Here is a 55,906-nt window from a genome sequence, read left to right as displayed (position 1 = left end):
GCCGGTCGCGCCTAGCGGGTGACCGAGGGCGATGGCGCCGCCGTTGACGTTGACCTTCTCGGGATTCGCGCCGGTCTCCTTCAGCCAGGACAGCACCACGGGCGCGAACGCCTCGTTGATCTCGATCACGTCGATGTCGTCGATGGTGAGACCGGACTTCTCCAGCGCCCACTTGGTCGCCGGGATCGGCGCGGTGAGCATATAGATCGGGTCCGCGCCGCGCGCGCTCACGTGGTGGATGCGCGCTCGCGGCGTCAAGCCGTACTCCTGCACCGCCCAGTCCGAAGCGAGCAGGGTAGCGCTGGCGCCGTCGGAGATCTGGCTGGCCACCGCGGCGGTCAGCGGGCTGCCCTCGGCCAGCGCGGGCAACGAAGCCATCTTCTCCAGACTGGTCTCGCGCGGGCCCTGGTCGATCCAGAAATCGCCGACCGGCACGATCTCGTTGTCGAAACGGCCGTTCTTGATCGCGTCGCGGGCCCGCTCGTGGCTGCGCAGCGCCCAGCGCTCCATCTCCGCCCGGCTGATGTCCCACTTCTCGGCGATCAGCTGGGCCGCGCGGAACTGGGTCACCTCGGCGGTGCCGTAGCGGTGATCCCAGCCCTGCGATCCGACGAACGGCGAGTCGAAGCCGTACTCCTTGCCCGCGAACATGGCCGCGGAGATCGGGATCGCGCTCATGTTCTGCACGCCGCCCGCGACGATCACCTCGGCGGTGCCGCTCATGATGGCTTGGGCGCCGAAATTGATGGCCTGCTGGCTGGATCCGCACTGCCGGTCCACCGTGACGCCGGGCACTTCTTCGGGATAGCCCGCGGCCAGCCACATGGTGCGGCCGATGTTGCCCGCCTGCGGGCCGACGTTGTCGACGCAACCGACGATGACGTCGTCCACATTCCCCGGGTCGATCGGGTTGCGGTCCAGCAGGCCGCGCAGCGCGGCCGCGCCCAGATCGGCCGGGTGCACGCCCGCCAGTGCGCCGCCGCGCTTGCCGACCGGGGTGCGTACCGCATCGATCACGTAGGCGTCCCGCAGCGGGGCATACGGACGACGGGACGCGGAAGGTGCTGACATGTAAAGACTCCTACGTGGTGCGCGCGCCGGCGGTGAGCCCGTCGAGCACGATGGTCAGGTACTGCTTCGCGAGGTTCTCGACGGTGACCGGGCCGCCGGGGCGGTACCACCGCACCGCGACCCACACCGTGTCACGCAGGAACCGGTAGGCCAGTTCGACATCCAGCTCCGGCCGGAAGCTGCCGTCCTGGACGCCGTTGGTCAGCACCCGGTGCCACAGCTCGCGGAATTCGCGGTTGTACGCGGCGATGTAGGTGAACCGCTCGGAGTCGCGCAGCCGCTTCGCCTCGGCCTGGTAGATCGCCACCGCGGCGTGCCAGCGGTCGAACGACTCGTAGGACGCGAGCACCAAGGCTTCCAAGGTGTCTCGCGAACTCAGACCGGAGGCGACGATCTCGCGGTAGCGGCCGAACAGTTCGTCCAAGAATCCGCGCAGGATCTCGTCCACCATCGACTCCTTGGAATCGAAGTGGTGATAGAGGCTCCCCGATAGGATCCCGGCCGCGTCGGCGATGTCGCGCACTGTGGTCGCGCGCAATCCCCGCTCGGCGAACAATTCGGCCGCCAAGGCGAGCAACTCGCTGCGCCGTGCTGATTTAGAGGCGTCTGGTGCGGGCACACGGCCATCATACAACCAAGCATTTGCTTGGTATAGGGGCCCCGCTCAACGGGCCGAATAGCGCAGCGGCGAGGACACCGAGAGATCGGCGAGCAGGCGATCGCAGATGATCACCGGCGAGACGCCCGCGCGCGCCATCCGGGCGACGAGCGCGAGACGACGTTCGCAGCTGTCCCACTCCACGGTGAGCTGACCGCGATCGGGACCGGCGTCCACCGTGGCCATCACTCGTGGCGGGCCGCCGCGCACCGGCTCCTCGCTCAGCTTCAGCACCATGCCGCGCTGCCAGGCGTGGTAGGTGTCCATGTCGGCCCCGATCACCAGTTTGTCGGTGGCCGCGCACAGGCCCTGCGCGATCTCGTCCGCGAAGGTCACCTGGTCGAAGCGGAATTTCCGGCATTTCGCCACCACCGCGAGCAGGTCGGCGCGCACCTCGCACAGCAAGTCCGTCTGGCGCTGCCTGCGCTGCTCCTGCTCGCTCTCCGTGCTGTCGGCGCTGAGGCCGATGCGCCGGGCGCGCTCGCGATCGCGCGCCAGATCGGCTCGCAGGGCGCCCCGCGGATCGCGGGCGACCTCTCCCTCGTCGACGGCGTGCTGCTCGAGAATCCGCGCGGCGGCCGTGGCGACCGCGCTTTCTGAGGTGTGCTCGATGAGCTCGGCGCCGAGGGTGAGGGCCGAGAGGACGAGGCTGTCGAGCCGCCGCCTGGCCAGCACGACTTCGCGCACCACATCGAGTTCCAGTTGTTCGCGGGCAGGTGGGCGATCCCGGCCCATAGCCATCGCCCCCTTGAAGAGCGCGGATCCGATCTCATCCAGCATGGCACACCGCGCCGCGCTCCGGCTCGTCCTTTTCCACCTGATCAGCCGCCCATTTCACGCGGCAGACACGATGCGAGAAGGCGATCGCAATACGGCGTGGAAGATCTCTCCTGGCGTGGCGGACGAACGGCTGCTCGGTGGTCGCCGGGTGTGCTCGTCCGCCCCGCGCGGAGCGGACGAGCCCGAAAAGCCCGTGGGCTCAGGCGCGTTGGCTGCTGATCGAGACCACCTCGCCGGTCAGGTAGGTGGTGTAGTCACTGGCCAGCATCGCGATCGTGGCGGCGACCTCCCAGGGCTCGGCCGCGCGGCCGAACGCCTCGCGCTCCGACAGCCGGTCGAGCAGTTCGGTCGAGCTGACCTTGTCCAGGAAGGCATGCCTGGCGATGCTCGGCGCGACCGCGTTGATCCGGACGCCGAGTTCGGCGGCCTCGATGGCGCTGCACCTGGTCAACGCCATGACGCCCGCCTTAGCCGCCGCGTAGTGCGCCTGGCCGTACTGCGCGCGCCAGCCGAGCACGCTGGCGTTGTTCACGATCACGCCGCCGTGGCCTGCGTCGCGGAAGTAACCGAGGGCGGCCCTGGTGCAGCGGAAGGTGCCGTTGAGGGTGATGTCGAGGACGCGGTCCCACTGCTCGTCGGTCATGTCGACCACGGGCGTCTCCCCGCCCAACCCGGCGTTGTTGACCATGATGTCGATCCGGCCGACGGCCTCGGCGGCGCCGCGGATCAGCGCGTTCACCTGTTCGGTGCTCTGCACGTCGCACGGGATCGAGGCAACGCGCCGGTCCGGGAACTCGGCGGCCAGCTCGGTCGCGGTCTCGGCCAGACGCCGCTCGTGCCAGTCGGAGACCACCACGTCCGCGCCCTCGGCCAGCAGCCTGCGCGCGGTGGCCGAGCCGATGCCGGTGCCCGCCGCCGCGGTGACCACGGCCGAACGTCCGGTCAGCAGGCCGTGCCCAGGAACGGGCGCGGGGGGGACCGACAGCGGCCCCGTCACGGGCGGGCCTCGCGCGGCAGGCCGAGCACCCGCTCGGCGATGATGTTGCGCTGCACTTCGTTCGAACCTCCGTAGATGGTGTCGGCGCGGGTGAACAGATACAGCCGCTGCCATTCGTTGAGATCGTTCTCGCCCGCCACCAGGCCGCGGGCGCCGAGCACGGCCATCGCCAGCTCCCCCAGCCCGCGATGCCAATTGGCCCACAGCAGTTTCGCCACCGAGGCCTGGCCCGCGCCGTCGTCCACGCCCGCGCCCTCCATCGTGCGCATGGCGTGCGCGCGCAGCACCCGCAATCCGACCCAGGCGCGGTCGATCCGGTCGGCGATCAGCGGGTCGTCGGCCGCGCCGATCCGGCGGGCCAGAGCCTCGATGTCGGCCAGCTCGCGGGCGAACCGGATCTGCTGACCCAAAGTGGAGATGCCGCGCTCGAAGGTGAGCGTGCCCATGGCGATCCGCCAGCCGTCGCCCGGCTCGCCGACCACCAGGTCGGCCGCGGTGCGGGCGTTGTCGAAGAAGACTTCGTTGAATTCCGATGTGCCGGTCAGCTGGATGATCGGGCGCACGTCGATGCCCGGCTGCTTCATCGGAACCAGCAGGTAGGACAGGCCCTTGTGCCTGGCGGAGCCGCGCTCGGTGCGGGCGACGACGAAGCACCAGTCGGCCACGTGGGCCAGCGAGGTCCAGATCTTCTGCCCGTTGATCGACCACTCGTCGCCGTCCAGGTGCGCCGAGGTGGTGATGGCGGCCAGATCGGAGCCTGCGCCGGGTTCCGAATAACCCTGGCACCACAGTTCGCTGACGTTGCGGATGCCGGGCAGGAACCGGTCCTTCTGGGCCTGGGTGCCGAACGCGAGCAAGGTCGGGCCGAGCAGTTCCTCGCCGACGTGCGACACCCGCGCGGGGGCGTTCGCCTTGGCGTACTCCTCGTGGAAGATCACCTGCTGGCGCACCGTGGCCTCGCGGCCGCCGTACTCCTTGGGCCAGCCCAGGCAGGTCCACCCGGCCGCGGCCAGGTGCCGGTCCCAGGCGAGGCGTTCGTCGAACGCCTCGTGTTCGCGGCCGGGACCGCCGAGGCCGCGCAGCGCGCGGAATTCGCCGTTGAGGTTCTCCTCCAGCCACTCGCGCACTTCGGCGGCGAATCGCTCGTCCTGCATGGCGGAAAACCGCCCATCCGGAGCGGCGGTGTCGGATTCTGAGGTCTGGATCGCACCCACGTCGGTAGGATAACCTACCAAGCACTTGCTTTGTAGAGTGCACGCATAACTCGCTCGCGGACGGTAAGGACAACCGTGACAACCCCTGCACAGACGACACCGATGGCACTGCACCACGCCGCTCGGACCTTCGGCGACGCCCCGGCGATCGCCGACGGCGAGGTGCGGCTGAACTGGGCCCAGTTGCTCGAGGCGGTCCAGGAAGTGGCACGGGCGCTCATCGCACGCGGGGTGCGGACGGGCGACCGGGTGGCCATGTGGGCGCCCAATACCCACCACTGGGTGATCGCCGCGCTCGCCGCGCACTACGCGGGCGCGGCGCTGGTGCCGCTGAACACCCGCTACGTGGCCGACGAGGCCGCCGACGTGCTCGGACGGGTGGACGCGAAAGCCCTGTTCATCGCGGGGCCCTTCCTCGGCCGCGACCGCTTGGCCGAACTGCGCGCGTCCGCGTCCGATCTGGCCATCGACACGGTGGTGGTGATCCCGGTCGAACCCGGCACGGAGAACACCGACATCGCCGCGCTGGACTGGTCGGAACTCGCGACCGTCGCCGCGCCGGTCACCGTGGCCGAAGCCGAGGAACGCGCCGAGTCGGTCCGTCCCGACGACATCTCCGACATCCTGTTCACCTCCGGCACCACCGGCCGCAGCAAGGGCACGCTGGTCGCGCACCGGCAGGCGCTGTCGGTGGTGCGGGCCTGGGCGGAGTGCGCCACCTTGCGGGGCGACGACCGGTATCTGGTGGTGAACCCGTTCTTCCACAACTTCGGATACAAGGCGGGCATCCTCGCCTGCCTGGTCACGGGAGCCACGATCATCCCGCAGGTCACCTTCGACGTGCCGGAGACGATGCGGCTGATCGGCGCGGAGCGGGTCACCGTGCTGCCCGGCCCGCCGACGATCTATCAGACGATCCTGGATTTCCCGCGCCGCGCCGAATTCGACCTGAGTTCCCTGCGGGTGGCCGTCACCGGAGCGGCGACGGTGCCGGTGGTGCTGATCGAGCGGATGCGCTCGGAGCTGGCCTTCGACGTCGTCATCACCGCCTACGGCCTGTCCGAGAGCGCGGGTTTCGGCACCATGTGCCGCGTCGACGACGACGCCGAGACCATCGCGAACACCTGCGGTAGGCCGATCGCGGATTTCGAGTTGCGCCTCGGCGAGGCGGGCGAGGTCCTGCTGCGCGGGCCGAACGTGATGCTCGGATACCTGGACGATCCGGAGAGCACCGCGGAGACGATCGATGCGGACGGCTGGCTGCACACCGGCGACATCGGCACGGTCGACGACCGTGGCTACCTGAAGATCACCGACCGGCTCAAGGACATGTACATCTCCGGCGGCTTCAACGTCTACCCCGCCGAAGTGGAACAGGCGCTGGCCCGGCTGGACGGCGTAGCGGAGTCGGCGGTCATCGGCGTGCCCGACACCAGGATGGGCGAGGTGGGCAAGGCGTACGTGGTGCGCAAGCCCGGCTCGGGCGTGACCGAGGACCAGGTGCTCGCCCACGCCACCACCGTGCTGGCCAATTTCAAGGTGCCGCGGTTCGTCGAATTCCGCGACCAGCTGCCCTACAGCGCCGCCGGGAAAGTGCTCAAGCGTCAACTACGTGAGGAGAAGTCGTAATGTCGGAACCGGCAACACCGGACGAGGGTCCGGCGATCCCGGACGAAGGTGAGGTCGTCACCTACGAGCGGCGCGGACGCGTCGCGATCGTCACGCTGAACCGGCCGGACTACCGCAACGCGCAGAACTCGGTGATGACCTACGCCCTCGACGCCGCGTTCGAACGCGCCGTGGAGGACCCCGAGGTCGGAGTGATCGTGCTCGCGGGCAACGGCAAACACTTCAGCGCCGGGCACGACATCGGCACGCCCGGCCGCGACCACCACGTGCGGTACCAGAACAAGGCCGCGCTGTGGTGGGACCACGTGGACCGGGCCGGCGGCGACCAGCGCTTCGCCCGCGAGCTCGAGGTCTACCTCGGCATGTGCAGGCGCTGGCGGGAGATCCCCAAGCCGACCATCGCCATGGTGCAGGGCGCCTGCATCGCGGGCGGACTCATGCTGGCCTGGGTGTGCGATCTGATCATCGCCTCCGACGACGCGTTCTTCTCCGATCCCGTGGTCCGCATGGGCATCCCGGGCGTCGAGTACTTCGCGCACCCGTGGGTGATGGGTCCGCGCGCGGCCAAGGAGTTCCTGTTCACCGGCGACCGGTTCGGGGCCGCGCAGGCCAAGGAGTGGGGCATGGTCAACCGGGTGGTGCCGCGCGCCGAACTGGAGGCCGAAACTCTCGCGCTGGCCGAGAAGATCGCCACCATGCCGCAATTCGGTCTCGCGCTGACCAAGAAGGCGGTCAATCAGGCCGAGGACCTGATGGGCATGCGCTCGGGCATGGATTCGGTCTTCGGCCTGCACCACTTCGCGCACGCGCACAACGCCGAGGTCGGCGCCGACTCGCTGGGCGGCATGAACGCCAAGTCGATGAAGGCCTCCGCGAGCACCGCAGAACAGAACGGAACGACCTAGTGGATCTGGATCTCGATCAGGCGACCCAGGAATTCCAGCGGGAGGTCCGCGAATTCCTGGCCGCGAACAAGCCCGCGAAACCGCTGCCCTCCATGGACACCAAGGCGGGATTCGAGGCGCACCGCGCGTGGGAGCGCACCCTCGCCGACGCCCGGCTCTCGGTGGTGGCCTGGCCGGAGGAGTTCGGCGGGCGCGATGCCTCGCTGCTGGAATGGGTGCTGTTCGAGCAGGAGTACTACGCGGCGGGCGCGCCGGGGCGGGTCAGCCAGAACGGCATATTCCTGCTGGCGCCAACGCTTTTCGAGCACGGCACCCCGGAACAGCTGGAACGGATCATGCCGCGGATGGCGCGCGGCGACGACATCTGGGCGCAGGCGTGGTCGGAGCCCGAAGCGGGCAGCGACCTGGCCGGTATCCGCTCGACCGCCCGGCGCACCAACGGTGGCTGGCTGCTGAGCGGCCAGAAGACGTGGAGTTCGCGCGCCGCCTTCGCGGACTGGGCATTCGGGCTGTTCCGCAGCGATCCCGAGGCCGAGCGGCACAAGGGCCTCACCTACGTGATGTTCCCGCTGTCCGCCGACGGGGTCTCGGTGCGCCCGATCCCGCAGCTGGACGGCGAACCCGGCTTCGCGGAGATCTTCCTCGACGACGTTTTCGTGCCCGACCGTGATGTCATCGGCGCGCCCGGCGAGGGCTGGCGCGTGGCGATGAGCACCTCGAGCAACGAACGCGGCCTCTCGCTGCGCAGCCCCGGGCGGTTCAGCGCCACCGCGCGACGGCTGATCGATCTGTGGCGGGAGGCGGGCGACGAGGACAACACCGCGCAGCGCGACGCGGTGGTGGACGCCTGGATCGGCAGCGAGGCCTACCGGCTGCACACGTTCGGCACGGTCACCCGGCTCAACGAAGGCGGCAAGCTCGGCGCGGAATCCTCGATCACCAAGGTGTTCTGGTCCGAACTCGACATCGCCATGCACGAGACCGCGCTCGAGGTGCTCGGTCCGGCGGCGGAGCGTTCCGGGCCGTGGACGGACGGATACCTGTTCGCGCTGTCGGGACCGATCTACGCGGGCACCAACGAGATCCAGCGCAACATCATCGCCGAGCGGCTGCTCGGACTACCGAGAGGAAGCAGCCGATGAGATTCGCGCTCAGTCCCGAACAACTCGATTTCGCCGCCAGTCTGCGCAAACTGCTGGAGGCGGGCCGCGCGCCCTCCGCCGTGCGCGCGTGGGCGTCCGGTGACAGCGGGCCCGGTCGCGCGTTGATCCGGCAACTGGCCGAGGCCGGTGTGCTGGGTCTGGCCGTGGCGGAGGAGCACGGCGGCATCGGCGCCGAACCGATCGATCTGGTCGTGGCGTTCCAGGAGATCGGCCGGGCGGCCGTGCCGGGACCGCTGGTGGAGACCGCCGCGGCGATTCCAGCACTGCTGCAAGCGCTTCCGGACCGGAGCCCGGCCGCGCGCCTGCTACCCGGCTTCGTGGAGGGCACGGCGCTGGGCACCATCACGTTCGATTCACCCGGCCACGGCGGCGTCGCACTGGACGCCGACACCGCCGAGGTGGTGCTGGTGGCCGGTACGGACCTGGTGTCCACCGGGCACCGCAGCAGCCTGGTGCGATCGGTCGATCCCGCCCGCCGCCTGTTCGCGGTCGCCGCGGACGAGACCGTTGTCCAGGGTGACCAGGTCGGCGCGGCCGTGGCCGCCGGTTTCGACACCGGCGCGCTGGCGTGCGCGGCCCAGCTGCTCGGGGCGGGAAAAGCGCTGCTGCACGCGTCTACGGAATACGCCAAGCAGCGCAAGCAATTCGGCAAGCCGATCGGCGAGTTCCAGGCCGTGAAGCAGAAGCTGGCCGACGTGCTCATCGCGCTGGATCTGGCCGAGCCGCTGCTCTACCGTGCCGCGCTCACCATGACCGGGCCCACCCGCGGTCGGGACGTCTCGGCCGCCGTCATCGCCTGCGGCGACGCCGCCTACCGCGCGGCCCGCACCGCACTGCAGGTACACGGCGCGATCGGCTACACCGCCGAGTACGACCTGTCGCTGTGGCTGACCAAGGTGACCGCGCTGCGTTCGGCCTGGGGCACACCGGACCTGCATCGCGCCCGGATCGCCCAAGCGCTGCGGGAGGACACCGAACCCACCCCGCGGGGCATCGCATGAGCGGTCAGGCCCGGAGGCGGCAGCGCAGCGTCACCACGCAGGGCCCCGCTCATGCGACAAACCAGCCCAGCATGAGCGGTCAGGCCCGGAGGCGGCAGCGCTTCCCTCAGAAAGGACACCGATGAGCACCGCCGAACATCAGGATTTCCTCGCTTCGGTGCGGGCGCTGCTGGCCAAGCACGCCGGGTCCGCCGCGGTGCGCGCCGCGATGGACACCGAGCTCGGCTATGACCCCGCGCTGTGGCGGCTGCTGTGCGAGCAGATCGGCGTCGCCGCGCTCGCGATTCCGGAGGAATACGGCGGATTCGGCGCGAGCCTGGTCGAATCCTTGCTGGTGGTGGGCGAATTGGGCCGGACGCTCGCCGGGGTGCCGATGCTCGGCTCCGCCGTCCTCGGTGCGCAGGCGGTGCTGCTGACCGGTGACGACGAAGCGTGCGCACGGCTGCTGCCCGAGGTGGCGGAGGGCACCCGCACGATCGCGGTCTGCTGGGCGGACGAGCGCGGCTGGGACGAGCCGGGTGTGCACGAGACGGACAGCGCCCTCACCGGGACCGCGCACTACGTGCTCGACGGGATGTCGGCCGACACCTTCGTCGTCGTCACGCCGACCGGTCTGTTCGAGATCGAACCCACCGCGCCGGGCGTCACCCGCAGGCCCGCGCCCACCATGGACCCCACCCGCAAACTGGCCGAAGTCGGTTTCGCCGACGCGCACGCGCGACGGCTCGGCTCGGGTGACCGGTCCGGGACGGTCGCCCGGCTGCGCGAGATCGCATGGGCGGCGGTGGCCGCGGAGCAGGTCGGCGCCGCCGACCGCTGCCTGGAGACGACGGTCGACTACGCCAAATCCCGCGTGCAGTTCGGCCGGGTGATCGGCAGTTTCCAGGCGCTCAAGCACCGCATGGCGGACATGTACGTGCTGCTGGAATCGGCCCGGTCCGCGTCCGTCGCGGCGACCGCGGCGGTGGCGGCGAACAGCCCGTCGGCCGCCGAGGACGTCTGGGTCGCCCGCGTGCACTGCTCGGAGGCGCTCACCGCCATCGCGGCCGAGACCGTCCAGTTGCACGGTGGCATCGCGATCACCTGGGAACACGACGCGCATCTGTTCTTCAAGCGCGCCCACGCGGACGCGCAGCTGTTCGGGGCCGCGCACCGCCCGATGACGCAGCCCGCCTGAGCCGGGGCGGGGCGCACCGACCTGGTCGGCGACGCGCCCTTCCTCGATAGGCTGTCCGGCGTGGTCCCGATGCACTAGGATGTGACAGGCGCCACACGCGCATGCCGGGGGATGCGTTTTCGAGTGGCACCGCAGGTCGGAATCGGTGCCGTAGCGAGTCGAGATGCCGGCTCGCCTCCCAAAAAGTCGTCGGGGCCCACCAGCCGGGAGGATGCCATGACGCAAACAGTGCATTCCGATCTCGAAGCATTACGGTCCACCATGGACGGGCCGGTGTACGGCCCAGCGGATACCGGGTACGACCGGGCCCGCGCCATCTGGAACGGCGACATCGACCGGCACCCCGCCGTGATCGCCCAGTGCCTGTCGCCGCGTGACGTGGCCGCGGCGTTGGCCTTCGGCCGGGACCGGGGGCTGGAGATATCCGTTCGCGGCGGCGGCCACTCCTACAGTGGGACCGCGGTCGGCGAAGGCGGCCTGATGATCAACCTGAGCGCTCTCAAGGGCGTCGTGGTGAATCCGGAAGCCGAGCGCGCCCGGGTCGGCGGCGGAGCGACGATGGCGGACATGGACGCCGCGACCCAGCAGTACGGGTTGGCGGTGGCCGGCGGGGTGATCAGCGATACCGGCGTCGGCGGCCTCACCCTCGGCGGCGGCATGGGCTGGCTGACCCGCATGGCGGGGCTGGCCATCGACAACCTCGTCTCGGCGCAGGTGGTGCTCGCCGACGGCCAAGTGGTACGGGCCTCGGAGACCGAGAACGCGGAATTGTTCTGGGCATTGCGCGGCGGCGGCGGAAATTTCGGAGTGGTCACCGAATTCGAGTACCGCCTGCATCACGTCGGGCCGGAAATCCACCTCGGCTTGCTCTTCTGGGACATGCCGGACGGCACCGACGCACTCCGCCTGATCCGTGAGTTCATCCCCACTCTGCCGCGCCGGTCGGGAGCGTTGATCGCGCTGGCGATGTCGGCGCCGCCCGCGCCTTTCGTCCCGGAGCGATACCACGGCCACGCGGGCCATGCCCTGATCGTCGCCGGTTTCGGCACGGCCGAGGAGCACGCCGCCGCGGTGGCGCCGATCCGGAACGCACTGCCGCCGCTGTTCGAATTCCGCACCCCGATGCCGTATGCCGGATTGCAGCGGATGCTCGACGCGGCGGCGCCGTGGGGCCTGTACGGCTACGAGAAGGCCCTCGACCTCGACGATTTCTCCAACGACGTCATCGCGGTGCTGATCGCGAACGCGGCCAGGAAAACCGCGCCGCTGTCGTTCATGCCGATCTTCCCGCTCAGCGGCACGTTCAGCACTGTCGGTGAGGACGACACGGCATTCGGCGGCACGCGCCGTTCGCATTACGAGTGCAACATCACCGCGATCACTCCCGACACCGAGACCCTCGCCCTGGACCGGGAATGGGTCCGCACGACGTGGGATGCGCTGCGTCCATTGGCTTCCAACCATGGCGGGTATGTCAATTTCATGGCAGACCCGGACCATACCCGGGTTCGCGAATCGTACGGACGCACGAAATACGCGAAGCTGGCGCACATCAAAGCCGACTACGACCCGGGCAACGTCTTCCACCGCAACGCCAACATAGCCCCCGGCTGACCTCCGAGTTCACTCGTCCGAGCGTCCCTCGGCCGCATCGGGGCGCAGGCCGTGCAGAACGATCCGCACGAGCCTGCGCCAATCACCGCTGCCGCTGCCGATGGTGGCGGACAACGCGCCGACGATCATGTAGACGTCCGCCACCGTGCAGTCGTCGCGCAAAGTTCCGGCGGCCCGGTCCCGCTCGACGAGCTCGCCGATCACGTCCTCGAGCCTGCCGCGGGATTCGCCCCTCGGCTCGCTGCCCGCCGACTGCCGCGCCGTCTCGATCGCCGCCGACAAGCCCCGGTCGGCCGCCAGCACCTCGCCGACGTGAAGCAGGTAGCGTGCGAGCCCCTCGCCGGGCTCGGCGCGCAGGCATTCGGTGCGGGCGAACTCCTCGATCTCGGCGAAGCGCTGCTCGGCCGCGGCCTCGATGAGGTCGGCATGGGTGGGGAAATGGCGGTAGACGGTTCCGACGCCGACTCCGGCGGCGCGCGCGATCTCGGTCAGTGGCACGGCACTGCCGTGCTCGGCGAACAGCGTGCGCGCCACGGACACGATGCGGGCGCGGTTGAGCGTAGCGTCGGCGCGCTGCTTGCGGGCCGATGGTGGCCTTGACACTGACGATCCCTCCGGGTTTACGCTTCAAATGGAATCGGATTCCGGTTCCGTTTCATCGCTTCGAAGGGTAGCACTTCATGTCCCACAATCGTTTCCGCCTTCTGACCCCCGGCGAGGCACGGCCCGGCCGAGTGCCGCTGCCGCCCGCGTTCGCGGTGAAGGCCACCACCGCCGACACCGAGGGCAGGTTCTCCCTGCTGGAAGTGACCCTCGCGCGCGACATCCCCCGGCACACACACCACATCGCGGACGAATGCGTCTACGTGCTCGAAGGCACGCTCGACGTCGAGTTCGACGACCGAACCCTTTCCGCGACGGAAGGCATGTTCGTGTTGCTGCCACACGGCGTGCCGCATGCCCTGCGCCGCGGATCGCAGCCGCCGCCGTGAGTGCTACAGATCTCCTCACCCGGCGGCTGGGAGTGCTATCTGGAGGACCTTTTCGAAGCCGGAGCATCGGTGCTGACCGAGGGCGTGCTGGATCCGGTGAAGATCAATCCCATCGCGGCCGCATATGACATCCACTACGAAGAATCGGCGAGTCCCGTTGCCGGACAGGTGGATTGATTCCCGCACCGCCGACTTGGGCAACCCGGCGGACCCCACCGTTCCGCCGGGATCCACCTCATGTGCCCGACTTCACCACAAATAGATAGTTAGCCTATGTAATAATATTCCTCGTGCGGCAAGCTCAGGTGAATGTAGCGGATGACATCGTCGTCGACCTTCTCGTCACCGCGGGCAGGCTCACTCGGCTGGCCGGGGTGATCAGCGGCGACGACCTGCCGCGAGCCATGTTGCGGGCGCTGGCGGTGCTCGACGAACACGGCGCGCTGCGGGTCAGCGAATTCGCCAGGATCGACCGATGTTCACAGCCGGCGGCAACGGCGCTGATCGGCAAGCTGGTCGCGGAAGGCTACGCGACCCGGCGCAAGGACCCGGAGGACTTCCGGGCCGTGATCGTCGAACTCACCCCGGCCGGGCGGACCCGGCTGGCCGAGTTCCGCCGCGCATTCGCCACCGCGATCGGTGAACACCTGCCCGGCTTCGACACCGAGCGACTGGTCCGGCTGGACACCGAACTGCACGACCTGCTGGAGGCCCTGAAAAAGGCGACGCGACAGCACGATCCGATCTCGAGGGAACACTGATGAGCACTTTGGCTCCCACCCGCGCCCCGGTCGCGGACAACACCAAGCAACCGAAAGCCGTCTGGGCGGTCGCGTTCGCGAGCGTGATCGCGTTCATGGGCATCGGCCTGGTCGATCCCATTCTCAAACCGATCGGCGAGCAACTCAACGCGTCTCCGTCCCAGGTGTCGCTGCTGTTCACCAGCTACATGCTGGTGACCGGCGTGGCCATGCTGGTCACGGGCGTGGTGTCCAGCCGTTTCGGCGCGAAGAAGACGCTGCTGGCCGGGTTGGCGATCATCATCGTGTTCGCGGCGCTGGCCGGTATGTCGAACACGGTGGCGCAGATCGTCGGTTTCCGCGCGGGCTGGGGCCTGGGCAACGCCCTGTTCATCGCCACGGCGCTGGCCACCATCGTCGGCGCGGCCAGCGGCGGCGTGGCCCGCGCGATCATCCTCTACGAGGCGGCGCTCGGCATCGGCATCGCGACCGGTCCGCTGGTCGGCGGCGTGCTCGGCGGAATCAGCTGGCGCGGCCCGTTCTTCGGCGTGTCGGTGCTGATGGCCATCGCGCTGGTGAGCATCGTCGTCCTGCTGCCGGAAGGCCCCAAGCCGACGCATCACACCTCGATCGCCGCGCCGTTCCGCGCGTTGCGCTACCGGGGGCTGCTGGTCGTGAGCGTCACCGCCCTGCTGTACAACTTCGGCTTCTTCACCCTGCTCGCCTACACCCCGTTCCCGCTGGACATGGGCACCTATGCGATCGGCTTCATCTTCTGCGGCTGGGGTGTGCTGCTGGCGATCGCGTCGGTCTTCCTCGCTCCCCGGTTACAGCGCCGGTTCGGTTCGCTGCCGATGATGGGACTCTCCCTGGGCCTGTTCGCCGCCGACCTGGCGATGATGGCCGTGTTCGCCGAGCACAAGCCGGTGCTGATCGTCGGCACCGTGCTGGCAGGCCTGTTCCTCGGCGTGAACAACACGCTGATCACCGAGGCCGTGATGATCTCTGCGCCGGTGGAGCGGTCCACCGCCTCGGCGGCATACAGCTTCGTCCGCTTCGCGGGCGGCGCCGCGGCGCCGTACCTCGCGGGCAAGCTCGGCGAGCACAGCATCTCGCTGCCGTTCTGGGTGGGCACGGCGTGCACCGCCGCCGCGGTCGTCGTCCTGCTCGCCGGGCGCGCCGCCTTGGCCCACCTCGACGACCACGATCCCGCACCGCACAGCGTCGAGGAAGCCCAGGCCATCACGGTCGGCGACGACTGATCCCCGAGCGCACCGAAGGCAGCCACCAGCGTGGCTGCCTTCGTCGTTCTCGCACCCTGGCGCGGGCCGGTGCGAGGAGTACGGTCAGGAGATATGACCGAAGCGAAGCGGGGGCGCGTCAGCGTCGAGACCAGCCAGAAGCGTGTGCGCGTCTATCTGGGCGGGCACTTGGTGGCCGACAGCGCGCGGCCGGTGCTGGTCTGGGAGAACCCGCACTACCCGACCTACTATCTGCCCGTCACCGACCTGCGCGCCAAGCTCGAACCGAACGGGCAGACCCGGCACTCCACCAGCCGCGGCGACGCGACGGTCTACGACCTCATGGTCGACGGCACGACAGCGGGCGGCGCGGCGCTGCGCTACCACGAGTCGCCGCTGACCGAATTGCGCGAGCTGGTTCGCTTGGAGTGGGGCGCGATGGACGAGTGGTTCGAGGAGGACGAACCGATCTACGTCCACCCGCGCAACCCGTACTCACGCGTCGACATCCTGGCCAGCTCCCGGCATGTGCGGGTGGAGATCGACGGGGTCACCGTCGCCGACTCGCACGGGCCGCGCATCCTCTTCGAAACGGGTCTGCCCGCGCGGTACTACCTGCCGATGACGGACGTCCGCATGGATCTGCTGTACCCGTCGGCCACCCACACCAGCTGCCCGTACAAGGGCACCGCCGACTACTGGACCGTCCGCGTCGGCGGCAACGAGTATCCCGACTATGCGTGGGGCTACCGCACGCCGCTTCCGGAGAGCCAGAAGGTCGCCGGGCTGGTCTGCTTCTACAACGAGAAGGTCGACATCTACGTCGACGGTGCACTCCAGGAACGGCCCCGCTCGCCGTTCAGCTGAGTCCGAGGACAGCCCGCTCGCCCGTCCGTTCGGCGTCGTTCCCGTCCGCCGCGTCTTGCGGCGTGGGCAGGCCGGATAGTCCTCGCACGTAGCCGCCCCCGCGCACACCGCGACCGCGCACGGAGTTTCATCCGCAGGTCTGGCCGATGAACGCGCGGCTGCTGCCTGGTCAGACCGCGACCAGCGGCGGACTGTCGGCCGCACGGCGATATTGGCCTGGCGCCACACCGTATTCGCGTTTGAAGGCCTTCGCGAAGGCGAACTCCGAGGCGTATCCGACCCGGCGGGCCACCGCACCGAGGCTGCTGTCGGTGTCCCGGAGCAAGCGGGCGGCGGTCAGCATGCGCCAGCGGGTCACATAAGCCAGGGGCGGTTCGCCGACCGTCGCGAGGAAGCGACGCGCGAGGGTCGCGCGGGAGACGCCCGCGATGTCACCGAGGTCGGCGACGGTCCAGGCGCGGGCGGGCTCCTCGTGCACGGCGCGCAGGGCCGCCGCGACCGCGGGATCGGCGAAGGCGCCCGCCCAGCCGGAGGAGCACAGGTCGGACTGCTCGTCGAACCAGGCGCGCAGGATGAACAGCAGCAACGTCTCGAGGATCGCCGGCACGGCCGCGTCACTGCCCGGACGGGGCTCGGCGATCTCCGCGGCCAGCAGGTCGACCGCGCCGCGCAGCGCGGGATGTCGCCCCGGACGCGCGGGCAGATGGATGAACTCGGGCAACTCGTCGAGGATCGGATGGGTGCGGCTGCGGCCGAGTTCGTAAGCGCCGCACAGCAAGGCGGTCCGCACGCCCGGCCCGACGATCTCCCGTGGCTCACCGGGCTGCGCGGTCTCCGTGACCGGGGTGTCCAGACTGTCCACCAAGTCGTGGTCGGCCCCGCGCGGCATGAACAGCACGTCCCCCACGCCGAGTGCGATGGGTTCGCCGTCCGGCGGCACCACCCAGCAAGAGCCCTGCAAGACCACGTGGAAACCCGCGCCCGGCACTACCGGATACCGCCGGCCCCACGGAGCGTGCCGGATGAACAGGCCGGAGGTGGGACTGCCGGTGCGGATGGCCGCGATGGCCTCGCTGAGAATGTCCACCCATTCACCGTAGCACTCCGAATATGAGTGTTTCGGACAAAATATCGAGCGGTCTACGCATTGTCCGGCTCATGAGATGCCAATAGCTTTCTATTCATGACATCGACCGAAACCACCGCCACCATCGCCGTCTACGGCGCGACCGGACACACCGGCGGCTACCTGCTCGCCGAACTGCGTCGCCGCGGCGTCGACCCGATCCTGGTGGGCCGCAACGCCGATCGCGTCCGAGCCGCTGCCGATGCCGCGGACCTGCCTGGAGCTGACATCCGGGTAGCCGACCTGTCCGATCACACGGCTCTCGTCACCGCGTTCACCGGAGCGGATGTGGTGATCAGCAGCTTGCCCGCCTATGTCGAGCACGGCTCGGCGGTGCTGGCCGCCGCGATCGACGCGGGTGCGCACTACACCGACATGTCCGGCGAGCAGCTTTTCCTGAAGCGCGTGCTCGACGAGTTCGGACCGCGCGCGGCGGCGGCCGGCGTCACCGTGATCTCCGGCGTCACCGACAGCAACCTCCCCGGCGACCTGCTGGCACACCTCGTCACCCGCCGGGTGCCCGGGCCCGCCGAGGTGGTGCTGAGCCACCTGAGCAAGAGCGGCGGCAATGGTTCCAAAGGCAGCGCGAAGACGGTGCTCGCCAGTCTGGATTGGTTCCGCGGCGGCGGCTGGCACTACGCCGACGGCGAACTGCGCACCGGCGCGACGGCGCGCCGCGAGAAGATGACCTTCCCCGGTGACACCGAGCCGACCATCGTCGCCAAATTTCCGCAGCCCCCGGTCCTGACCATCCCGCGGCACTCGGACGTCTCCTACGTCGAGGGCGTCCTCGCCACCTCGATCCTCGACACACTCAGCGGGTTCACCGCCGAACTGATCGACACGCTGCCCGACGCGCCCGGCACGGACCTGCGCTACGACCTCGTCGTCGACGCGTTCGGCGCGGACGGGCGGCAGGTCCGCGGCGTGCTCAGCGGCGTCGACTCCTACCGCGATTCGGCGTTGATGGCGGTGGAGTCGGCGGTCCGCTTGGCCGACGGAGCCGCGGCGCCCGGTGCCCTCGCGCCGGCGGAGGCGTTCGACCCCGCCGATTTCCTGGACGCGCTCGCGCCTTTCGGTATCACCTGGCGTATCGAGGGAAGCTGAGCGTCGGCGAAGGATCGGGCATAGTCGAACGATGACCGACAATCGACCGCCGCTCGCCGTCGCACTCGATCTCGCGCCGCATCCCGAAGGCGGCTGGTACCGCCAAACCTGGCGCAGCCCGGTGGAATTCACACCGGAGGGTTATCCGGGCCCGCGCGCCGCCGCCACCGCGATCCATTTCCTGCTGTTGCCGGGCGAGCGGTCCGCCCCGCACACGGTGCGCTCCGACGAGCTGTGGCTCTGGCACCGCGGCGGACCGCTGGCGCTGGAGATCGGCGGCGAGGAGGTGATCCTCGGCCCCGAGCTGGAACACGGTCAGGCGCTCCAAGCCGTGGTGCCGGGCGGGGTCAGCCAGTCGGCGCGGCCGGCGACTGCGGAATACGTGCTGGTCAGCTGCATCGTCGCGCCGGGATTCGACTTCGCGGATTTCCGGCTGGACTGACCGGGCTCAGCGCACCGGCACGGCGGCGAATCGCTCGAGTTCGTGCGGATCGTGCGCGCAGAACATCCGCACCCGGTCGCCGTGGTCGGCGTGCAGCGTGCGCAGCCGTTCCAGGTTCTCCACCCGCTCTCGTCCGAGCGTGCTCGCGAACATCTCGAATACGCCGAGGCCGACCGGAGGACGCGCCTTCCCCGCCGACAGCTGCCGGTGGTGGAAATAGGCGTCGCCGCAGTGCAGCAACCATCCGTCGCTCTGCCGGACCGCGACGCCGCTGTGCCCGCGCGTGTGGCCGACCAGCGGGATCAGCATGATGTCCTCGAGCACCGGGACGGCGGTGAAGCCGAACCAGGTGTCCGCGCCGGTCTCGTGGGCCAGCCAGCGGGGGCCGTGTTCCCATTGGCGCGGCTGATACCGCAGCTTCTCCCCGAGGGTGGGGCGCTGGGTCGCCGCGTCGAGTTCGTCGGCGAAGACGTGCACGGTGGCGTCGGGGAAGTCGGACAGCCCGCCCGCGTGATCGAGATCGAGATGGGTGAGCACGATGTGCCGGACGTCCTCGCGCCGATAGCCCAGCCCGCGGATCTGGTGCAGCGCGGTGAGTTCGGGGCGCAACCGGGGACGCAGCAACCGCGAGGTACCGAAACCGAGCCTGCCCCGGTCGAGCACGTCGGCCATGCCGAAGCCCGTGTCCACCAGCACCAGCCCGTCGTCGGACTCGACGAGCAGGCAATGGCCGACCAGCCCGCCGGTCAGCAGACCACCGCTGCCGAGCAGCGCTCGTCCGCCGACCGGGCACATGGTCGCGCAGTCCAGATGCCGCACCAGCATCGCGGAAACTCCCTCCTGCGGCGCCGAATCGGACTGATCCGTTTCGGCACGAAGGTCTCTTTTGTTCCCGTCAACGTAGTCGGAGCACGACTCGGCCGCGACAGCGCGGTCACCGCCGCGGTGATCGGCGGGCGAATCGATCGCCGCCCGCCGATCCCGAACAGCCTGATCACTCAGGAATTTCGAGCACGCCCTCGTCCACGGCCCAGGCGATGGTGCGCTCGAGATCCGGACACGAGTCCGGGCGACCCGGCCCGTGACCGGTCGCGCTCAGTGCGGCGAAAACCGGGCAGTGCTCGGCCGGGTTGCCGGTCCACTGCACCGATGTCTGGTGGGTGCTGCTCTTGCGCACCAGCACCTGACTCCGGCAGGCCCGGCACCGCAGGGGCGTCAGGCCGTCCTCCAGATACCGCTGCCTGTCGACCACCGTCTGGGCGCGCACTTCGGCTCGCCGAGCGGGCTGATCGGCGAAATCGGGTGCCTTCGCCCAGGTGGCCGCCATCAGACGCTCGCCTCGGCTTCCTCGGACTCGCGCTTGCGCCGCAGGTTCTCGGCGACCTCGGCTTCCCACGCCTCGTTCGCCTTGGTGGTGTCCACCTCGAACTCGAAGCGCTGGGTCATCTTCTCGGTGACGTCGGCCAGGTCGACGTAGAACTGGTCGTACCAGCGACGCAGCTGGTAGACCGGCCCGTCCTCCTCGCACAGCAGCGGGTTCTCGACCTTGGACTTGTGCTTCCAGATCTCGACGTCCTGCAGGAAGCCGACGCTGATGCCCTCGGTCATCTTCTCGGCCAGCTTGGTCGCCATCTCGCCCTCGACGCCCTTGGGCTTCTCCAGCGTGATGCCCCATTGCAGGACGAAGGAGTCCTGCGTGACCGGGTAGTGACAGTTGATCAGGACGCTCTTGACCTCGTAACCGCTGTAGATGTTGATCAGCGGGTTGATCATGTACGAGGGCCCGAAGTACGAGGCCTCGGACTTCAGCAGCGTGTCACCGCCGTACTTGGAGGCCATGCCGATGTCCGGCCTGCCCTTGGTCTCCAGGAACTGGGTGGCGATGTGACCCTCGAAGACGTTCTTGAAGTACGTCGGGAAGGCGAAATGGATGTAGAAGAAGTGGGCCATGTCGACCACGTTGTCGATGATCTCGCGGCAGTTGGCGCCCTCGATCAGCATCGAATTCCAGGTCCAGTCGGTCCACCCGCTGTCGAGTTGCTCGCTGGGGTTGCCGTCGGCGTCGGTGTAGGGGCCCTTGATGTGCGGGATCGTGACCTCGGGCGGCGGCTGGCTGCCCTCGTGGTCGTGCCAGACGAACAGCTGGCCGTTGCGCTCCAGCGTGGTCCACTTCCTGGTGCGCGCCAGCGGCGGCACCCGCCGCGCGTACGGAATCGCGGTGCACTTGCCGTTGGTCCCCGACCAGCGCCAGTCGTGGAACGGACAGGCGATGTCGTCGCCCTTGACCTCACCCATGCTCAGGTCGCCGCCCATGTGCCTGCAGTAGGCGTCGAGCACCCGCAGTTCACCGCTGCTGTCGGCCCAGACGACGAGCTTGGTGCCGAAAACGTTCACCGCGTGCGGCTTGCCGTCCCGGAACGTCTTGGCCAGACCCAGGCAATGCCATCCCCGCGCATAGCGGGTCGGTACGGTGCCGACATCCAGCTCCCGGACCTTCGCACCGCCGCCCTGTGGGGTAACTGCCATCGCGATTCCTCCTCCATCTGTACTAGAACACGTTACAAAACTGGCGTCCTTGACGCCAGCGATTCACCTCACTTCCTGCATGAGCGCATGTCCACGCGGGGGTGAACACCGGTTCTCGACATAAATAGGAACGTGTTCTAGTCTCAGAGACAAATGAGATTCCGGACATCAACCGACCAGGCAGGAGCAGGTCCCGAGATGACGCAAGAAGTGACCGAACGGGTCGAAGCGCTGTTGCCGACGTTGCGTGAACGCGCACAGGAGGCCGAGGACCTGCGGCGCATCCCCGACGAAAGCATGAAGGCGTTGCAGGAGACCGGCTTCTTCCGGTTGCTCCAGCCCAAGCAGTGGGGCGGTCACGCCGCCGATCCGGTGGTCTTCTACGACACCGTGCGCAAGATCGCCGGCGCGTGCGGCTCCACCGGCTGGGTGGCCGGCATTGTCGGCGTGCACAACTGGCACCTCGCGCTGTTCGCGCAGCAGGCGCAGGAGGACGTCTGGGGCGAGGACACCGAAGTGCGGATCTCCTCCTCCTACGCGCCCATGGGCGCGGGCACGGTCGTCGACGGCGGCTACCTCGTCAACGGCGCGTGGGCCTGGTCGTCCGGCTGCGATCACGCCACCTGGGCGGTGCTCGGCGGCCCGGTGATCAAGGACGGCAAGCCGGTGGACTTCGGCAGCTTCCTCATCCCGCGCGACGACTACCGCATCGATGACGTGTGGAACGTGGTCGGCCTGCGCGGCACCGGCTCCAACACCGTCGTGGTGAAGGACGTCTTCGTGCCCTCGCACCGGTTCCTCAGCTTCCGTGCCATGAGCGAACTGAAATCGCCCGGTCTGGAGCAGAATACCGATCCGGTCTACAAGATGCCTTGGGGCACAATCCATCCCACCACCATCTCCACCCCGATCGTGGGCATGGCCTACGGCGCCTACGCGGCGCACGTCGAACACCAGGGCAAGCGGGTGCGCGCGGCCTACGCGGGCGAGAAGGCTAAGGAGGACCCGTTCGCCAAGGTGCGCATCGCGGAGGCCGCCAGCGACATCGACGCCGCGTGGCGGCAGCTGTCGGGCAACGTCGCCGACGAGTACGCACTGCTGGCGGCGGGCAAGGAGATCCCGTTCGACCTGCGCGTGCGGGCGCGGCGCGACCAGGTGCGCGCCACCGGCCGCTCGATCGCCGCGATCGACAAGCTGTTCGAGAGCTCCGGCGCCACCGCGCTGGCCAATGGCACACCGCTGCAACGCTTCTGGCGTGACGCGCACGCGGGCCGGGTGCACGCGGCCAACGATCCCGAGCGCGCCTACCTGATGTACGGCACGCACGAGTTCGGCCTGCCCGTCACCGACGGCATGGTCTAGGAGGACGACCGTGACCTCTACCGCGGAACTCACCGCCGAATCGACCTCGCGCTACGCGCAGGTGCGGCCCGATCTGCGGCTGCACTACCACGAGGCGGGCGTCGGGAACGAGCCGACGATCGTCCTGCTGCACGGCGGCGGGCCTGGCGCGTCCTCGTGGTCGAACTTCGCGCGCAACATCCCGGTGCTGGCCGAGCACTTCCACGTGATCGCGGTCGACCAGCCGGGCTACGGCCGCTCGGACAAGCCCACCGAGCATCCGCAGTACTTCGTGCACAGCGCGTCGGCGCTGAAGGACCTGCTCGACCACCTGGAGATCACGTCGCGAGTGCACCTGCTGGGCAACTCGCTCGGCGGCGGCGCCGCGGTCCGGTTCGCACTCGACTACCCGGACCGGGCCGGAAAGCTGATCCTGATGGGGCCGGGCGGGCTGAGCACCAACCTGTTCGCGCCCGACCCCACCGAGGGCGTGAAGCTGCTCTCGAAATTCAATTTCGAGCCGACCAGGCAGAACCTGGAGGCGTTCCTGCGCATCATGGTCTTCGACCAGTCGCTCATCACCGAGGAGCTGATCGAGGAGCGGTTCGCCTCGGCGAGCACGCCCGAGGCGCTGGCCGCGACCAGGGCGATGGGCAAGTCGTTCGCCGGCGCGGACTTCGAGAAGGGCATGCTCTGGCGCGACGCCTACCAACTGCGTCAGCCCGTGCTGCTGATCTGGGGCCGGGAGGACCGGGTCAACCCGCTCGACGGCGCGCTGTTGGCGACCAAGGTGATCCCGCGCGCGCAGCTGCACGTCTTCGGTGGCTGCGGGCACTGGGCACAGCTGGAGAAGTTCCACGAATTCAACCGGCTCGCGATCGATTTCCTCGCGGGCGTCAAGGAGAAGTGATGGGCATCCGCTCACTGGGATATCTGCGTATCGAGGCGACCGACATGGCCGCCTGGCGGGAGTACGGCCTGAAGGTCCTCGGCATGGTCGAGGGCAAGGGCACCGACCCCGAAGCGCTGTACTTGCGCATGGACGAGTTCCCGGCCCGGCTGGTGATCGTTCCCGGCGAGAAGGACCGGCTACAGGTCTCGGGCTGGGAGACCGCGAACGCCGAGGAGTTGCAGGACGTCCGCAACCGACTCGACGCGGCGGGCGTGCCCTACAAGGAGGGCACGGCCACCGAGCTGGCCGATCGCCGGGTGTACGAGCTGATCAAGTTCGACGACCCGTCCGGCAACACGCTCGAGGCTTTCCACGGCGCGGCGCTGGAGCATCGCCGGGTCGTCAGTCCATACGGGCACCGGTTCGTCACCGAGGAGCAGGGGCTCGGGCACGTGGTGCTCAGCACCAAGGACGACAAAGCGGCGCTGGAGTTCTACCGCGACGTGCTGGGCTTCCGGCTGCGCGACTCCATGCGGCTGCCACCGCAGATGGTCGGTCGCCCGGCCGACGGCGAGCCCGCCTGGCTGCGCTTCTTCGGCTGCAATCCGCGCCACCACTCGCTGGCGTTCCTGCCCATGCCGACGCCGAGCGGCATTGTGCATCTGATGCTCGAGGTGGAGAACGCCGACGACGTCGGCCTGACCCTGGACCGCGCGCTGCGCAAGAAGGTCAAGATGTCGGCGACGCTCGGACGGCACGTCAACGACAAGATGCTCTCCTTCTACATGAAGACGCCGGGCGGATTCGACGTCGAATTCGGCTGCGAGGGCTTGGAAGTGGACGACCACGACTGGATCGCGCGAGAATCGACCGCGGTGAGCCTGTGGGGCCACGACTTCACCGTGGGGCAACGGCAGCAGTGACCGAGAGGGCGAGCGAAGCGATGACCGCGGACGGATCCGAGATCGATCCACGGCAGTTCCGGAATGTGCTGGGGCAGTTCTGCACCGGCATCACCGTGATCACCACCTTCGACGACGACGGAGTGCCGATCGGCTTCGCGTGCCAGTCTTTCGCCGCCCTCTCCCTCGAACCGCCGCTGGTGCTGTTCTGCCCCACCAAGGCGTCCCGGTCCTGGGCGGCGATCGAGAAATCCGGGCACTTCTGCGTGAACGTCCTCGCCGAACAGCAGCGCGAACTGTGCGCCCGCTTCGGCTCCCGCGAACCCGACAAGTTCGCCGGCGCGGCGTGGCACACCTCCGACCTGGAACTCCCGGTCCTGGACGAAGCGCTGGCCACCATCGAGTGCAAGGTGGACAACGTCATCGACGGCGGCGACCACTACATCGTGATCGGCCGGGTCCAAGTCCTGTCCGAAACGACCACCACCGGCCGCCCCCTGCTGTTCTACCGGGGCCAGTACACCGCCATCGAACCGGAGAAGACCACCCCGGCCCCGTGGCGCGCCGACCTGGAGCATTTCCTTACGACGACCACGCTGGATACCTGGTTGTAGGGGCGCGAGCCGAGGGGGTAACGCCGTAGCTCCCCGCGCTACAGCGGGCTACGATGACGTTATGAAGGTGATCACTCAGCGCGAGTTCCGCAACCACTCAGCGGCGGTCATGGATGCGGTCGAGGCCGGGGAGACCTTCCGCGTAACCCGAAATGGGGTCGAGGTCGCCGAAGTGCGGCCGGTCAGCCGAAAGCGCCGCCTGACGACGGAAGAACTCGTTGAACGGCATCGCAAACTACCGCGTGTCGACTTCGCCCGCATGCGGCAAGAGGCCGACGAATTCTTCGGAACGGAAGATCGAGTCGGCGACGACGATGCGTGGGGATCGCGTTCATGACCCAGCGGCATGCGTCGGGCGTATTGGACACCTGCGCCTACATCGACCTGGGCACGCTGGATCCCGCTTCTTTGCCTCAGTTGTGTGAGATAACGGCGATCACGTTAGCCGAATTGCACCAAGGTGTCGCCATGGCGAAAGACACTGTCACTCGAGCCGCGCGATCCGAGCAACTCGGTGCCGCCATCGTGGATTTTGATCCGCTGCCCTTCGACGAGGACGCCGCGACACGCTACGGCACCCTGGTAGCACTCACCCTGGCAGCGAAACGCGACCCGCGGCCCCGCCGGATGGATTTGCTCATCGCGGCAATCGCGTCAGCACGTGGACTACCGCTCTACACCCGCAATAGCGCGGATTTCCGCGGGCTGGAAAGCATGCTCGAGATCGTCGCGGTATAGCGCATAAAGCGCTCGACCTCGATCAGCCGCCCTTACTCCACGAGTGGTGTATGAGCGCGGCGAAACTCGCGTTCACCGCTCTCGCTGGTCAGTATTTGTAGAAACCCTCGCCGGTGGCGATGCCGAGCTTGCCCTTGTCGATGTAGTTCTCCTTCAACCACTGGGCCAGCCGTTGGGAGTCCTCGTCCTCGTTGTTGACGAGGATGTTGTATGGCGTGGTCAGTCCGATGATGTCGAGGATGCGGAACGGACCGGCCGGCGCCCCGGTGCCGATCTGCCAGGTCTTGTCCACCGCTTCGGGATCGGCGTAGCCGCCCTCCGCCAGGCTCATGCCCGCGTTGAGCAACGGCACCAGCAGCGAGTTCAGCACGTAACCGGCTTTCTCCTTGTGGATTTCGATCGGCACCATGCCGATCTCCGAGGCGAAGTCGACCACGGCCTGGTACACCGTCGGGTCGGTGTCGGCGGTGCCCATGATCTCGGCGGTGTTGAAGTGCCACACCTGATTCGCGAAATGCAGCGCGAGGAACCGGTCCGGGCGGCCGGTGAAGTCTTTCATGGCGCTCGGCAGCAGGGTGGAGGAGTTGGTGGCGAAGATGGTGCGCTCCGGTGCGACCTGGCCGAGCTTCTCGTAGGTCTGCTGCTTGACGGTCAGCACCTCGGGAATGGCCTCGATGACCAGGTCCGCGTCCTGCACCGCTCGAGCCAGATCGGAACTGAGCGTGATGCCCGCCGCCGTCTGCTCCGCCTTGCCGTCCTCGCCGCCGGGTACCTGCTCGCGGTAGACCGCCGCGAGTTTGTCGAACCGCTCCCTGGCCGCGGCCAGCGCTTTGTCGTCGATGTCGTAGGCCGTCACCTCGAAACCGCGAAAGGCGGTCTGAAAGGCGATTTGGGAACCGAGCACCCCGGTGCCCAGAACGGTCACCTTGCGAATGTCGATGGTCATTCGTTCTCCTCTCGACGGTTGCGACGCAGACCGCGACGATCCGAGTGGCCTCGCGATCATCGCCGCCACGGGTTCAACCTACCGGGGCAGCGATCCCACACCCGACCTGCTTCGCGAGTGGCACATGAGCGCGGCGAAACCCGAGATACCCACACGCTCATGTGCCACTCGTGAAGTGCTCAATGCCGCCGGGTGAACGTGCGCCCCGGCGCTGGACCCAGCGAACCGAGGCGCGGCCGCCGCGACAAAGGAGAATAATGAGGTCGAGCGAGTCGTCCGGGCGTTCTGGAGGTTCTGCCACGCCCAGCTCGACACCGTGGTGTACGAAGCGCCGCAGATCGCGGCCCGCGGGAACCACGCTGGAAGCGAGGAGCGATGATCACAGCCGAGACGATCGGACGGATACGCCGGATGGACGGTGACGGCATTCCCGTCGTATCGATGTACGCGCACGTTCCGGTGGATCCGGGCGAGCGCTCGGGGCTGCTGAGCCGGGTGAACAGCATGGCGGACGGGGTCAACCCGGTGGTGAAGGGCAAGTCGTCGGACCATGCGGCCAGGCTGTCGGTCCGCGACGACCTGGACCGGATGCGCGAAACCGTCCAGTCGGACAACTGGCAGCCGGGCGCGGTCGCGATGTTCGCCTGCGGCGGCAAGAACATGTTCGAGGCGGTGCAACTTCCGCACGCCGTTCACGACCGAGTCGTAGTGGACGCGGTGGCCTGGACCCGGCCGCTGCTGGCCGTGCTCGAGGAATACGCCCGCTGCTGCGTGGCGGTGGTGGACCGGGCGACCGCGGCGGTGTGGGAGCTGTTCGCCGATGAGATCGAGGAGGCGCGCCAGATCCGGGATCCCGCGCTGCGCGATCCCAACTACGCGGCGAACCGGCTCGAGAACAAGGTGCACCACAAGGCGGACGAGCTGCTCAAGAAGCATTACCGGCATACGGCGGCCAAGGTGGCGGAGATGTTCGCCGAGGACGATTACGACCTGCTCGCGGTGGGTGGCCATCGCGACGAGATACCGCGCTTCGTGGACACCCTGCCGCGCGAACTCCGGGAGCGCGTCGCGGGCACGTTCACCATCGACACGGGCTCGGTGACGGTCGGTGAGGTGAAACAGGACGCGACCGAGATCGTGACGCATTACGAGCGGGACGTCGATGTCCGCCGGGTGGGTGAGGTGCTGGAGCGAATCGCCACCGGCAACCCGGCCGTCGTGGACGTCGCGAACTGCCTGCGGGCCGCTACCGCCAAGGCGGTGGACACCCTGCTCATCCAGGACGGCGCGATGGTCAACGGGGTGGTCTGCGACAGCTGCGGTTGGCTGGGCCTGTCCGGCGACGAGTGCCCTGTGTCCGGCGACCGGCTTCGGCCGACCGAGGACATCCTGGACGAACTCGCCCAGAGCGTCATCGACGAGAGCGGCTCCGTCCGGCACGTCAAGGCCGACACCGAACTGAAGAAACACCTGGCCGGGGCAGTACTCCGCTTCCCCCTCCCGCCGTTGCCGTAGCCGCGGGGTTGTGCGGCACGGCGGACCTGAGCGCCGTAAAGATGGGGCCGCGAACGGTGGCTTCGTTCGCGGCCCGCTGCGTTCGACCGCTCAGGCGGAGACGGTTGCCTTCTCTCGTTGCAGTTCCAGCGCGATGTCGATGAGCTAGGTAGCCGGGTAGCATATCGGCGGCGTGACCCTTCCGCCGTCCACAGCCTGTCACGCTGCACTGGGCTTCTGACAATCGATAGGCCTAGCAGGGTTCGCCGCCTCCCTCCGCTGGACCGCACGTCGAAGTAGGCCGACCGACGCCACCTGGCCGACAACGGGACTGGGCTCGGTGGTCAGTTCACATAGTTTTCTGGGCGGATGGGGTGGCATCGAATCTGCCCGCTTCGTCGAGTACGTCACCGAGTGCCCCACCGGAGCGCCGACGACGGCGACCGGCGTGCTCGCGACACCGGCCGGAACACCTCCCCCGGGCGGTTGGCCGATCGTCGCATGGGAGCACGGGACCAGCGAGCTCGGCGCGACGTGCGGGATCAGCACGAACCCGCGCTACGACGTGCCCATCGTCCAGCGGCTGCTGGAGGGGTACGCGGTCGTCGCGCCGGACTATGTCGGCCTCGGCGCCGGCGCGGCCACCACGCATCCCTATCTCCAGTCGCGCACCGAGGCCACGGCGACCGTCGACCTCGTCCGCGCCGCCCGCCACGTCGACGCCGCGCTCGCGCCCAGGTGGGCGGTGACGGGTGTATCGCAGGGCGGGCACGCCGCACTCAACACGGGCGGCATCGCCGACATCTACGCACCCGAACTCGAATTCCGTGGCACCGCGGCGCTCGCGCCACCGTCGAACATCGAGGAAGTTCTCGCACTCGCCGGACCGTATGTGCCGGACGTCCCGGCTTCGAAGGCTCCTCCGCCCTGCTCGCCGCCATGCTGAACGGGATGCGACTCGCCGCACCCGACACGGTGACGGCCGCACTTACACCCGTAGGTGCGGACGTGCCCGCTCGAATCGACCAGCGGTGCCAGCGGGAGTGGCGTGCGGCGGTCCAGGGCATCTCGATCGGATCGGTGCTCCGACGGCCTGTGGCGGGCAGCCCACTGGCCGACGCCCTCGCCCGCTACCTGGCGGTACCGACCTCGGGGTATCGCGGCCCGGTGTTCGTCGCGCACGGCACCACCGACAACGTTGTTCCGATCGCGCTCACTCGGTTGTTGCTCACGCAATACACGCTCGCCGGAACGAAATACGAATTCCACAACTACGAGACCGATCACGAAGGGATCGTCGGCGCCGCCTAGCCGGACGTGCTTTCCTTTGTCGCCGCGGTTCTCAGTTCCGCGTGATCGACTCACTCGACCGCCCTATCGCGCAGTCGAACGGGGCCGCGAACGTCCGTTCGCAACCCCGATGCGTCCGCCCGGTCAGGCGGAGACGGTCACCTTCTCCCGTTGCAGTTCCAGCGCGATGTCGATGAGCTGGTCTTCCTGGCCGCCGACCAGCTTGCGCTTGCCCGCGCGCACGAGCATCTCGGCGGCCGAGACGCCGTAGCGCTCGGCTTGGCGTTCGGCGTGCTCGAGGAAGCTGGAGTAGACGCCCGCGTAGCCCATCATCAGGGCCTGGCGATCCAGCGCACAGCTACCTGTTCCCGACGATTTGACCGTCGCCTGAACGAACCCGCGTGCTCGAGTCCCGTGGACACCTCGCCGGTGATCCGCGCCAGCGCTATGGACAACTCCAAAAAATCTTGAGATCGATGGAACCGAGCCCGGGTTTGAAGCGTCGAAACCTAACAGACAGAAGAGATCTCGGACTTCAAGTGAGGAACACACGATGAATCGTCTGCACGAGGCCGTCGCCGCTCGGTCGATCTTACGCACCTCGACAACCCCCGCTCCAGCGGTGGTAGCACGCGCCGGAGCCGTGCCCAACTCGGGGATCAGCCGCCGCATCAAACCAGCACCCCGCGACGGCATCGGAAGGATAGGCATTCGTCGACGATGGCGCCCCCTGGCGATGTCGGCGATGGCGATTGCCTGCTGCGTCGCTGGCCAGGTCGCACTCCCCGCTGTCGCAGAGGCTACGCCTCCGCTATGTCTCGACTATCAGCTGAAGACCGAGCATGGAACTCTCAAATCTGAAATTAGGCCATATAATGGCGATCCGATCGGCTACTACACGTGGTGGTGGTTCATCAACGACTTAAGCCACCGACCTGGTGAATACGAGTGGCATTTATTCGTCAATAAGTCGCCGATAAGCAAAATACAAAAATCAGAGAAGGACGACATGCTGCATTTTGGACAGGCGCGTTACCGTAACGGCAAGAACATCTGGAAGAGCGGCGACGTGCTGCATGTGGACGGCCTCCATACGGCGCCGGATGGCACCGTCTACATCACACCGCTCAACGAATGCATCGTCCCGTGACAGCCGTGGCAGGATACAGGACGTGGACATAGATGACGCCGTCCGAGGCGCAAGGCTACTCGCTTCCGACATCGAAACTTCGCTCGGATTTGCGGTACATGTAGAAACCGGAACTTCCGATAAATGGCGCAGGTTCGCCGAACGGACCGGGCGCCCCGAGCCGAAGGCTCTGGTGCGCATTGCTGTGCCTGATGCCGGCACTGCCGCGGCCCTCGACCCCACCGAACCGGGTAGCGCGACCGCAGAGGAGTTCGCGATGGAACTGGCTCTGATTCTCCAGGACGATATCCAGATCCATATTCGGGAGCCGTGGCCCAAGGACCCAACCACGAGTGGGCGGTCGTTGGAACCGACCGAACGCGGTTGGCAAAGTCTCGCGGACAAGGCGTATCTCGTCCGGTACGGACAATTAGGACACTCCGCTGATTAGGACGAGCCGCACGCCGACGGTGCCACCGACACATAATTCGGTGTTCTGGGCGGATCGGGCCGCGAACGGTGGCTTCGTTCGCGGCCCGCTGCGTTCGACCACTCAGGCGGAGACGGTCGCCTTCTCCCGTTGCAGTTCCAGCGCGATGTCGATGAGCTGGTCTTCCTGGCCGCCGACCAGCTTGCGCTTGCCCGCGCGCACGAGCATCTCGGCGGCCGAGACGCCGTAGCGCTCGGCTTGGCGTTCGGCGTGCTTGAGGAAGCTGGAGTAGACGCCCGCGTAGCCCATCATCAGGGCTTGACGGTCGAGCAGGCATTCCTGCGGCATGGCGGGGCGGACGACGTCTTCGGCGGCGTCGGCGATGGCAAAGAAATCGATGCCTGTCTTCACCCCCAGTTTGTCGCACACGCCGACCAGCGCCTCGACCGGCGTATTGCCCGCGCCCGCGCCGAAACGCCGTGCGCTGCCGTCGATCTGCTTGGCGCCCGCGCGGATGGCGTAGATCGAGTTGGCCACGGCCAAGTCGAGGTTCTCGTGCCCGTGGAAGCCGACCTGCGCGTCGTCGCCGAGTTCGGCCACCAGCGCCGCGACGCGGTCGGAAACCTGCTCGAGCACCAGCGCACCGGCCGAGTCGACGATGTAGACGCACTGGCAGCCCGCGTCGGCCATGATGCGCGCCTGCTTGGCGAGCACCTCCGGCGGCTGGGTGTGCGACATCATCAGGAACCCGACCGTCTCCAGTCCGAGTTCCCGCGCCAGGCCGAAGTGCTGGATCGAGACGTCGGCCTCGGTGCAGTGCGTGGCGATCCGGCAGATGGACGCGCCGTTGTCCTGAGAGATCTTGATGTCTTCCTTCACCCCGACGCCGGGCAGCATCAGCACGGCGATCTTCGCCCGCTTCGCCGTCTCGGCCGCGATGGTGACCAGTTCCTGCTCCGGCGTCTTGGAGAAGCCGTAGTTGAACGACGAACCGCCGAGGCCGTCGCCGTGGGTCACCTCGATCACCGGCACGCCCGCGCCGTCCAGCGCGGCGACGATGTCGCGGACCTCGGTGGCGGTGAACTGGTGGCGCTTGTGGTGGGATCCGTCGCGCAGCGAGGTGTCGGTGACGCGGATGTCGAGTTCTGCTGAGTAGGCCATGTCGAAAGCTCCTTACACCCGGGCCGTGACGATCTGCTCGGCGATGACCTCGCCGACCTGCGTAGCGGCGGCGGTCATGATGTCGAGGTTGCCCGCGTACGGGGGCAGGAAGTCACCCGCGCCCTCCACCTCGACGAACACCGACACCTTGGCCATGCCACCGGAGACCACCGAAGGCTCGTCGAACTGCGGCTCGTTGAGCAGTCGGTAGCCGGGCACGTACTGCTGGATGTCGGCGACCATCCGGTGGATCGAGTCGGCGATCGCGTCGGTGTCGGCGTCGTCGGGGATGGCGCAGAAGATGGTGTCGCGCATGATCATCGGCGGCTCGGCCGGATTGAGGATGATGATGGCCTTGCCGCGCTGCGCCCCGCCGATGGTCTCGACGCCGCGACTGGTGGTCTTGGTGAACTCGTCGATGTTCGCACGGGTGCCGGGGCCCGCGGAGACCGACGATACCGACGCGACGATCTCCGCGTACGGCACCGGGACGACCCGCGACACCGCGGCGACGATCGGGATCGTCGCCTGGCCGCCGCAGGTGATCATGTTGACGTTCGGCGCGTCGATATTCGCGCCCAGGTTCACCGGCGGCACGACGGCGGGGCCGACGGCGGCGGGGGTGAGGTCGACGGCGCGGATGCCCGCTTCGGCGTAGCGCGGGGCGGCGGCGCGGTGCACGTACGCCGAGGTCGCCTCGAAGATCAGGTCGGGCAGTTCGGATTGCCCGAGCAGCCAGTCCACGCCTTCGTGCGAGGTTTCCAGCCCGAGCCCGCGCGCCCGCTTCAGCCCCTCGCTGTCCGGGTCGATTCCGATCATCCAACGCGGCTGGATCTTCTGCGAGCGCAGCAGTTTGTAGAGCAGATCGGTGCTGATGTTGCCGGACCCGACGATCGCGGCGGTGACGGTCCCGTTGGACACGACAGCCTCCCTAGGTGAATTGCAAACGGACAGAGCCGAGTCCGGCGAACTCGGCGTGGAAGTCATCGCCCGGACGGGCGTCGATGGCGCGGGTGCACGAGCCGGGCAGCACGATGTCACCGGCCTTCAACCGGACGCCGAAGCTCGCGACCTTGCGCGCCAGCCAGGCCACCGCGATCACCGGATCGCCCAGCACGGCGTCGCTGCGGCCCTCGGCGACCACCTCGCCGCTGCGGGTGAGCACCGCGTCGATGGCCTTGATGTCGATGTCCTTCGGCGCGACACGCTGCGCGCCGAGCACGAAGCCCGCCGAAGACGCGTTGTCGGAGATGGTGTCGGCCAGGCCGATGTTCCAGTCCTTGATCCGCGAGTCGATCAACTCGATCGCGGGCGCGAAGGCGACCGTGGCGGCGAGCACGTCCTCTTCGGTGCACTCCGCGCCGGGCAGGTCGGCGCCGAGCACGAACCCGACCTCCACCTCGACCCTGGGGAACAGGTACCGGCCCGCTTCGACCGGAACGTCCTCGTACACTTCCATTTCCGCGAGCAGATGCCCGTAGTCGGGCTCGTCCACGCCCATCATCTGCTGCATGGCCTTCGAGGACAGGCCCACCTTGTGCCCGACCACGCGCGCGCCCGCGTCGAGCCTGCGGCGGATGTTGATCAGCTGGATCTCGTAGGCGTCGACCACGTCGATGTCGGGGTGGCGGGCGATCAGCGGATCGATCGCCACCCGGTCGCGCTCGGCGCGCTCGAGTTCGTCGGCCAGTTCGGTTCGTACCGCGTCGGACAGCACGCTAATTTCCTTCCACTGTTACGTTTTCCAGCGCCGAGACCTGCTCGCTCGCGGCGGACCGCCCCGCCCTGCGGCCGGAGAAGACGCAGTCGGCCAGCGACAACCCGCTGACGTAGGACTTGGAGCAGACGCCGACCGCGGTGCGCCCGGCCGCGAAGAGCCCGGGGATGTCGGCGCCCTCGGCCGTCTTGACCGCGCCGGTGCGCTCGTCCACGACGACGCCGCCGAGGGTGAGCATGGGGCACGGGTTGGCCAGGCTCGGTTTGATGCCCACATCCAACAACCAGAACGGGCCGGTGCGGACCGGTTCGGTGAACTCGGCGGGTTTCCCGACCGGATCGGGGGCGCCGGTCTCGATCGCGGTGTTGTGCGCGTCGACCGTCGCGCGCAGCCCGGCCGGGTCGATGCCCGCCTTCGCCGCGGCTTCCTCCAGCGTCGCGCCGCGAATCGCGGTGCGCCGCATGGTCTCGAACTGCCCGCGCTGGAACCAGGCTCCTTGCTTGCCGATCTGCCCGATCGCGGCGCGCATCAGCGGGTTGTCGGCCAGCAGCCACCCCTTGCCGCCGTGCTCGGTGATCAGCTTGTTACCGACCGCGGCGCCGTAGCGCGTCTCGTCGATCACCCGCCTGCCATCGGCGTCCACCAGCAGCGCCGCGGTGAACGCGCTGGGCGGGAGCAGGAATCGCCACGCGGAGACGTTGTCCATGTGATCCACGGCCGCGCCGACCTGCTCGGCCATCAGGATGCCGCTGCCGTCGTCGGCGGTGGTGCCGAGGGCGAGACCGCCGTGGAAGGTGGGCGCGTACTGTCGCACCAACTCGCGATTGGCGATGAAACCGCCCGCGCTGAGCACCACTGCGCGCCGGGCGAGCACCCGGATCGTGCTGCCGTACCGGCGTTCCAGCCGGTCCAGCCGCTGTTCCAGCGCCCGTCGCAGCGGCGGGTAGTAGATGCCGGGCTTGGCCGCGACGTTCGCCATGCGGGTGTAGCGGTCGCGGACCCGGCCAGGCGCGTCGCGCAGGGTGTGGCACTCGACGCCGATCACCGCGCCCGCGCCGTCGGTGATCAATCCGGTCACCCGGGTGAGGGGCTCCACGCGCACGCCCGCCCTGGACGCGGCGGCGGCGAGCGGGCCGGTGAGCTTCTTTCCCGAAGTGCCCCTTCCCTTCACCCGGTGTCCGCGCTGGGCGGCCGGGATGTCGCGGAACGCGCCGGAGATCTCGCTGCCGGAGTAGTACAGGTAGTAGTGGTCGTTGGGGTAGGAAGTCTTGTACGGGCACAGCGAGGCTTCGAACGGAACGCCGTGCGCCTTCAGCCACTCGATCAGTTCCGGGCTCTCGTCGACGAACCGGCGCAACGTCTCGGGGGCGACCGCGTCGCCGACCTCGCGCTCGAGGTAGGCGTACATGGCCTCCGGGGTGTCCTCTACCCCGGCCTCCCGTTGCACGGAGGTGCCGCCGCCCGCGTAGATGATGCCGCCCGAGAGCGCCGACGTGCCGCCTCCGGCGAAGCGTTCGAGCACGAGCACCTGCGCGCCCGCCTCGGTCGCTTCCAGCGCGGCCGCCGCCCCCGCGGCGCCGTATCCGACCACGACAACGTCGGTGGCCAGGTCCCATTCGAGGCCCATGTTCTTAACTCCGGTCTGAAACTGAAACAAGTTTCCTCGACAAACAGAACGTCGAGCAAGTCTTCTGCCACACAACATAGACCAATGGCGCGTCCATTCTATAACGTGTTCTACATGACTGATCGGGAATACGACGTGGTGGTGGTCGGCAGCGGCGCCGCCGGCATGACCGCCGCCCTCACCGCGGCCCACAACGGCCTGAGCGTGGTGGTCATCGAGAAGGCCGCGCACTACGGCGGGTCGACCGCGCGCTCCGGCGGCGGCGTGTGGATCCCGGGCAACAAGGCGCTGCGCGCGTCCGGTCGGCCCGACGACCGCGAGGACGCACGGACCTACCTGCACAGCATCATCGGCGACGTCGTCCCCTCCGAACGGGTCGACACCTTCATCGATCGCGGGGCCGAAGCGCTGGACTTCGTGCTCGATCACTCGCCCCTGAAGATGACGTGGGTGCCCGGCTACTCCGACTACCATCCCGAAGCGCCGGGCGGGCGGCCCGAGGGGCGCTCGTGCGAGCCCAAGCCGTTCGACACGAAGATCCTCGGCGACGAGCGGTTCAACCTGGAGCCGCCGTACGCGAAGGCTCCGCTGAACGTAGTGGTCATGCAGGCCGACTTCGTCCGGCTCAATCTGATTCGGCGGCATCCGAAGGGCATGCTCCGGGCGATGCGCGTCGGCGCGCGCACCTACTGGGCCAAGTTCACCCGCAAACACATCGTCGGCATGGGGCAGGCCATCATCGCGGGCATGCGCAAGGGGCTCATGGACGCGAACGTGCCGCTGTTGCTGAACACCCCGATGACCGACCTCGTGGTGACGAACGGCGTCGTCACCGGCGTCAACGCGCTGCACGACGGCGAGCCGGTCACCTTCACCGCCCGCTACGGCGTCGTCCTCGGCAGCGGCGGTTTCGAGCACAACGCGGAAATGCGCACCAAATACCAGCGCCAGCCCATCACCACCGAGTGGACCACCGGCGCGGCCGCCAATACCGGCGACGGCATCCAAGCGGGCATGGCGGCGGGCGCGGCCATCGGTTTCATGGAGGACGCCTGGTGGGGGCCGACCATCTTCAAGGGCGGCAAACCGTGGTTCGCGCTGGCCGAACGGAACCTGCCCGGCAGCATCATGGTGAACGCCGACGGCAAGCGATTCGGAAATGAGTCCGCTCCTTACGTCGAGGCAGTGCACACCATGTACGGCGGCGAGTACGGGCAGGGCGAGGGGCCGGGCGAGAACATCCCCGCGTGGCTGGTGTTCGACCAGCGCTATCGGAACCGCTACATCTTCGCCGGGCTACAGCCCGGTCAGCGTTTTCCGTCCCGGTGGATGGAAAACGACTTCATCGTCAAGGCCGACAGCATCGAGGAATTGGCACGCAAGATCGACGTGCCCGCCGACGAGTTGGCCGCGACCGTCACCCGCTTCAACGGCTTCGCCGAGACCGGGAAGGACGAGGACTTCGGCCGCGGCGACAGCCATTACGACCGGTACTACGGCGATCCGACCGTGCGGCCCAACCCGTGCCTGGCCGCGCTGGTGGAGGGCCCGTACTACGCCGCCAAGATCGTGCCGGGCGATCTGGGCACCAAGGGCGGACTGGTGGCCGACACCGCCGGGCGGGTGCTGCGCGAGGACGGCAGCGTCATCGAGGGGTTGTATGCCTCCGGCAACTGCTCCACACCGGTGATGGGCCACACCTATGCCGGGCCCGGCGCCACCATCGGCCCCGCGATCGCCTTCGGCTACCTCGCGGTGCTGGACATCGTCGAGCGCAAGAAGGAGCAGCCCGCAGTCGCCGCGGTAGAGGCCTGACGAAGGATGAGAACGAGATGCGGGGCGCGGGCGAGCACGAGCCACACCGCGACTCGCCCATCCCACCGACCGGACGGCGCACTGGCGAGCCGCGGTCGCGCTGAGCAGGATCGAACCGAAGGCGCATCTATTTCCGGCGCGGCCTCGGGCGCGGCGCGGTAGATCCGGATCGATCCACATTCATGCACAAGGAGAACTGATGCCCATCGACCCGAAGATCGCGCTCGGCGCGGAGCTCCCGAGCCGGGAGTTCGCCTGGACCCCGTCGGACGTGCAGCTCTATCAACTGGGCCTCGGCGCGGGCACGCGCTGGACCGAGCCTGCCGAGTTGCGCTATCTCGACGATCGGGAACCCCAGGTGCTGCCGACCTTCGCCACCGTCGCGGCCACCGTGCACGAGACCGAGCCGCCCAGGGTGAGCTTCCCCGGCGTCGAGATCGATCTGGCGAAGGTGGTGCACGGTCATCAGGAGGTCGAGGTGCACCGGCCGATCCCGGCCGCGGGCAAGGCGACCAAGGTCAGCCGGATCGCCGAGATCTGGGACAAGGGCTCGGCCGCGGTCATCGTGCAGGAGCACACCGTCACCGGCTCCGACGGAGCGCCGCTGTGGACCGAGCGCTCCTCGATCTTCGCCAAAGGCGAGGGCGGCTTCGGCGGCGAGCGCGGACCGAGCACCAAGAGCGAACTGCCCGATCGCGCCCCGGATTTCGACGTCACCACGCCGACGCTGCCGCAGCAGGCGCTGCTCTACCGGATGTCCGGCGACCGCAACCCGCTGCACTCCGACCCCGAATTCGCCCGCGCCGCCGGGTTTCCCGCGCCCATCCTGCACGGGTTGTGCACCTACGGCATCGTCTGCAAGACCGCGACCGACATCGTGCTCGACTCCGACGCGAGCCGCGTCACCGGTTTCCGCGCCCGGTTCGCCGGGGTGCTCTACCCGGGCGAGACGATCCGCACCCGGATCTGGCGCCAGGACGACGAACTCACCATCGCCGCCACCGTGGTCGAACGCGACGAGGCAGCGGTCCTCGGCGACGTCAAGCTGCGATTCCGGCCCGCCTGAGACCTCCACGCCTGGGGGCACCTCACGTTGTCTGCGAAGTCGAACTCATGAGGAGTTCTGCAGAAAGCGTGACACTCCTCGGTGGGTCCTTCGGGTGGCGGGTCGGTCGGCGTCCCGGCCTGCGGGCTGCGGTGTGTCGGCGCGTCAGACTGCACCCGACGCCGGAAGTTCGCGATCGCCGCGCCCCCGCCGGGCCGCGGCGCCCTGGATCACCAGCGCGTACAACAGCAGCACGAGCACCGGCGCGGCCAGCGGCGCCCACGCCAGGCGCAGCGGGACGAGGGCGGCGACGACCGCGACCGCCGCGAAGCCGACCGCCCCGGTCACCGACGGGATCGTGGTGGGCACCACTCCGTGCGGCGCGGTAACGGTCGCGGCGTTGAGCAGATAGGTCGTGGCCACCAATCCCGTCGCCGCGGAGGCGAGCACACCCGCGTCGGCGATGGCCAGCACGGCGAGCGCGAGCAGCACCGCGCACACCGCCAGCGGCCGCAGCCACCAGCCGAGGGCGACGAAGACCAGGGCGGGAATGCCTATCCACGGCTCCAGCAGCGCCACCGACGCCACCAGCAGCACCCCGGAGAGAACGGCGAGGAATCTGGTCATCGGCGCACCCGTACGGTCCTGCGGTGCTCCGGCAGCACCCGCATGATCTGGTCCAGGCGCGCGTCTTCCGGCCACGCGACGATGTCGACGCCGACGGTGCCCATGTCCCGGTACATCGCCGCGCGTTCGAGCTGCCACATCTTGGCCAGGATCGGGTCGAGGTCCTCCTGGAACGGCGTGCCGCGCAGGACGTCCACCACGACCACCACGTGCCCGCGCTTGCGGAGATCGATCAGCGCGAGCGCGAACTGGGTGTCCAGCAGGGTGGAGAAGGCCACCACGATCGCGCCGAGCGGCACGGCGGAGTGCGGCGCGAGGGTGCCGGTGGTCGGGATGTGTTCGTCGCCCACGTCGAGCACGGTGTCCACGATGCGGTAGAACTGGCGCCGCCCGATGTCCGGCCGCAGCCAGCGCGGCGCCTGTCCCAAGCAGACCACCGCGGTCCGGTCGCCCGCCTGCAAGGTCGACTGCACCACCTGCGCCGCGCCGCGCACCGACAGCTCCAGCGAATCGGTGGCCGGTCCCGGCGCTTGCTGCGAGGTGTCCACCAGCACAACGACGTCCGCCGAACGATTGGTCAGCCGCTCGGTGACGTACAGCCGCCCGCGCCGCGCGCTCACCGGCCAGTTCACGATGCGCAACTGGTCGCCGGGGGCGTAGGCGCGGATGTCCGCGTACTCGACGCCGGGACCGTGCCTGCGGGTCAGGTGGGTGCCGAGCCGCTCGGGAAGTTCGGTGCGCGGCAGCCGCATTCGCTGCGGATCGGTGATCGGGTACACGAACAGCTGCCCCGCGGGCAGCACCGCGGTGGCGACGGCGAGCCCGGCGGGGCTCAGCGCCGAGACCCGCACCGACATCGGGTAGCGTCCCCACCTGGCCGCCGAGAGCGCGAGCCGCAACCCGGCGGGCGCGATTCCGGAATCGCTGGCCTCCTCGACCTGGATCTCCAGGCCGGCCGAACTCTCCGGCTTCAGGCGCAGCAGCGCGTGCCCTTTCTCCACGAAGGCGGCGACGGTCAGCGTCACTTCCTCGGTCTCGAAACAGCGCAGCGTGCCGCCGCCGTCGACCTGGATCCTGGTCGAGGACTGCTGCCACGGCGCGGTGGCCAGCACGCCGAGCAGCGGCGCGGCGAACACGAGCAGTTGCCACCGGCCGAGGGCCACCGCGAGCACCAGGGCCGCGGCGGCGCACCCCGCGAGCATGAAGACCAGCGGTGCGGGTCGCCACCGCAATTCGGCGTCGACCGCGGAGCTGGCGTCGCGGTGCCTCATGTCACGGTGGCGCGCGGTACCGGCAGACGGCGCAGCAGTTCGGTGATCACGTCCTCGCCGCGGATGCGGCGCACCCACATCTCCGGCCGCAGCGTGATCCGGTGCGCCATGGCCGGGATCGCCAGCGCCTTGACGTCTTCGGGAATCACGTAGTCGCGGCCGAGCAGCAGAGCCCGCGCCCGGGACATCTGCACCAGGTCCAGTTCCGCGCGAGGGCTGGCGCCGACCTCGACCTGAGGGTGCCCTCGGGTCGCCGACGCCAGCGCGACGACATAGCTCACCACGTCGGGGTGCACGGTCACGTACTCGACGGATTGCCGCATCTCCAGCAAACCGTTGGCGTCGACGACCTGGTTGACCTGCTGCACCTGCGCCCCGCGCTCCAGCCTGCGGCGGATCATCTGCGTCTCGTCGTGCTCGGACAGGTAGCCCAGCCGCAGCTGGATGGCGAAGCGGTCGAGCTGCGCTTCCGGCAGCGGGTAGGTGCCCTCGTACTCGATCGGGTTGTCGGTGGCCAGCACGATGAACGGTTGCGGCAGCAGGAACGTCTCGCCGTCGATGCTGACCTGTCCCTCCGCCATCGCCTCCAGCAGCGCGGCCTGTGTCTTCGGCGGTGTGCGGTTCACCTCGTCGGCCAGCAGCACGTTGGTGAACACCGGCCCGCGACGGAAGGTGAACCGGCCCGAGGACATGTCGTAGATCGTCGACCCGAGCAGATCCGCGGGCAGCAGGTCCGGGGTGAACTGCACCCGGGTGAACTGCAACCCGAGCGCGGCCGCGAACGATCTCGCGATGAGCGTCTTGCCGAGGCCGGGTAAGTCCTCGATCAGCACATGCCCACCGGACAGCACCGCGATCATGATCAACTGCAACTCGTCCTGCTTGCCGACCACGACCCGGGACAACTCCCGGAGCACGGCCTCGCTGCGCTGGATGGTCACGTCCATCGGCATGGTCATGTGTGTACCCGCACTTGCCTCAACCCATTTCACATTCTCTGCAGGCGGCTCAGGATCTCGTCCAGCGCCGCACGTCCCGGTGCCCTGCCGGCTTGATCACGAAGGGCCGAATTGGCCGGGTCCACCCAGCGCCAGAGTTCCGGCCCGAACTGGTGGACACCCGCCGCCTCGACCGCTCTGCGGTTCTTCGCCACCCGCTGGCCGCTGGACAGCTCGAACTCCTTGGCCAGCAGAGGACGCAGGTGCCGGTCCCAATCGGCACGACTGCCGTCCGCCCGGTCGGCGAGCATCTCCGCCCTGGCGTGCCAGCGCTGCAACATCTCGGCCGGGCCGTTCTCCATGTCGTCGAACTCGTCGGCGTCGCCGGCCTCGGCGCGCTCGAGCAGCGACCAGATCAGCCAGTTCAGCGCCACCGCGACCGGGATGCCCGCGACGATCAGCAGCAGCCCGCGGGCGCGCTCGACGGCGACCAGCTCGGTCACCGCGATGACGATCACCCCGGTGATCACCACGGCCATCCGATTCACGCGATGTCCTTTCTCACCCGGCCGGTCACGCGGGGACCTCCCCTTGCAGATCGGCGAGCACGATGCGCAGCAGCTGCTCGGCGCGCATGCGCTGCCATTCGAGCATGGCGTGCGGGCTGAACCTGGCCTCCTCGAACAGGGCGACCAGTTCGCGGGCGGACGCGTCGTGCAGCGCGCCGCGTTCGAACGCGCGGGCCAGCACTTCCATCGGGGTGTCCGAGGCGAGCGGAGCGGCGGCGCGGTCGGAGGCGAGGCCGCGCTCCATCGCGACGTAGCAGGCGATGATCGCGGTGCGCGGGTCCTGGCCCGGGGCGTTCATCGCGGCCAAGCCCATCTCGGCCGCGCGGGCCAGCGAGTCGGTCACGGTGGGCGCCTGCGCGACCGCGGGCGCCTGCGCCGGGACGGGCTTGCGCCGGGACGACACCGCGACCACGACCAAACCGCTCATCGCCACCGTCACCAGGCCCGCGGCCGCGATTCCGGCCAGCACCAGCGCCGTTCCGGTCAACTCCGCGGACCTGGGCTCGCGTTCGGCGGGCGGCGGGGGCCTCTGCTCCGGCGCGGCGCCCGTGGTGGTTGCGGGGGTCGCCGGGCGCGCGGGTTCGCTCGGCCTGCCCGCGCCGATGAAGTAGATCGCCGTCACGGCCGCGAACAGCACGCCGAGCAGCGCGAGTGCACCGAGCACTGCCAGGCCCACGCGCCCCAGCCGCCACTGCTTGCGCTCGTCCGCGCGTTCGGGCTCCGGCATGGCCAGCGGCAACCGGTGCTGGCTCGCGATGACGCCCGCCAACAGGATGACGATAGACACGGTCAGCAACACGGGCATCAGAGCGACCGACAACGCCGACGGGACCGGCCTGCGCGACTCGCTCTCCGTGATTCCTGGGATGTATCCGTGCAAGGCGATGGCGGCAAAAGCCAGCAGCGTGATCAGCACGATCACGCGCGATATCGGCGCTCGCGCCCTGGCCACTGCGTTACCACCAAATCTGAGTACTCCACAAAACAGCCACATAGTTACATGCCGGGCGGTCCGCTCGGGATGGAATGGAATACTTCGGCGTCCCTCCTCCTAAACCGCAACTGTGCGGGGAGGCGGCGGGTCGGCCATCGCGACGGTGACTACCGGGCGATTTCGGCCGAGGATTGGGACAATGCACAAAGCCGACTCGTCAAACGTGAGATATCCGGCACTTCCCGCACCTCCCTCACCAGCTCGCCGAGCGCGGAAGACGCGACGACGGTGAGTGCGCGATCGGCGTCATAGAGCACGTCGACGACGTTCACGAAACGCATCGCCCAGTCGGGCGGAACCGCACGCAACGGTGGTACATCCCGGATTTCCCAGCGCGGAAAACGTTGGGCCAGCGCAACATAATCCGTCGCCGAAGTTGGGGTCCCGCACAATGCGGCGAAGTCGATGACGAGTGCGCCTCCGTCCGTCGCAATCGCCCGCAAACTTCGAGCACCGAGGGATATCTCGACGATCGATTCGACTTCCTGTTGTGCCGCATCATTATTGCGGGAGGACGAAGTCGACAGCGCATCCACGCTCATGCGCCGCCGGGGCGCCACGACGTATCGCCCCGCCGTGAATCCGCAACCGGCGCCCTGGGATTCGATGGTGCGATAGTCGATCGCGCCGTCGATGGCGACCACGTCCATGTTGGCGAGAATTCGCTCGATCGTCGGCATGAACCGGTCGTGGAACAACGGATTCGGCAGCAGCTCGGCGGGCGGATAGTTCGACGTCACCACCAGCGCGATACGGCGGGCGAACAGCGCGTCGAGCAGCCGGGCGATCAGCATCGCGTCGCCGATGTCGTGCACGTGGAATTCGTCGAAGCAGACCAGCAGGGCGTCGCCGAGCAGCGCGTCCACCGCGGCATCAATCGAGCCGGACGCGTGCGCCGCGGCGTGCAGGCTCGCGAAGAACTGGTGAAAGTGGTAGCGCCGCTTTCGTTCCGATGCCACCTCGGCGAAGAACCGGTCCATGAGCATGGTCTTGCCGCGCCCGGGCCTGCCGTGGAGGTAGACGCCACGGCGCCGTCGGCTCGGCCTGCCGCGCCGATCGACCAACTCGCGCAACCGCGCCGCCGCCCGCGCCTGCTCGGCATCCCACCGTAGTTCCACGACACCTCCAAAGTCCTCTACATTTGTAGAGGACGAGGCCGCGCGGCGGCCAGGAAGGGTGATCATGTCCACAGGCGACCGGCGTGCGCTCCTCGCCGACACGGCCATCGAAGTGATCGCGGCACGCGGCCTGCGCGCGCTCACCCACCGCGCGCTGGACACGGAACTGGGCCTGCCCGCCGGTTCGGCTTCCTACTACTTCCGCACCAAACGCGCCCTCATCGAGGCCATCGTGGAGCGGATCACCACCCGCTCCCGCGACGATTTCGCCGCTGCCGCGCTGACGCCCAGCGCCGACCGGCAACCGGTCGCGGAAGCCATCGCGGCCTGGCTGGACCGGCTGCTCGCGCAACGGCGCGGTCACCTGATCGCACGGCACGCTCTGCTGATCGATCTGCTGGACGATCCCGACCTGCATCCCCGGCTGGTGCACAGCCTGTTCTCCGTCGACCGCGCCCGCGACCTTTTCCGCGCCATGGGCGCGCCCGATCCGGATACCCGGGCCGAGGATTTCGTCGCCGTCATCGAGGGAGTAGTTTTCGACCGCTTCGCGGGCAATCGCACCACCCTGCGCCCGGACACACCGGAGAGCGTCCGGCAGCTCGCCCGCGTTCTCGCCGCGCACTTGCGTGTGTGATCAGCTCGGCCAGCCCCGCTGGCTGTAGGTCACGCCGGTGAGGTAACCGTGGATACCGGCGGCCGGATACGGAATGAGGGTTTCCGGAAGGTTCGCGAGCGGGAACCACCGCAGCTCGTAGGACTTGTCCGGCTCGCGGTTGACCGGCTCGCCCGACCAGCGGCGCGTCTGGAAGAACAACCCGACCCGGGCTTCCCGTTCGGAATCGACGACATGCGCGGAATGGACGTGCCGCAGATCCGCCGGATCGATCACCACGCCGACCTCCTCGTGCGCTTCGCGGACCACCGCGGCGAGCACCGACTCCCCCACCTCGAGCTTTCCGGCGGGCAAGTGCCACAACCCGTCGAACTCGTCCGCGCTGCGCCGCCTGCTCAGCAATAGTTCCGCGCCGCGCAGCAGCAACACATGCACATCCACCAAATGCCTGGCCACCACTTGCCCCAAGCTACGCGCCACCCCGCACCGACAGCGGGTTCGCACACTCGTCGGCACTTCGCACCCGCCGTGACGGCTGCGAAGTGCCGACGCGAGCAGGCGCGGCCGACCTGATCAGTCCGCGCTGAGTACGAGGCCGGAGGTCGGCACGCCGGTGCCCGCGGTGACCAGGATGTTGGTCAGGTCGGAGACCGGGTTGACCGAGACGCCGCGGATCTGGCGTACCGCCTCGGCGATGCCGTTCATGCCGTGGATGTACGCCTCGCCGAGCTGGCCGCCGTGCGTGTTGAGGGGCAGGCGTCCGCCGACCTCGATGGCGCCGTCGGCGATGAACTCCTTCGCCTCGCCCCGGCCGCAGAACCCGAGTTCCTCCAGTTGCATGAGGACGAAGGGGGTGAAGTGGTCGTACAGGATGGCGGCCTGCATGTCCTCCGGACGCAACCCGCTCTGCGCCCACAGCTGCTCTCCGACCAGGCCCATCTCCGGCAGGCCGGTCATGGCGTCGCGGTAGTAGCTGGTCATCACGTACTGGTCGGCGCCGGACCCTTGAGCGGCCGCGGCGATGACGGCGGGCCGCTGCGGCAGGTCGCGAGCCCGCTCGACGCTGGTGACCACGATCGCGACGCCGCCGTCGGACTCCTGGCAGCAATCCAGCAGGTGCAGCGGCTCGGCGATCCAGCGGGAATTCTGATGATCCGCCAGCGTGATCGGCTTGCCGTAGAAGAAGGCCGCGGGGTTCACCGCGGCATGCTTGCGGTCGGCGACGGCCACGCGGCCGAAGTCCTCGCTGGTGGCCCCGTAGACGTGCATGTAGCGCCGGGCGACCATCGCGACCTGCGCGGCCGGGGTGCCCAGCCCTTGCGGATAGGACCAGCCCGCGTCGATGCCCGACGAGGTGGGCGCGCTGGCCAGCGCCGTGGAGAACTGCCCGAACCGCGACACCGACCGCTCGTTGAACGCGCGGTAGGCCACCACGACGTCCGCGACGCCGGTGGCCACCGCCATGGCGGCCTGCTGAATGGTGGCGCAGGCCGCGCCGCCGCCGTATCCGATGTGGCTGAAGAACTTCAGCTGCGGAATGCCGACCGCCCTGGCCACTGCGGCCTGGGTGTTGGTGTCCATGGTGAACGTGGTCAGGCCGTCCACGTCGGCGGGCGTCAGGCCCGCGTCGGCCAGTGCGGCGGTGACCGCCTCGGCGGCCAGGCGCAGTTCGCTGCGTCCGGAGTCCTTGGAGAAATCCGTGGCGCCGATGCCGACGATGGCCGCGCGGCCGGAAATCTTCTGCTCAGACATCGGCCCTCCGCAACGCGATGACGGCCGTAGCCGTGATGTGGTCGCCGAGGCTGTCCGTGCCGACCACGTCGATGTGTATGTCGTCGCCCTCCAGCGCGGTCACCGTGCCGGTCAGCGTCAGCGTGTCCCCGGCGTACAGCGGCACGCCGAGGCGCAGCGCGATCGACTTGACGACGGCGCGCGGGCCCGCCCAGTCGGTGACGAAACGCTGCACCAAGCCGGTGTCGGTGAGGATGTTGACGAAGATGTCCTTCGAGCCGCGGGCGACGGCCTTGTCCCTGTCGTGGTGCACGTCCTGGAAGTCCCTGGTGGCCAGGGCGGTGCTGATCACGAACGTGGGGTCGGCGTCGATCACCAGCTCGGGCAGCACCGTGCCCACGCGCACGGCGGCGCTCACGAGACCACCTGCCAGACCGGCAGTGTCGCGTCGTCGTCGAGCTTCTCGAAGCCCACCTCGACCGGCAGACCGATCCGCACCTCGGCCGGGTCGATGCCGCGCAGTTCCCCGAGCATGCGCACGCCTTCCTCCAATTCGACCAGCGCCACCACGAACGGCAACTGCCGCCCCGGCACCTTCGGCGCGTGGTGCACGACGTAACTGAACACGGTGCCGCGCCCGGAGGCGACGACGTAATCGGTCGGTTTCGATTTGTCCTGCCAGATAGCCGGAATGGGCGGATGCCGCAGCGAGCCGTCCGGCAGCCGCTGGATGCGCAGCTCGCCCGCTTTCGTTCCCTCCCAGAAGAATTCGGTGTCCCAGGAGACCAGCGGCTTGACCCGCGCGCCCTCCGCGGCTTTCGGCGCGGCGGTGCCGGGAGCGAATTTCAGCAGCCGGAACAGCATCTCGGCGACCACCTCATCGCCGACCCGCCAGGTGGTCTGGAAGGTGACGAACCATCCCTCACCCAGCGCGGTGCGCTTCGGGCCGCGGATGTCCGACAGCGTGCTGGTGACCGAGACCTGTTCGCCGACAGCGAGGTAGCGGTGGTAGGTCTGCTGACAATCCGTGGCGACCACGGAGGTGTAGCCCGCGGCGTCGAGCAGTTCCGTGGCCGCCCCCATCGGGTCGTCGGCGGGACGAGAACCGTTGAGCCCGAACATGGTCCACACCTGGGCCATGGCGGGCGGCGCGACGATGCCTGGATGTCCCGCCGCCCGCGCCGCCTCCTCGTCGACATAGATCGGATTGGCGTCGCCGAGCGCCTCGACCCAGTTGTTGATCATCGGCTGGTTCACCGGATCGCGCCCGAAACGGGGCGCGCTCGCACCCGCCGCCTTGATGGCTTCGGCTGCGGCGACGATCGCTTCCGGAGTAGTGGTTTCCGGCACGCGCTGCTCCTTGTCTCGTTATCGGGGTACTCGCGGCAACCGCAGACCGGACGAGGCGACCAGTTCGCGCATCACCTCGTTGACGCCACCGCCGAAGGTGACCACGAGGTTCTGCTTGGTCCTGCGGTCCAGCCAGGTCAGCAGCTCGCCGGTGGCCGGGTCGGCCGGGTCGCCGTAGCGGCCGACGATCTCCTCGGCGAGCCTGCCCGCCTCCTGGAGCGATTCGGTGGAGTAGACCTTGGTCGCGGACGCGTCGGCGATCACTTGCGCCTGGTCGCCGTCGACACCGGCGGCGGGAGCGCCGGGCGCGGGGGCGGTAGCGGAGCGTGACCACGCGGGGCCCTGCGACCGCCGCCCATCAGACGCCGCGGCGACCTGCCAGTTCAGCAGTTCGTTCAGCCGGACCATGGCGTGGATGCGGCCCAGCGCCCTGCGCACGTCGAGTTCGGCGAGCACGCCGCGCGGTTGCGCCCAGTCGCGCACCCGGTCGTAGAGCTGCTCGATCTTGCCGGACGGCCCCAGGCTCACCCGCTCGTGGTTGAGCTGCGTCGTGATCAGCTTCCAGCCCCGGTTCTCCGCACCGACCAGCATGTTCGCCGGGACGCGCACATTGTCGAAATAGGTCGCGTTGGTGTGGTGAGCGCCGTCGCAGGTGATGATCGGCGTCCACGAGTAGCCGGGGTCGGTGGTGTCCACGATCAGGATCGTGATGCCGCGGTGGCGCGACTCGGTCGAGCCGGTGCGGCAGGCCAGCCAGACGAAGTCGGCCTCGTGCGCGCCCGTGGTGAAGATCTTCTGCCCGTTGACGATCCAGTCCCCGGACTCGTCACGCACCGCCGAGGTGCGCAGCGAGGCGAGGTCGGTGCCCGCGTCCGGCTCGGAGTAGCCGATCGCGAAATGGACGTCGCCGGAGAGGATTCCGGGCAGGAACCGCCGCTTCTGCTCCTCGGTGCCGAACTGCTGCAAAGTCGGTCCGACGGTCAGCAGCGTCACCAGCGGGAGCGGGACGTCGGCCCGGACCGCCTCGTTGAAGAAAATCTGCTGCTCGACCGGCCCGAAGCCCTGGCCGCCGTATTCCTTGGGCCAGCCGACGCCGAGCCAGCCGTCGCGGCCCATCCGGCGCACCACGGCGCGATAGGCGTCACCGTGCCGGTTCACCGCCATCTCGGCCTCCTCCTCGGGAGTCACGAGATCGGCGAAGTAGGCACGCAATTCGTCGCGCAGCGCGCGTTGCTCGGTGGTCAGGTCGATGAACATCTCGCCCCCAATCGGTCGAGCCGGAACGACGCGCCGCCGAGCCAGCGAGCGATGTCCTTGGCTTGTGAGTAGTAGCGATGCATCGGGTGGGTCACGTCCACGCCGAGGCCGCCGTGCAGGTGATGGCACTTCTGCATGGCCGCGGGGAGCTCCGCGGCGACGGTGTAGGCGAGGATTTCCAGGTCGTCGTCGGTGCGCTCGCGATGCTCTCGGCTCGCGTCGGGCTGCGCCAGCGCCCAGTTCGCCGAGACCGCGGCCACGTGCAGGGTCCGCGAGACGACGTACAGGTCCGCGATCTGCTGGGCCACCGCCTGGAACTCGGCCAGCGGCCTGCCGAACTGATGCCGGGTGCGCAGATGCTCGGCGGTGAGCGTGATCGCACCTTTGAGCAATCCGTCGGCCACCGATCCGATCGAGGCGAGCGCCAGCCGGTGCAGATCGGCGAGACCGACCGGCCACAGCTGGTCGGCCGGAATCTCCACCTGGTCCAGCCGGACCGTGTACTCGGGAATGCCGCCGGAGACCGGCGTCGGCGTGCGGGTCAGGCCGACGGCCTGCGCGTCCACCACGGCGATACCGGCGTTGGTCGGCACCAGCAGCCAGCTCGCCTCCTCCGCGTACGGCACAGCCACCTTGTGCCCGGTGATGCGCACCGTGTCGCCGCTGACGACGGCGGTGGTCTCCGGCTCGAGGATGAACGGCGCCCCCGGTTCGCTCAGCGCCGCCGTGAGCACCGCGCCCTCGGCGACCCCTGGCAGCACGAGCGACTGCACGCGCTCCGGCGCGCAGGCCACCAGCGGCAGCACGCCCAACCCCAGCGTCGACAGCGCGGGCACCGCCACCGCGTCGGTAGCCAGTTCGGTGAGCAGCGCCGACACCTCGAGCAGCCCCATCCCATCGCCGCCGAACCGTTCCGGCAACGCGACGACGAGCAGGCCGGAGTCGGCCAGCTTCGGCCACAATCGCATGTCGCGCGCCGGTTCGCGCTCCAGCAAGCTCACGACGACCTCGGCCACCGCATCCTGGCCCTCGTCCCTGGTGAAGTCCACGCTTGTCTCCCGATCGGCTGTAGGGCTAGCTGTCCGCGTCACGAGGCAGCCCCAGAATCCGCTCGGCGGCCACGGTGAGCAGGATCTGCTCGGTGCCGCCCGCGATCGACAGGCAACGCGTGAGCAGGAACTCCTTGGTTACCTCGGAGTCCTGCGCGCCGAGCAGGCCCGCCGCCTCCGCGGCGAATTCCGCGACCGCTTGGCGATGGCGCACGCCGACCAGCTTGCGCACGCTGCTCTGCGCGCCGGGGTCCCCGCCCGCGAGCATCTTCACCGCGGCGCGTTGCTCGAGCAGCAGGCCCGCGATCGCCTCGGCCACGAATCCACCGAGCCGGTCGTTCACCAGCTCCGCGCCGGGGCCGGTGGCGGGCGATTTCGCGATGAGCTCTTCGAGTACAGGACCGATGCCGTTGCCGCCCATGGCGACTCGCTCCGTCGACAGCGTGGAGCGGGCGATCTTCCATCCGTTGTTCAGCGCGCCGACCACGCAATCGTCCGGCACGAACACATCGTCGAGGAAGACCTCGCTGAAACGCGCCTCTCCGGTGATCTGCACCAGCGGGCGCACCTCGAGCCCGGCGCTGTGCATATCGACCAAGAAGTACGTGATGCCGCGGTGCTTGGGCGCGTCGGGATCGGTGCGCGCCAGGCAGATCGCCCAGTTCGCCTTGTCACCCAGCGATGTCCACACCTTTTGCCCGCGCAGCACCCAGCCGCCGTCGGTCTTTTTCGCGGTGGTGCACAACGCCGCCAGGTCGGAACCCGCCTCTGGTTCGCTGAACAGCTGGCACCAGACCACTTCGCCGCGCAAGGTCGGCCAGGCGAAGCGCTCGATCTGTTCCGGCGTCCCGTGCTGCAACAGCGTGGGGATCGCCCAGCCGCCGATGGCCAGGTCCGGCGCGGTGAGTCCGGCGCGGCGCAGCTCCTCGGAGATCACCAGGCCGGTCATCGGGTCCGCGGCGCGTCCGTATGGCCGCGGCCAGTGCGGCATGACCAGGCCCGCGTCCACCAGCGCGGCACGCTGCCGGTCGGCGGGCAACGCCGCGATCCGCGCGACCTCGGCGGCGAGTTCGTGCGCGCTGTCGCCGTCCACAGCGGCCACGCCTTCCTCGGCGAAGACCCGATCGGCCCCGGTGGTGCGCCGCAGGCCCCGGCGGGTCAGTTCGGTGACCCGCGCCCGCCAGTGCGCCGAACCGCCGAGCAGTTGGCGCAGGGCCGTGGCCCGCCGCAGATACAGGTGCGCGTCGTGCTCCCAGGTGAAGCCGATGCCACCGAGCACCTGAATACAGTCCTTGGCGGTCTCCACCGCGGCGTCCAGGGCGATGGCGGCCGCGATGGCGGCCGCGATCGGCAGTTCGGCTCCGCCGTCGTCCACGGCCGCCGCGACGTCCGCCGCCGCGGCGCGGATGAGTTCGGTGCGGCACAGCATCCAGGCGCAGATGTGCTTGACCGCTTGGAACGAACCGATCTTGCGGCCGAACTGCTCGCGCACCTTCGCGTACTCGACCGCGGTCTCCAGGCACCAGCCCGCGAGGCCGGACAGTTCGGCGGTGACCAGCGCGACGAGCAGGTCCCCTGCCGCGTGCGGCGCGACGAATACGCGTTCGGCGGGCACGCGCAGGTCGGCGCAGTGCACCCGCGCCAGCGGCGTGCTCGGATCCAGCGGCGCGAGCGCTTCCACCCGCAGGCCATCGGCGTCTGGCGCGACCAGGCACCACCGCTGCCCTTGCGGTTGGTCGATCGGCAGCAGCACGGCGGTGCCAGGGGCGGCGCCGACGACGGAATCCCAGGTACCCGTGAGCAACACGCCGTCGCTTGCGACGGGTACGCTCACCGTCGAACCGACGACGAAGTCGAGCGCCACACCGCACGGCAGGTCCTCGTCGAGCTGTCCGGCGGTGATCAGATTGGCCAGAGCCGTCGCGAGTACCGGGCCGCCGACGAGATCGTGCGCCGCCTGTTCCACCAGCACGGCCAGATCGGAGACCGACCCGCCCGCACCTCCCGCGTCCTCGGCCACCGCGACCCGGAAGATCCCGATCTCGGCCAGCGCGGGCCAGTAGGCGCGCCAGAAGTCGGCCGCGCCGGCCCGCATTGTTGCAATCGGACGGACCGAAGCGGCCCATCCGCGCATCGACTCCTGAACGGCTTTATGCTCGTCAGTGGTGGCGATGGTCACACTCCATACCGCCTTTCCGGCGTGACTCCCACACCTAGAACATGTTCTAATATCCTAGCCGGGCGGAAGTCAAGAGACCATCGCCGCCGCGGCCACACAGCGCACGCAGCCGACGAAACGACGTTTCCCGGAAAGGACTTTCATCAATGGCCAGTCCGTCCCGATCGCAGCCAGCCGACCCGAGCGCGGGACGGCCCGCCGCCACGGTCACCACGCTCAGCGAGGACGAGCTGAGCTCGGCGGCGCAGCGCGAGCGGCGCAAGCGGATCCTGGACGCGACCTTGGCGCTCGCGTCCAAGGGCGGTTACGACGCGGTGCAGATGCGCGCGGTGGCCGAGCGCGCCGATGTCGCGGTCGGCACGCTGTATCGCTACTTCCCGTCGAAGGTGCACCTGCTGGTCTCGGCGCTGTCGCGCGAGTTCGAGCAGATCGAGGGCAAACGCAAGCCGCTTGCCGGGCAGTCCCCACAGGAGCGCATGCACCTGCTGCTCACCCAGATCACGCGGATGATGCAGCGCGATCCGCTGCTCACCGAGGCCATGACCAGGGCGTTCATGTTCGCCGACGCCTCGGCCGCCGCCGAGGTGGACCGCGTCGGCAAGGTGATGGACCGGGTGTTCGCCCGCGCCATGAACGACGGCGAGCCCACCGAACGCCAGCTGGCCATCGCCCGGGTGATCAGCGATGTGTGGCTGTCGAATCTGGTCGCCTGGCTGACCCGGCGCGCCTCGGCCACCGACGTCACCGAACGACTGGAACTGACCGTCGACCTCCTGCTGGGCGAACGCAACCAGTAAGCTCCAGCGGGATCTCTCAGCACACAGCGAGCGAATCAGCGCCCGGTCACCCCACGGGGCATGAATAGCTCGTTGTGCTGCGACGAAGCTCACCCGCTCGGATTCCGTGGCCGTTAGCTGGGCAGATCTACCGGACACCGGTTCAGGTGTGCGTTATCGTGCGCACGCGAACCGGCGCGTTTCTGTGCGGCAAATTCAACACAGTATTGTTTTGCCCGCCCCCTGAAAAAACTCCTCCGATCACTAGGTTGGATGCGTGAGCGCACAGGATCTGCCACTGGAACTTCGCCGTGCACTGTCGACGGTCGCGCGCGTGCCACGGCTGCTGGTCGCATCGGACTACGACGGGACACTCGCGCCCATCGTGTCCGACCCGACCAAAGCCTTTCCCCATCGGGAATCGGTGAGCGCGTTACGAGCCCTCGCCGGCCTGACCGGGACCACTGCCGCCGTGATCTCCGGCCGCGCGCTGCGAGATCTCGCGGCGCTGTCCCGCCTTCCGGTCGAGGTGCAACTGATCGGCAGCCACGGCTCGGAATTCGACGTGGGCTTCGTGCACGCGATCGATAACGACGCCAAGCATCTGCTCCAAGAGGTGCAGACGGCCCTGAATCAGGTCGCCGCGGACAACCCAGGCGTCACCGTCGAGATCAAACCGGCCAGTGTCGCGTTGCATGTGCGCAACGCCAGCCCGGAGATCGGTCATCGCGCGCTGTCGCAGGTCCGGCTCGGTCCGGCGTGCTGGTTCGGCGTGCAGGTCACCGAGGGCAAGGCGGTCATCGAGCTGGCCGTGGTGCAGACCGACAAGGGCACCGCACTGGACACCGTTCGGCATCAGGCGGGGGCCTCGGCCGCGGTGTTCTTCGGTGACGACGTCACCGACGAGAAGGCGTTCCGCGTGCTGTCCGGCCCGGACGTCGGCATCAAGGTCGGCGACGGTGAGAGCCTGGCCAAGTTCCGGGTGGACAGCACCGAGGCCGTGGCGTGCGCGCTGGCCTACCTGCTGGAGGAGCGCCGGACCTGGCTGGCGGGCGCGAGCGCGCCGCGCATCGAGCGGCTGACCATGCTGGCCAGCCCGCGCTCGGTAGCGCTGCTCACCCCGGACGCCACGGTGACCTGGTTCTGCCACCCGGAGCCCGATTCGGCCGCGGTGTTCGCCCACCTGCTCGGCGGCCCGCAGGGCGGCCACTTCACCATCGAGCCGGAGCGGCCGGGCCTGCCGCTGTCGCAGCGTTACGTCGACGGCACGATGACCGTCGAAACCCGTTGGGCCAAACTGCAAGTCACGGACTACCTGCCGCACGACGTAGCCCCGACCCGCACCGACCTCACCCGGGTGATCACCGGCGACGCGAAGGCCGTGGTCACCTTCGCCCCCCGTCCGGAGTTCGGCCAGGTGCCGGTGAACCTCGAGGCGCAGGAGGGCGGGCTGCGGGTGTACGGCACCAACGACCCGATCGTGCTGCGTTCACCCGGCGTGCGGTGGGAGATCGTCTCGGACGGTACCCACGAGTCGGCACGGGCCGTCGTGGATCCGTCCAAGGGGCCGGTCGTGCTGGAACTGCGCTGCGGCACCGCCGATCTCGATCCCGCCCAGGCCAGTGAGGCGGAGCGGCGACGGGAGGCGCAGCGGTACTGGTCGGATTGGGCCGGGACGCTCACCCTGCCGCCGCTCAAGCCCGACCTGATGAAGCGCTCCGCGCTGACCCTGCGCGGCCTTGTGCACGCGCCGTCCGGCTCGATCCTCGCGGCCGCCACCACCTCGCTGCCCGAGGACATCGGCGGCGTGCGCAACTGGGACTACCGCTACTGCTGGCTGCGCGACGCGGCGCTGACCGCGCAGTCGCTGGTCTCGCTCGGCTCGCTCGCCGAGGCGGAGGACTACCTGGGCTGGGTGCACCGCGTGCTGGAGACCTTGCCCGGCCCCGAGCGGCTGCACCCGCTGTACACGCTGTACGGCGAGACGCTGCCGCCGGAGGCCTCGATCGACCAGCTACCCGGCTACGCCGGCTCCCGCCCGGTGCGCGTCGGCAACGCGGCCAACATGCAGGTGCAGCTGGACGTCTTCGGTCCGATCGTGGACCTCATCGCCACCCTGGCGCACGCCAGGGAGCTGCGCGGCGTCACCGATCCGGCGAACGTGCTGCCGGACGCCGACTGGGAGCTGGTGTGCGCCATGGTCTCGGCGGTGCAGCGGCGCTGGCAAGAGCCCGACCACGGCATCTGGGAGATCCGCGGCAACCCCCGCCACCACGTGTACTCGAAGGTGATGGGCTGGCTGACCGTCGACCGGGCGCTCACCCTGGCGCAGAAGTTCGATCGCGAGGCCGACCCGGCCTGGGCGGTGCTGCGCGACACCATCGCCGACGAGGTGAAGGCCAAGGGCTGGAACGACGAGGTGCAGTCCTACACCGCGGCGTACGACGGCACCGACCTGGACGCGGCGACGCTGCACATCGGGCTGAGCGGCCTGATCGACCCGTCCGACCCGCGCTTCGCGGCGACGGTCGTGGCGACCGAGGCCGAGCTGCGCAGCGGCTCGACGGTATACCGCTACCACCACGACGACGGCCTGCCCGGCGGCGAGGGCGGATTCCACCTGTGCGCGGCCTGGCTGGTCGAGGCGTACCTGCTGATCGGCAAGCGCTCCGACGCCGAGGCGCTGTTCGCCCAGCTGGTCGACGTGGCGGGCCCGACCGGGCTGCTCAGCGAGGAATACGACCCGGTGGCCGAACGGTCGCTCGGCAACCATCCGCAGGCCTACAGCCATCTGGGCCTGTTGCGCTGCGCGCAGCTGCTGGGGCAGCCGGTCGAGGCCGCGCTGGTCTGACCCGCAGGAGCCGAGGGCCCGCGAACGAGGAATCGTTCACGGGCCCTTCGCATTCGGCCCCTAGGTGCAATGCCGCTCACATAGGCTGGTCGGGCTGGTGTTGATGGTGACGTCGATCTCAATCTTGTAGGTGTTTCGGTCGATGTCGCCCTTGGCGCGGTGTTTGGAGATGGCTCGTTTGACGATGCG

General features: G+C 68.9%; 57 protein-coding genes and 1 pseudogene (1 of these 58 cut by a window edge). 29 read left to right on the top strand and 29 right to left on the bottom strand.

Translation table 11 applies throughout. From position 1 onward, the window contains the following. The 5 genes from ACWEO7_RS10905 to ACWEO7_RS10885 all read right to left on the bottom strand — a co-directional run. Positions 1-1,071, bottom strand: the 5' portion of a protein-coding gene (locus ACWEO7_RS10905) for an acetyl-CoA C-acetyltransferase (RefSeq protein WP_452422621.1). It extends 123 nt beyond the left edge of the window; only the first 1,071 of its 1,194 coding nucleotides appear in the window; it begins with the start codon at positions 1,069-1,071; its stop codon lies off the left edge, out of view. Between the two features lie 10 nt (positions 1,072-1,081). Next, entirely contained in the window at positions 1,082-1,690 is a 609-nt protein-coding gene (locus ACWEO7_RS10900) for a TetR/AcrR family transcriptional regulator (RefSeq protein ID WP_039794829.1), read from the bottom strand. A gap of 45 nt (positions 1,691-1,735) precedes the next feature. Further along, complete coding sequence (locus ACWEO7_RS10895; protein ID WP_452422619.1) at positions 1,736-2,509, bottom strand: hypothetical protein; 774 nt, start codon at positions 2,507-2,509, stop codon at positions 1,736-1,738. Between the two features lie 199 nt (positions 2,510-2,708). Further along, positions 2,709-3,506 (bottom strand): SDR family oxidoreductase, encoded by a 798-nt coding sequence (locus tag ACWEO7_RS10890; protein WP_452422617.1) that lies wholly within the window; start codon positions 3,504-3,506, stop codon positions 2,709-2,711. Next, complete coding sequence (locus tag ACWEO7_RS10885; RefSeq protein WP_452422739.1) at positions 3,503-4,660, bottom strand: acyl-CoA dehydrogenase family protein; 1,158 nt, start codon at positions 4,658-4,660, stop codon at positions 3,503-3,505. The genes ACWEO7_RS10890 and ACWEO7_RS10885 overlap by 4 nt, the downstream gene beginning before the upstream one ends. A 135-nt stretch (positions 4,661-4,795) precedes the next feature. Between ACWEO7_RS10885 and ACWEO7_RS10880 the strand changes: the two genes are divergently transcribed. The 6 genes from ACWEO7_RS10880 (at position 4,796) to ACWEO7_RS10855 (ending at position 12,209) form a co-directional block, all read left to right on the top strand. After that, positions 4,796-6,349: a FadD3 family acyl-CoA ligase gene (locus tag ACWEO7_RS10880; RefSeq protein WP_452422615.1), complete on the top strand. Its 1,554-nt coding sequence runs from the start codon at positions 4,796-4,798 to the stop codon at positions 6,347-6,349. Further along, a complete protein-coding gene (locus tag ACWEO7_RS10875) occupies positions 6,349-7,254 on the top strand; it encodes an enoyl-CoA hydratase (protein ID WP_379250359.1) in 906 nt (301 codons plus the stop codon). The genes ACWEO7_RS10880 and ACWEO7_RS10875 overlap by 1 nt, the downstream gene beginning before the upstream one ends. Next, positions 7,254-8,396 carry an acyl-CoA dehydrogenase family protein gene (locus tag ACWEO7_RS10870; protein ID WP_452422613.1) on the top strand — a complete coding sequence of 381 codons (1,143 nt, stop codon included), beginning with the start codon at positions 7,254-7,256 and terminating at the stop codon, positions 8,394-8,396. The genes ACWEO7_RS10875 and ACWEO7_RS10870 overlap by 1 nt, the downstream gene beginning before the upstream one ends. After that, a complete protein-coding gene (locus ACWEO7_RS10865) occupies positions 8,393-9,418 on the top strand; it encodes an acyl-CoA dehydrogenase family protein (RefSeq protein WP_452422611.1) in 1,026 nt (341 codons plus the stop codon). Before ACWEO7_RS10870 ends, ACWEO7_RS10865 begins: the two co-directional genes overlap by 4 nt. Before the next feature lie 121 nt (positions 9,419-9,539). Next, on the top strand, positions 9,540-10,595 hold the full coding sequence (locus ACWEO7_RS10860; protein ID WP_452422609.1) for an acyl-CoA dehydrogenase family protein: 1,056 nt from the start codon (positions 9,540-9,542) through the stop codon (positions 10,593-10,595). Between the two features lie 216 nt (positions 10,596-10,811). Beyond that, entirely contained in the window at positions 10,812-12,209 is a 1,398-nt protein-coding gene (locus tag ACWEO7_RS10855; protein WP_452422607.1) for an FAD-binding oxidoreductase, read from the top strand. Positions 12,210-12,218: 9 nt separating this feature from the next. Here ACWEO7_RS10855 and ACWEO7_RS10850 read toward each other — a convergent pair whose 3' ends face one another. Further along, positions 12,219-12,812, bottom strand: a complete 594-nt coding sequence (locus ACWEO7_RS10850; RefSeq protein WP_452422606.1) for a TetR/AcrR family transcriptional regulator — start codon at positions 12,810-12,812, stop codon at positions 12,219-12,221. Positions 12,813-12,889: 77 nt separating this feature from the next. On the opposite strand from ACWEO7_RS10850, the gene ACWEO7_RS10845 reads away from it, so the two are divergent. The 5 genes from ACWEO7_RS10845 (at position 12,890) to ACWEO7_RS10825 (ending at position 16,049) form a co-directional block, all read left to right on the top strand. Then, positions 12,890-13,201: a cupin domain-containing protein gene (locus ACWEO7_RS10845; protein WP_452422604.1), complete on the top strand. Its 312-nt coding sequence runs from the start codon at positions 12,890-12,892 to the stop codon at positions 13,199-13,201. Further along, positions 13,202-13,378, top strand: a complete 177-nt coding sequence (locus tag ACWEO7_RS10840; RefSeq protein ID WP_452422602.1) for a hypothetical protein — start codon at positions 13,202-13,204, stop codon at positions 13,376-13,378. Between the two features lie 113 nt (positions 13,379-13,491). Next, positions 13,492-13,962, top strand: coding sequence for a MarR family winged helix-turn-helix transcriptional regulator (locus ACWEO7_RS10835; protein WP_452422600.1), 471 nt, complete (start codon positions 13,492-13,494; stop codon positions 13,960-13,962). Further along, positions 13,962-15,203: an MFS transporter gene (locus ACWEO7_RS10830; protein WP_452422598.1), complete on the top strand. Its 1,242-nt coding sequence runs from the start codon at positions 13,962-13,964 to the stop codon at positions 15,201-15,203. The genes ACWEO7_RS10835 and ACWEO7_RS10830 overlap by 1 nt, the downstream gene beginning before the upstream one ends. A gap of 93 nt (positions 15,204-15,296) precedes the next feature. Further along, a complete protein-coding gene (locus tag ACWEO7_RS10825; protein ID WP_452422597.1) occupies positions 15,297-16,049 on the top strand; it encodes a DUF427 domain-containing protein in 753 nt (250 codons plus the stop codon). Positions 16,050-16,218: 169 nt separating this feature from the next. Here ACWEO7_RS10825 and ACWEO7_RS10820 read toward each other — a convergent pair whose 3' ends face one another. Next, positions 16,219-17,136 carry an AraC family transcriptional regulator gene (locus tag ACWEO7_RS10820; protein ID WP_452422595.1) on the bottom strand — a complete coding sequence of 306 codons (918 nt, stop codon included), beginning with the start codon at positions 17,134-17,136 and terminating at the stop codon, positions 16,219-16,221. 96 nt (positions 17,137-17,232) lie between these two features. On the opposite strand from ACWEO7_RS10820, the gene ACWEO7_RS10815 reads away from it, so the two are divergent. Continuing rightward, complete coding sequence (locus ACWEO7_RS10815) at positions 17,233-18,282, top strand: saccharopine dehydrogenase NADP-binding domain-containing protein (protein ID WP_452422593.1); 1,050 nt, start codon at positions 17,233-17,235, stop codon at positions 18,280-18,282. Positions 18,283-18,313: 31 nt separating this feature from the next. Then, complete coding sequence (locus ACWEO7_RS10810; protein WP_450019844.1) at positions 18,314-18,724, top strand: cupin domain-containing protein; 411 nt, start codon at positions 18,314-18,316, stop codon at positions 18,722-18,724. 6 nt (positions 18,725-18,730) lie between these two features. Here ACWEO7_RS10810 and ACWEO7_RS10805 read toward each other — a convergent pair whose 3' ends face one another. From ACWEO7_RS10805 to ACWEO7_RS10795, 3 genes are all read right to left on the bottom strand, one after another. Beyond that, a complete protein-coding gene (locus tag ACWEO7_RS10805) occupies positions 18,731-19,549 on the bottom strand; it encodes an MBL fold metallo-hydrolase (RefSeq protein WP_452422591.1) in 819 nt (272 codons plus the stop codon). 169 nt (positions 19,550-19,718) lie between these two features. Next, positions 19,719-20,051, bottom strand: a complete 333-nt coding sequence (locus tag ACWEO7_RS10800; protein WP_452422589.1) for a hypothetical protein — start codon at positions 20,049-20,051, stop codon at positions 19,719-19,721. Next, positions 20,051-21,250, bottom strand: a complete 1,200-nt coding sequence (locus ACWEO7_RS10795) for a Rieske 2Fe-2S domain-containing protein (RefSeq protein WP_452422587.1) — start codon at positions 21,248-21,250, stop codon at positions 20,051-20,053. The genes ACWEO7_RS10800 and ACWEO7_RS10795 overlap by 1 nt, the downstream gene beginning before the upstream one ends. A gap of 198 nt (positions 21,251-21,448) precedes the next feature. Here ACWEO7_RS10795 and hsaA point away from each other — a divergent pair, with 198 nt between their 5' ends. The 6 genes from hsaA to ACWEO7_RS10765 all read left to right on the top strand — a co-directional run bounded on the left by hsaA (position 21,449) and on the right by ACWEO7_RS10765 (position 25,737). Further along, on the top strand, positions 21,449-22,612 hold the full coding sequence (gene hsaA / locus ACWEO7_RS10790) for a 3-hydroxy-9,10-secoandrosta-1,3,5(10)-triene-9,17-dione monooxygenase oxygenase subunit (RefSeq protein WP_355076804.1): 1,164 nt from the start codon (positions 21,449-21,451) through the stop codon (positions 22,610-22,612). Positions 22,613-22,622: 10 nt separating this feature from the next. Beyond that, positions 22,623-23,501: a 4,5:9,10-diseco-3-hydroxy-5,9,17-trioxoandrosta-1(10),2-diene-4-oate hydrolase gene (gene hsaD / locus ACWEO7_RS10785; protein WP_452422585.1), complete on the top strand. Its 879-nt coding sequence runs from the start codon at positions 22,623-22,625 to the stop codon at positions 23,499-23,501. Next, complete coding sequence (hsaC, locus tag ACWEO7_RS10780) at positions 23,501-24,406, top strand: iron-dependent extradiol dioxygenase HsaC (RefSeq protein WP_356963595.1); 906 nt, start codon at positions 23,501-23,503, stop codon at positions 24,404-24,406. Before hsaD ends, hsaC begins: the two co-directional genes overlap by 1 nt. A gap of 20 nt (positions 24,407-24,426) precedes the next feature. Further along, positions 24,427-24,999, top strand: a complete 573-nt coding sequence (gene hsaB / locus ACWEO7_RS10775; protein WP_452422583.1) for a 3-hydroxy-9,10-secoandrosta-1,3,5(10)-triene-9,17-dione monooxygenase reductase subunit — start codon at positions 24,427-24,429, stop codon at positions 24,997-24,999. 61 nt (positions 25,000-25,060) lie between these two features. Then, positions 25,061-25,336 carry a type II toxin-antitoxin system Phd/YefM family antitoxin gene (locus ACWEO7_RS10770; RefSeq protein ID WP_281877072.1) on the top strand — a complete coding sequence of 92 codons (276 nt, stop codon included), beginning with the start codon at positions 25,061-25,063 and terminating at the stop codon, positions 25,334-25,336. Then, a complete protein-coding gene (locus ACWEO7_RS10765; protein WP_452422581.1) occupies positions 25,333-25,737 on the top strand; it encodes a type II toxin-antitoxin system VapC family toxin in 405 nt (134 codons plus the stop codon). The genes ACWEO7_RS10770 and ACWEO7_RS10765 overlap by 4 nt, the downstream gene beginning before the upstream one ends. Positions 25,738-25,825: 88 nt before the next feature. On the opposite strand, the gene ACWEO7_RS10760 is transcribed toward ACWEO7_RS10765, so the two are convergent. Further along, the gene (locus ACWEO7_RS10760) at positions 25,826-26,683 is read right to left on the bottom strand and encodes a 3-hydroxyacyl-CoA dehydrogenase (RefSeq protein WP_452422579.1); all 858 of its coding nucleotides are present in this window, start codon (positions 26,681-26,683) and stop codon (positions 25,826-25,828) included. Between the two features lie 375 nt (positions 26,684-27,058). Between ACWEO7_RS10760 and ACWEO7_RS10755 the strand changes: the two genes are divergently transcribed. From ACWEO7_RS10755 to ACWEO7_RS10745, 3 genes are all read left to right on the top strand, one after another. Continuing rightward, a complete protein-coding gene (locus ACWEO7_RS10755; protein WP_452422577.1) occupies positions 27,059-28,198 on the top strand; it encodes a baeRF10 domain-containing protein in 1,140 nt (379 codons plus the stop codon). 319 nt (positions 28,199-28,517) lie between these two features. Next, positions 28,518-29,123 (top strand): lipase family protein, encoded by a 606-nt coding sequence (locus ACWEO7_RS10750; RefSeq protein WP_452422575.1) that lies wholly within the window; start codon positions 28,518-28,520, stop codon positions 29,121-29,123. A gap of 62 nt (positions 29,124-29,185) precedes the next feature. Then, entirely contained in the window at positions 29,186-29,488 is a 303-nt protein-coding gene (locus ACWEO7_RS10745; RefSeq protein WP_452422573.1) for a hypothetical protein, read from the top strand. 123 nt (positions 29,489-29,611) lie between these two features. Here ACWEO7_RS10745 and ACWEO7_RS10740 read toward each other — a convergent pair. Then, positions 29,612-29,824 (bottom strand): annotated as a pseudogene (locus ACWEO7_RS10740) (4-hydroxy-2-oxovalerate aldolase); the annotation flags it as partial. Positions 29,825-30,020: 196 nt separating this feature from the next. On the opposite strand from ACWEO7_RS10740, the gene ACWEO7_RS10735 reads away from it, so the two are divergent. Both ACWEO7_RS10735 and ACWEO7_RS10730 read left to right on the top strand, forming a co-directional pair. After that, positions 30,021-30,617 carry a hypothetical protein gene (locus ACWEO7_RS10735; protein ID WP_452422572.1) on the top strand — a complete coding sequence of 199 codons (597 nt, stop codon included), beginning with the start codon at positions 30,021-30,023 and terminating at the stop codon, positions 30,615-30,617. 22 nt (positions 30,618-30,639) lie between these two features. Next, complete coding sequence (locus tag ACWEO7_RS10730) at positions 30,640-31,047, top strand: hypothetical protein (protein ID WP_452422571.1); 408 nt, start codon at positions 30,640-30,642, stop codon at positions 31,045-31,047. 102 nt (positions 31,048-31,149) lie between these two features. Here ACWEO7_RS10730 and dmpG read toward each other — a convergent pair whose 3' ends face one another. The 4 genes from dmpG to ACWEO7_RS10710 are packed head-to-tail and all read right to left on the bottom strand — an operon-like array spanning position 31,150 to position 35,531. Next, the gene (gene dmpG / locus ACWEO7_RS10725; RefSeq protein ID WP_397074366.1) at positions 31,150-32,187 is read right to left on the bottom strand and encodes a 4-hydroxy-2-oxovalerate aldolase; all 1,038 of its coding nucleotides are present in this window, start codon (positions 32,185-32,187) and stop codon (positions 31,150-31,152) included. Positions 32,188-32,199: 12 nt separating this feature from the next. Next, on the bottom strand, positions 32,200-33,108 hold the full coding sequence (locus ACWEO7_RS10720; RefSeq protein ID WP_063022250.1) for an acetaldehyde dehydrogenase (acetylating): 909 nt from the start codon (positions 33,106-33,108) through the stop codon (positions 32,200-32,202). Positions 33,109-33,118: 10 nt separating this feature from the next. Next, positions 33,119-33,904 (bottom strand): 2-keto-4-pentenoate hydratase, encoded by a 786-nt coding sequence (locus ACWEO7_RS10715; protein ID WP_452422568.1) that lies wholly within the window; start codon positions 33,902-33,904, stop codon positions 33,119-33,121. A 1-nt stretch (position 33,905) separates the two neighbouring features. Then, a complete protein-coding gene (locus tag ACWEO7_RS10710) occupies positions 33,906-35,531 on the bottom strand; it encodes an FAD-binding protein (protein ID WP_452422567.1) in 1,626 nt (541 codons plus the stop codon). Between the two features lie 105 nt (positions 35,532-35,636). Between ACWEO7_RS10710 and kstD the strand changes: the two genes are divergently transcribed. Both kstD and ACWEO7_RS10700 read left to right on the top strand, forming a co-directional pair. Further along, positions 35,637-37,346, top strand: coding sequence for a 3-oxosteroid 1-dehydrogenase (kstD, locus tag ACWEO7_RS10705; protein ID WP_452422565.1), 1,710 nt, complete (start codon positions 35,637-35,639; stop codon positions 37,344-37,346). 199 nt (positions 37,347-37,545) lie between these two features. Further along, positions 37,546-38,412, top strand: coding sequence for a MaoC/PaaZ C-terminal domain-containing protein (locus ACWEO7_RS10700; protein WP_452422563.1), 867 nt, complete (start codon positions 37,546-37,548; stop codon positions 38,410-38,412). A gap of 144 nt (positions 38,413-38,556) precedes the next feature. Here the strand turns inward: ACWEO7_RS10700 and ACWEO7_RS10695 are convergent, their stop codons facing one another. The 6 genes from ACWEO7_RS10695 to zapE form a co-directional block, all read right to left on the bottom strand. After that, the gene (locus ACWEO7_RS10695; protein WP_450019813.1) at positions 38,557-39,018 is read right to left on the bottom strand and encodes a hypothetical protein; all 462 of its coding nucleotides are present in this window, start codon (positions 39,016-39,018) and stop codon (positions 38,557-38,559) included. Continuing rightward, positions 39,015-40,289 (bottom strand): DUF58 domain-containing protein, encoded by a 1,275-nt coding sequence (locus ACWEO7_RS10690; RefSeq protein ID WP_452422561.1) that lies wholly within the window; start codon positions 40,287-40,289, stop codon positions 39,015-39,017. Before ACWEO7_RS10690 ends, ACWEO7_RS10695 begins: the two co-directional genes overlap by 4 nt. After that, the gene (locus ACWEO7_RS10685; RefSeq protein ID WP_452422559.1) at positions 40,286-41,248 is read right to left on the bottom strand and encodes an AAA family ATPase; all 963 of its coding nucleotides are present in this window, start codon (positions 41,246-41,248) and stop codon (positions 40,286-40,288) included. The genes ACWEO7_RS10690 and ACWEO7_RS10685 overlap by 4 nt, the downstream gene beginning before the upstream one ends. Before the next feature lie 29 nt (positions 41,249-41,277). Continuing rightward, positions 41,278-41,766 (bottom strand): hypothetical protein, encoded by a 489-nt coding sequence (locus tag ACWEO7_RS10680; protein WP_452422738.1) that lies wholly within the window; start codon positions 41,764-41,766, stop codon positions 41,278-41,280. Positions 41,767-41,800: 34 nt separating this feature from the next. Next, positions 41,801-42,718, bottom strand: coding sequence for a DUF4129 domain-containing protein (locus tag ACWEO7_RS10675; protein ID WP_452422557.1), 918 nt, complete (start codon positions 42,716-42,718; stop codon positions 41,801-41,803). A 179-nt stretch (positions 42,719-42,897) separates the two neighbouring features. Next, positions 42,898-43,974 (bottom strand): cell division protein ZapE, encoded by a 1,077-nt coding sequence (gene zapE, locus ACWEO7_RS10670; protein ID WP_452422556.1) that lies wholly within the window; start codon positions 43,972-43,974, stop codon positions 42,898-42,900. On the opposite strand from zapE, the gene ACWEO7_RS10665 reads away from it, so the two are divergent. Next, the gene (locus ACWEO7_RS10665; protein WP_452422554.1) at positions 43,973-44,545 is read left to right on the top strand and encodes a TetR/AcrR family transcriptional regulator; all 573 of its coding nucleotides are present in this window, start codon (positions 43,973-43,975) and stop codon (positions 44,543-44,545) included. The two genes, zapE and ACWEO7_RS10665, sit on opposite strands and share 2 nt — an antisense overlap. Here ACWEO7_RS10665 and ACWEO7_RS10660 read toward each other — a convergent pair whose 3' ends face one another. From ACWEO7_RS10660 to ACWEO7_RS10630, 7 genes are all read right to left on the bottom strand, one after another. Then, complete coding sequence (locus ACWEO7_RS10660; RefSeq protein WP_452422552.1) at positions 44,546-44,983, bottom strand: NUDIX hydrolase; 438 nt, start codon at positions 44,981-44,983, stop codon at positions 44,546-44,548. A gap of 114 nt (positions 44,984-45,097) precedes the next feature. Next, positions 45,098-46,276 carry a lipid-transfer protein gene (locus ACWEO7_RS10655; RefSeq protein ID WP_452422551.1) on the bottom strand — a complete coding sequence of 393 codons (1,179 nt, stop codon included), beginning with the start codon at positions 46,274-46,276 and terminating at the stop codon, positions 45,098-45,100. Beyond that, a complete protein-coding gene (locus ACWEO7_RS10650) occupies positions 46,269-46,673 on the bottom strand; it encodes a MaoC family dehydratase (protein WP_452422549.1) in 405 nt (134 codons plus the stop codon). Before ACWEO7_RS10650 ends, ACWEO7_RS10655 begins: the two co-directional genes overlap by 8 nt. Beyond that, positions 46,670-47,605: a bifunctional MaoC family dehydratase N-terminal/OB-fold nucleic acid binding domain-containing protein gene (locus ACWEO7_RS10645; protein WP_452422547.1), complete on the bottom strand. Its 936-nt coding sequence runs from the start codon at positions 47,603-47,605 to the stop codon at positions 46,670-46,672. Before ACWEO7_RS10645 ends, ACWEO7_RS10650 begins: the two co-directional genes overlap by 4 nt. An 18-nt stretch (positions 47,606-47,623) precedes the next feature. Next, complete coding sequence (locus ACWEO7_RS10640; RefSeq protein WP_452422545.1) at positions 47,624-48,862, bottom strand: acyl-CoA dehydrogenase family protein; 1,239 nt, start codon at positions 48,860-48,862, stop codon at positions 47,624-47,626. Then, complete coding sequence (locus ACWEO7_RS10635) at positions 48,847-49,911, bottom strand: acyl-CoA dehydrogenase family protein (protein ID WP_450019791.1); 1,065 nt, start codon at positions 49,909-49,911, stop codon at positions 48,847-48,849. The genes ACWEO7_RS10640 and ACWEO7_RS10635 overlap by 16 nt, the downstream gene beginning before the upstream one ends. 25 nt (positions 49,912-49,936) lie before the next feature. Continuing rightward, positions 49,937-52,090, bottom strand: coding sequence for an acyl-CoA dehydrogenase family protein (locus tag ACWEO7_RS10630; RefSeq protein WP_452422543.1), 2,154 nt, complete (start codon positions 52,088-52,090; stop codon positions 49,937-49,939). Positions 52,091-52,236: 146 nt separating this feature from the next. Between ACWEO7_RS10630 and kstR the strand changes: the two genes are divergently transcribed. Both kstR and otsB read left to right on the top strand, forming a co-directional pair. Continuing rightward, entirely contained in the window at positions 52,237-52,887 is a 651-nt protein-coding gene (gene kstR, locus ACWEO7_RS10625; protein ID WP_039794748.1) for a cholesterol catabolism transcriptional regulator KstR, read from the top strand. 256 nt (positions 52,888-53,143) lie between these two features. After that, entirely contained in the window at positions 53,144-55,717 is a 2,574-nt protein-coding gene (otsB, locus tag ACWEO7_RS10620; protein WP_452422541.1) for a trehalose-phosphatase, read from the top strand. The last annotated feature ends 189 nt before the right edge of the window (positions 55,718-55,906 follow it).

The sequence above is a fragment of the Nocardia sp. NPDC004260 genome (genome assembly GCF_053603155.1).
The sequence above is the reverse complement of the archived record's forward strand: the minus strand, read 5'-3'. Positions and strand labels throughout refer to the sequence as shown.

Bases quoted from the DNA above. Each gene is read 5' to 3' on its own strand.
- ACWEO7_RS10895 (WP_452422619.1), bottom strand. From the start codon at position 2,509: ATGCTGGATGAGATCGGATCCGCGCTCTTCAAGGGGGCGATGGCTATG.
- ACWEO7_RS10885 (WP_452422739.1), bottom strand. From the start codon at position 4,660: ATGCAGGACGAGCGATTCGCCGCCGAAGTGCGCGAGTGGCTGGAGGAG.
- ACWEO7_RS10875 (WP_379250359.1), top strand. From the start codon at position 6,349: ATGTCGGAACCGGCAACACCGGACGAGGGTCCGGCGATCCCGGACGAA.
- ACWEO7_RS10865 (WP_452422611.1), top strand. From the start codon at position 8,393: ATGAGATTCGCGCTCAGTCCCGAACAACTCGATTTCGCCGCCAGTCTG.
- ACWEO7_RS10860 (WP_452422609.1), top strand. From the start codon at position 9,540: ATGAGCACCGCCGAACATCAGGATTTCCTCGCTTCGGTGCGGGCGCTG.
- ACWEO7_RS10855 (WP_452422607.1), top strand. From the start codon at position 10,812: ATGACGCAAACAGTGCATTCCGATCTCGAAGCATTACGGTCCACCATG.
- ACWEO7_RS10845 (WP_452422604.1), top strand. From the start codon at position 12,890: ATGTCCCACAATCGTTTCCGCCTTCTGACCCCCGGCGAGGCACGGCCC.
- ACWEO7_RS10830 (WP_452422598.1), top strand. From the start codon at position 13,962: ATGAGCACTTTGGCTCCCACCCGCGCCCCGGTCGCGGACAACACCAAG.
- ACWEO7_RS10825 (WP_452422597.1), top strand. From the start codon at position 15,297: ATGACCGAAGCGAAGCGGGGGCGCGTCAGCGTCGAGACCAGCCAGAAG.
- ACWEO7_RS10815 (WP_452422593.1), top strand. From the start codon at position 17,233: ATGACATCGACCGAAACCACCGCCACCATCGCCGTCTACGGCGCGACC.
- ACWEO7_RS10810 (WP_450019844.1), top strand. From the start codon at position 18,314: ATGACCGACAATCGACCGCCGCTCGCCGTCGCACTCGATCTCGCGCCG.
- ACWEO7_RS10805 (WP_452422591.1), bottom strand. From the start codon at position 19,549: ATGCTGGTGCGGCATCTGGACTGCGCGACCATGTGCCCGGTCGGCGGA.
- ACWEO7_RS10800 (WP_452422589.1), bottom strand. From the start codon at position 20,051: ATGGCGGCCACCTGGGCGAAGGCACCCGATTTCGCCGATCAGCCCGCT.
- ACWEO7_RS10795 (WP_452422587.1), bottom strand. From the start codon at position 21,250: ATGGCAGTTACCCCACAGGGCGGCGGTGCGAAGGTCCGGGAGCTGGAT.
- hsaA (WP_355076804.1), top strand. From the start codon at position 21,449: ATGACGCAAGAAGTGACCGAACGGGTCGAAGCGCTGTTGCCGACGTTG.
- hsaC (WP_356963595.1), top strand. From the start codon at position 23,501: ATGGGCATCCGCTCACTGGGATATCTGCGTATCGAGGCGACCGACATG.
- hsaB (WP_452422583.1), top strand. From the start codon at position 24,427: ATGACCGCGGACGGATCCGAGATCGATCCACGGCAGTTCCGGAATGTG.
- ACWEO7_RS10770 (WP_281877072.1), top strand. From the start codon at position 25,061: ATGAAGGTGATCACTCAGCGCGAGTTCCGCAACCACTCAGCGGCGGTC.
- ACWEO7_RS10765 (WP_452422581.1), top strand. From the start codon at position 25,333: ATGACCCAGCGGCATGCGTCGGGCGTATTGGACACCTGCGCCTACATC.
- ACWEO7_RS10760 (WP_452422579.1), bottom strand. From the start codon at position 26,683: ATGACCATCGACATTCGCAAGGTGACCGTTCTGGGCACCGGGGTGCTC.
- ACWEO7_RS10755 (WP_452422577.1), top strand. From the start codon at position 27,059: ATGATCACAGCCGAGACGATCGGACGGATACGCCGGATGGACGGTGAC.
- ACWEO7_RS10735 (WP_452422572.1), top strand. From the start codon at position 30,021: ATGAATCGTCTGCACGAGGCCGTCGCCGCTCGGTCGATCTTACGCACC.
- dmpG (WP_397074366.1), bottom strand. From the start codon at position 32,187: ATGGCCTACTCAGCAGAACTCGACATCCGCGTCACCGACACCTCGCTG.
- ACWEO7_RS10710 (WP_452422567.1), bottom strand. From the start codon at position 35,531: ATGGGCCTCGAATGGGACCTGGCCACCGACGTTGTCGTGGTCGGATAC.
- ACWEO7_RS10700 (WP_452422563.1), top strand. From the start codon at position 37,546: ATGCCCATCGACCCGAAGATCGCGCTCGGCGCGGAGCTCCCGAGCCGG.
- ACWEO7_RS10695 (WP_450019813.1), bottom strand. From the start codon at position 39,018: ATGACCAGATTCCTCGCCGTTCTCTCCGGGGTGCTGCTGGTGGCGTCG.
- ACWEO7_RS10690 (WP_452422561.1), bottom strand. From the start codon at position 40,289: ATGAGGCACCGCGACGCCAGCTCCGCGGTCGACGCCGAATTGCGGTGG.
- ACWEO7_RS10685 (WP_452422559.1), bottom strand. From the start codon at position 41,248: ATGACCATGCCGATGGACGTGACCATCCAGCGCAGCGAGGCCGTGCTC.
- ACWEO7_RS10680 (WP_452422738.1), bottom strand. From the start codon at position 41,766: ATGGCCGTGGTGATCACCGGGGTGATCGTCATCGCGGTGACCGAGCTG.
- ACWEO7_RS10665 (WP_452422554.1), top strand. From the start codon at position 43,973: ATGTCCACAGGCGACCGGCGTGCGCTCCTCGCCGACACGGCCATCGAA.
- zapE (WP_452422556.1), bottom strand. From the start codon at position 43,974: ATGATCACCCTTCCTGGCCGCCGCGCGGCCTCGTCCTCTACAAATGTA.
- ACWEO7_RS10655 (WP_452422551.1), bottom strand. From the start codon at position 46,276: ATGTCTGAGCAGAAGATTTCCGGCCGCGCGGCCATCGTCGGCATCGGC.
- ACWEO7_RS10640 (WP_452422545.1), bottom strand. From the start codon at position 48,862: ATGTTCATCGACCTGACCACCGAGCAACGCGCGCTGCGCGACGAATTG.
- kstR (WP_039794748.1), top strand. From the start codon at position 52,237: ATGGCCAGTCCGTCCCGATCGCAGCCAGCCGACCCGAGCGCGGGACGG.